The sequence below is a fragment of the Faecalibacterium sp. OM04-11BH genome, assembly GCF_003482185.1.
GTDB classification, from domain to species: Bacteria; Bacillota; Clostridia; order Oscillospirales; family Ruminococcaceae; genus Faecalibacterium; species Faecalibacterium tardum.
The window spans coordinates 56,930-112,741 of sequence record NZ_QULS01000008.1 but is presented as its reverse complement, the minus strand read 5'-3'; the positions used below and the strand labels follow the sequence as shown (position 1 = coordinate 112,741).

The 55,812-nt window shown below is 58.9% G+C and carries 54 protein-coding genes, 4 tRNA genes and 1 pseudogene (1 of these 59 running past the window's edge); 18 read left to right on the top strand and 41 right to left on the bottom strand.

Going from position 1 to position 55,812, the window contains the following annotated elements; genetic code table 11:
* The 3 genes from DXB44_RS08790 to DXB44_RS08780 form a co-directional block, all read left to right on the top strand.
* A protein-coding gene (locus tag DXB44_RS08790; RefSeq protein WP_005923063.1) for a M3 family oligoendopeptidase crosses the window boundary here: on the top strand, positions 1-1,135 show its 3' portion. 560 nt of this gene lie to the left of the window's left edge; 1,135 of the gene's 1,695 nt are visible here — the last part of the coding sequence; its start codon lies off the left edge, out of view; its stop codon occupies positions 1,133-1,135.
* A 126-nt stretch (positions 1,136-1,261) separates the two neighbouring features.
* A complete protein-coding gene (locus DXB44_RS08785; RefSeq protein WP_118658448.1) occupies positions 1,262-1,930 on the top strand; it encodes a hypothetical protein in 669 nt (222 codons plus the stop codon).
* Between the two features lie 126 nt (positions 1,931-2,056).
* Positions 2,057-2,132 (top strand) — tRNA-Thr (locus tag DXB44_RS08780).
* A 100-nt stretch (positions 2,133-2,232) separates the two neighbouring features.
* Here the strand turns inward: DXB44_RS08780 and DXB44_RS08775 are convergent.
* The 4 genes from DXB44_RS08775 to DXB44_RS08760 are packed head-to-tail and all read right to left on the bottom strand — an operon-like array spanning position 2,233 to position 4,840.
* Positions 2,233-3,066, bottom strand: a complete 834-nt coding sequence (locus DXB44_RS08775; protein ID WP_199680592.1) for a hypothetical protein — start codon at positions 3,064-3,066, stop codon at positions 2,233-2,235.
* Positions 3,050-3,775 (bottom strand): hypothetical protein, encoded by a 726-nt coding sequence (locus DXB44_RS08770; RefSeq protein ID WP_118658446.1) that lies wholly within the window; start codon positions 3,773-3,775, stop codon positions 3,050-3,052. Before DXB44_RS08770 ends, DXB44_RS08775 begins: the two co-directional genes overlap by 17 nt.
* A gap of 11 nt (positions 3,776-3,786) precedes the next feature.
* Positions 3,787-4,308, bottom strand: coding sequence for a hypothetical protein (locus DXB44_RS08765; RefSeq protein WP_118658445.1), 522 nt, complete (start codon positions 4,306-4,308; stop codon positions 3,787-3,789).
* A complete protein-coding gene (locus DXB44_RS08760) occupies positions 4,295-4,840 on the bottom strand; it encodes a sigma-70 family RNA polymerase sigma factor (protein ID WP_236130706.1) in 546 nt (181 codons plus the stop codon). The genes DXB44_RS08765 and DXB44_RS08760 overlap by 14 nt, the downstream gene beginning before the upstream one ends.
* Positions 4,841-5,013: 173 nt before the next feature.
* On the opposite strand from DXB44_RS08760, the gene DXB44_RS08755 reads away from it, so the two are divergent.
* Positions 5,014-5,976, top strand: a complete 963-nt coding sequence (locus DXB44_RS08755) for a biotin--[acetyl-CoA-carboxylase] ligase (RefSeq protein ID WP_118658444.1) — start codon at positions 5,014-5,016, stop codon at positions 5,974-5,976.
* A gap of 330 nt (positions 5,977-6,306) precedes the next feature.
* Here the strand turns inward: DXB44_RS08755 and DXB44_RS08750 are convergent, their stop codons facing one another.
* From DXB44_RS08750 to rsxC, 6 genes are read right to left on the bottom strand one after another with little or no spacing between them, the layout of a single operon-like run.
* Positions 6,307-7,206, bottom strand: a complete 900-nt coding sequence (locus DXB44_RS08750) for an RnfABCDGE type electron transport complex subunit B (RefSeq protein WP_118658443.1) — start codon at positions 7,204-7,206, stop codon at positions 6,307-6,309.
* Positions 7,207-7,221: 15 nt separating this feature from the next.
* Positions 7,222-7,854: an Rnf-Nqr domain containing protein gene (locus tag DXB44_RS08745; protein WP_118658442.1), complete on the bottom strand. Its 633-nt coding sequence runs from the start codon at positions 7,852-7,854 to the stop codon at positions 7,222-7,224.
* A 1-nt stretch (position 7,855) separates the two neighbouring features.
* Entirely contained in the window at positions 7,856-8,521 is a 666-nt protein-coding gene (locus tag DXB44_RS08740; protein WP_055186231.1) for an electron transport complex subunit E, read from the bottom strand.
* A 17-nt stretch (positions 8,522-8,538) separates the two neighbouring features.
* Entirely contained in the window at positions 8,539-9,093 is a 555-nt protein-coding gene (locus DXB44_RS08735; RefSeq protein ID WP_005923037.1) for an FMN-binding protein, read from the bottom strand.
* On the bottom strand, positions 9,090-10,049 hold the full coding sequence (locus DXB44_RS08730; protein WP_097779195.1) for an RnfABCDGE type electron transport complex subunit D: 960 nt from the start codon (positions 10,047-10,049) through the stop codon (positions 9,090-9,092). Before DXB44_RS08730 ends, DXB44_RS08735 begins: the two co-directional genes overlap by 4 nt.
* A complete protein-coding gene (gene rsxC, locus DXB44_RS08725; RefSeq protein WP_243111104.1) occupies positions 10,049-11,365 on the bottom strand; it encodes an electron transport complex subunit RsxC in 1,317 nt (438 codons plus the stop codon). The genes DXB44_RS08730 and rsxC overlap by 1 nt, the downstream gene beginning before the upstream one ends.
* A 477-nt stretch (positions 11,366-11,842) precedes the next feature.
* Here rsxC and DXB44_RS14990 point away from each other — a divergent pair, with 477 nt between their 5' ends.
* Positions 11,843-11,968 (top strand): hypothetical protein, encoded by a 126-nt coding sequence (locus DXB44_RS14990; RefSeq protein WP_256466526.1) that lies wholly within the window; start codon positions 11,843-11,845, stop codon positions 11,966-11,968.
* Between the two features lie 85 nt (positions 11,969-12,053).
* Here DXB44_RS14990 and DXB44_RS08720 read toward each other — a convergent pair whose 3' ends face one another.
* The 13 genes from DXB44_RS08720 to DXB44_RS08660 form a co-directional block, all read right to left on the bottom strand.
* Complete coding sequence (locus DXB44_RS08720) at positions 12,054-12,596, bottom strand: hypothetical protein (protein ID WP_118658440.1); 543 nt, start codon at positions 12,594-12,596, stop codon at positions 12,054-12,056.
* Between the two features lie 145 nt (positions 12,597-12,741).
* Entirely contained in the window at positions 12,742-13,335 is a 594-nt protein-coding gene (locus tag DXB44_RS08715; protein WP_118658439.1) for a hypothetical protein, read from the bottom strand.
* A gap of 300 nt (positions 13,336-13,635) precedes the next feature.
* A complete protein-coding gene (locus DXB44_RS08710; protein WP_118658438.1) occupies positions 13,636-14,172 on the bottom strand; it encodes a hypothetical protein in 537 nt (178 codons plus the stop codon).
* A 116-nt stretch (positions 14,173-14,288) separates the two neighbouring features.
* Complete coding sequence (locus DXB44_RS08705) at positions 14,289-14,801, bottom strand: hypothetical protein (RefSeq protein ID WP_118658437.1); 513 nt, start codon at positions 14,799-14,801, stop codon at positions 14,289-14,291.
* Positions 14,802-14,989: 188 nt separating this feature from the next.
* Positions 14,990-15,526 carry a DUF5662 family protein gene (locus DXB44_RS08700; protein ID WP_055186226.1) on the bottom strand — a complete coding sequence of 179 codons (537 nt, stop codon included), beginning with the start codon at positions 15,524-15,526 and terminating at the stop codon, positions 14,990-14,992.
* A gap of 4 nt (positions 15,527-15,530) precedes the next feature.
* Positions 15,531-17,408, bottom strand: a complete 1,878-nt coding sequence (locus tag DXB44_RS08695; RefSeq protein WP_118658436.1) for a glycosyltransferase family 2 protein — start codon at positions 17,406-17,408, stop codon at positions 15,531-15,533.
* 1 nt (position 17,409) lies between these two features.
* Entirely contained in the window at positions 17,410-18,153 is a 744-nt protein-coding gene (locus tag DXB44_RS08690) for an ABC transporter ATP-binding protein (RefSeq protein WP_005923018.1), read from the bottom strand.
* A gap of 12 nt (positions 18,154-18,165) precedes the next feature.
* Positions 18,166-18,975, bottom strand: a complete 810-nt coding sequence (locus tag DXB44_RS08685; protein WP_243111100.1) for an ABC transporter permease — start codon at positions 18,973-18,975, stop codon at positions 18,166-18,168.
* A gap of 6 nt (positions 18,976-18,981) precedes the next feature.
* Positions 18,982-19,548 carry a dTDP-4-dehydrorhamnose 3,5-epimerase gene (rfbC, locus tag DXB44_RS08680; protein WP_005923016.1) on the bottom strand — a complete coding sequence of 189 codons (567 nt, stop codon included), beginning with the start codon at positions 19,546-19,548 and terminating at the stop codon, positions 18,982-18,984.
* A gap of 69 nt (positions 19,549-19,617) precedes the next feature.
* Entirely contained in the window at positions 19,618-20,949 is a 1,332-nt protein-coding gene (locus tag DXB44_RS08675; protein WP_118658434.1) for a serine hydrolase, read from the bottom strand.
* Positions 20,950-21,030: 81 nt separating this feature from the next.
* Complete coding sequence (locus tag DXB44_RS08670) at positions 21,031-21,624, bottom strand: dipicolinate synthase subunit B (RefSeq protein ID WP_055186222.1); 594 nt, start codon at positions 21,622-21,624, stop codon at positions 21,031-21,033.
* Positions 21,621-22,415, bottom strand: coding sequence for an NAD(P)-dependent oxidoreductase (locus DXB44_RS08665; RefSeq protein ID WP_118658433.1), 795 nt, complete (start codon positions 22,413-22,415; stop codon positions 21,621-21,623). The genes DXB44_RS08670 and DXB44_RS08665 overlap by 4 nt, the downstream gene beginning before the upstream one ends.
* 149 nt (positions 22,416-22,564) lie before the next feature.
* On the bottom strand, positions 22,565-22,789 hold the full coding sequence (locus DXB44_RS08660) for a DUF896 domain-containing protein (protein WP_097785386.1): 225 nt from the start codon (positions 22,787-22,789) through the stop codon (positions 22,565-22,567).
* A 65-nt stretch (positions 22,790-22,854) separates the two neighbouring features.
* On the opposite strand from DXB44_RS08660, the gene DXB44_RS08655 reads away from it, so the two are divergent.
* Positions 22,855-23,484 carry an epoxyqueuosine reductase QueH gene (locus tag DXB44_RS08655; protein ID WP_118658432.1) on the top strand — a complete coding sequence of 210 codons (630 nt, stop codon included), beginning with the start codon at positions 22,855-22,857 and terminating at the stop codon, positions 23,482-23,484.
* Between the two features lie 556 nt (positions 23,485-24,040).
* Here DXB44_RS08655 and DXB44_RS08645 read toward each other — a convergent pair.
* The 5 genes from DXB44_RS08645 to DXB44_RS08625 all read right to left on the bottom strand — a co-directional run bounded on the left by DXB44_RS08645 (position 24,041) and on the right by DXB44_RS08625 (position 29,764).
* On the bottom strand, positions 24,041-25,180 hold the full coding sequence (locus DXB44_RS08645) for an MFS transporter (RefSeq protein ID WP_118658430.1): 1,140 nt from the start codon (positions 25,178-25,180) through the stop codon (positions 24,041-24,043).
* 141 nt (positions 25,181-25,321) lie between these two features.
* Positions 25,322-26,485 (bottom strand): hypothetical protein, encoded by a 1,164-nt coding sequence (locus tag DXB44_RS08640; protein WP_243111099.1) that lies wholly within the window; start codon positions 26,483-26,485, stop codon positions 25,322-25,324.
* Positions 26,486-26,537: 52 nt separating this feature from the next.
* Positions 26,538-26,780, bottom strand: a complete 243-nt coding sequence (locus DXB44_RS08635) for an acyl carrier protein (RefSeq protein WP_005922973.1) — start codon at positions 26,778-26,780, stop codon at positions 26,538-26,540.
* A 27-nt stretch (positions 26,781-26,807) separates the two neighbouring features.
* A complete protein-coding gene (locus DXB44_RS08630) occupies positions 26,808-28,274 on the bottom strand; it encodes a class I adenylate-forming enzyme family protein (protein ID WP_118658428.1) in 1,467 nt (488 codons plus the stop codon).
* Between the two features lie 38 nt (positions 28,275-28,312).
* Positions 28,313-29,764 (bottom strand): class I adenylate-forming enzyme family protein, encoded by a 1,452-nt coding sequence (locus tag DXB44_RS08625; protein WP_243111097.1) that lies wholly within the window; start codon positions 29,762-29,764, stop codon positions 28,313-28,315.
* 402 nt (positions 29,765-30,166) lie between these two features.
* On the opposite strand from DXB44_RS08625, the gene DXB44_RS08620 reads away from it, so the two are divergent.
* The 8 genes from DXB44_RS08620 to cysS all read left to right on the top strand — a co-directional run bounded on the left by DXB44_RS08620 (position 30,167) and on the right by cysS (position 41,143).
* Positions 30,167-31,282 (top strand): acyltransferase, encoded by a 1,116-nt coding sequence (locus DXB44_RS08620; protein WP_118658427.1) that lies wholly within the window; start codon positions 30,167-30,169, stop codon positions 31,280-31,282.
* A 65-nt stretch (positions 31,283-31,347) separates the two neighbouring features.
* Positions 31,348-32,142 (top strand): hypothetical protein, encoded by a 795-nt coding sequence (locus DXB44_RS08615; protein WP_118658426.1) that lies wholly within the window; start codon positions 31,348-31,350, stop codon positions 32,140-32,142.
* A 34-nt stretch (positions 32,143-32,176) separates the two neighbouring features.
* Positions 32,177-33,781, top strand: a complete 1,605-nt coding sequence (locus DXB44_RS08610) for a glycosyltransferase family 4 protein (protein WP_118658425.1) — start codon at positions 32,177-32,179, stop codon at positions 33,779-33,781.
* Between the two features lie 387 nt (positions 33,782-34,168).
* A complete protein-coding gene (locus tag DXB44_RS08605) occupies positions 34,169-35,206 on the top strand; it encodes a lysylphosphatidylglycerol synthase transmembrane domain-containing protein (RefSeq protein WP_118658424.1) in 1,038 nt (345 codons plus the stop codon).
* A gap of 4 nt (positions 35,207-35,210) precedes the next feature.
* The gene (locus DXB44_RS08600; protein ID WP_118658423.1) at positions 35,211-35,669 is read left to right on the top strand and encodes a hypothetical protein; all 459 of its coding nucleotides are present in this window, start codon (positions 35,211-35,213) and stop codon (positions 35,667-35,669) included.
* Positions 35,670-36,248: 579 nt separating this feature from the next.
* On the top strand, positions 36,249-38,501 hold the full coding sequence (gene pflB / locus DXB44_RS08595; RefSeq protein WP_118658422.1) for a formate C-acetyltransferase: 2,253 nt from the start codon (positions 36,249-36,251) through the stop codon (positions 38,499-38,501).
* Positions 38,488-39,240, top strand: coding sequence for a pyruvate formate-lyase-activating protein (gene pflA, locus DXB44_RS08590; protein ID WP_118658421.1), 753 nt, complete (start codon positions 38,488-38,490; stop codon positions 39,238-39,240). Before pflB ends, pflA begins: the two co-directional genes overlap by 14 nt.
* A 505-nt stretch (positions 39,241-39,745) precedes the next feature.
* The gene (gene cysS, locus DXB44_RS08585) at positions 39,746-41,143 is read left to right on the top strand and encodes a cysteine--tRNA ligase (protein WP_005922944.1); all 1,398 of its coding nucleotides are present in this window, start codon (positions 39,746-39,748) and stop codon (positions 41,141-41,143) included.
* 223 nt (positions 41,144-41,366) lie between these two features.
* Here the strand turns inward: cysS and DXB44_RS08580 are convergent, their stop codons facing one another.
* The 5 genes from DXB44_RS08580 to DXB44_RS08560 form a co-directional block, all read right to left on the bottom strand.
* The gene (locus DXB44_RS08580; protein WP_118658420.1) at positions 41,367-42,584 is read right to left on the bottom strand and encodes an iron-containing alcohol dehydrogenase; all 1,218 of its coding nucleotides are present in this window, start codon (positions 42,582-42,584) and stop codon (positions 41,367-41,369) included.
* Between the two features lie 224 nt (positions 42,585-42,808).
* A tRNA-Thr gene (locus DXB44_RS08575) sits at positions 42,809-42,884 on the bottom strand.
* A 3-nt stretch (positions 42,885-42,887) separates the two neighbouring features.
* Positions 42,888-42,964: transfer RNA gene (locus DXB44_RS08570), tRNA-Asp, on the bottom strand.
* A 491-nt stretch (positions 42,965-43,455) separates the two neighbouring features.
* A tRNA-Trp gene (locus tag DXB44_RS08565) sits at positions 43,456-43,531 on the bottom strand.
* Between the two features lie 67 nt (positions 43,532-43,598).
* Positions 43,599-44,069, bottom strand: a complete 471-nt coding sequence (locus DXB44_RS08560) for an Rrf2 family transcriptional regulator (RefSeq protein WP_055186842.1) — start codon at positions 44,067-44,069, stop codon at positions 43,599-43,601.
* A 132-nt stretch (positions 44,070-44,201) separates the two neighbouring features.
* Here DXB44_RS08560 and DXB44_RS08555 point away from each other — a divergent pair, with 132 nt between their 5' ends.
* The 4 genes from DXB44_RS08555 to nifU all read left to right on the top strand — a co-directional run bounded on the left by DXB44_RS08555 (position 44,202) and on the right by nifU (position 47,072).
* Complete coding sequence (locus tag DXB44_RS08555; protein WP_055186843.1) at positions 44,202-44,525, top strand: rhodanese-like domain-containing protein; 324 nt, start codon at positions 44,202-44,204, stop codon at positions 44,523-44,525.
* Between the two features lie 310 nt (positions 44,526-44,835).
* The gene (locus DXB44_RS08550; protein ID WP_005922940.1) at positions 44,836-45,276 is read left to right on the top strand and encodes a hypothetical protein; all 441 of its coding nucleotides are present in this window, start codon (positions 44,836-44,838) and stop codon (positions 45,274-45,276) included.
* 132 nt (positions 45,277-45,408) lie between these two features.
* Positions 45,409-46,626 (top strand): cysteine desulfurase family protein, encoded by a 1,218-nt coding sequence (locus DXB44_RS08545; RefSeq protein WP_118658419.1) that lies wholly within the window; start codon positions 45,409-45,411, stop codon positions 46,624-46,626.
* Between the two features lie 2 nt (positions 46,627-46,628).
* On the top strand, positions 46,629-47,072 hold the full coding sequence (nifU, locus tag DXB44_RS08540; protein ID WP_015537288.1) for a Fe-S cluster assembly scaffold protein NifU: 444 nt from the start codon (positions 46,629-46,631) through the stop codon (positions 47,070-47,072).
* Between the two features lie 137 nt (positions 47,073-47,209).
* Here the strand turns inward: nifU and DXB44_RS08535 are convergent, their stop codons facing one another.
* The 8 genes and pseudogenes from DXB44_RS08535 to pfkB all read right to left on the bottom strand — a co-directional run bounded on the left by DXB44_RS08535 (position 47,210) and on the right by pfkB (position 55,577).
* Positions 47,210-48,748 carry an AAA family ATPase gene (locus tag DXB44_RS08535; protein ID WP_118658418.1) on the bottom strand — a complete coding sequence of 513 codons (1,539 nt, stop codon included), beginning with the start codon at positions 48,746-48,748 and terminating at the stop codon, positions 47,210-47,212.
* A gap of 17 nt (positions 48,749-48,765) precedes the next feature.
* Complete coding sequence (locus tag DXB44_RS08530) at positions 48,766-50,196, bottom strand: VWA-like domain-containing protein (RefSeq protein ID WP_243111095.1); 1,431 nt, start codon at positions 50,194-50,196, stop codon at positions 48,766-48,768.
* Between the two features lie 14 nt (positions 50,197-50,210).
* Positions 50,211-51,311: a leucine-rich repeat protein gene (locus DXB44_RS08525; RefSeq protein WP_118658416.1), complete on the bottom strand. Its 1,101-nt coding sequence runs from the start codon at positions 51,309-51,311 to the stop codon at positions 50,211-50,213.
* A 259-nt stretch (positions 51,312-51,570) separates the two neighbouring features.
* Positions 51,571-51,672 (bottom strand): annotated as a pseudogene (locus DXB44_RS08520) (recombinase family protein); the annotation flags it as partial.
* A 100-nt stretch (positions 51,673-51,772) separates the two neighbouring features.
* Positions 51,773-52,501 carry a glucosamine-6-phosphate deaminase gene (gene nagB / locus DXB44_RS08515; protein ID WP_006735306.1) on the bottom strand — a complete coding sequence of 243 codons (729 nt, stop codon included), beginning with the start codon at positions 52,499-52,501 and terminating at the stop codon, positions 51,773-51,775.
* 13 nt (positions 52,502-52,514) lie between these two features.
* Entirely contained in the window at positions 52,515-53,273 is a 759-nt protein-coding gene (locus tag DXB44_RS08510) for a DeoR/GlpR family DNA-binding transcription regulator (protein ID WP_243111094.1), read from the bottom strand.
* A gap of 48 nt (positions 53,274-53,321) precedes the next feature.
* Positions 53,322-54,596, bottom strand: a complete 1,275-nt coding sequence (locus DXB44_RS08505; protein WP_118658414.1) for a zinc-binding dehydrogenase — start codon at positions 54,594-54,596, stop codon at positions 53,322-53,324.
* A gap of 51 nt (positions 54,597-54,647) precedes the next feature.
* On the bottom strand, positions 54,648-55,577 hold the full coding sequence (gene pfkB, locus DXB44_RS08500) for a 1-phosphofructokinase (RefSeq protein WP_118658413.1): 930 nt from the start codon (positions 55,575-55,577) through the stop codon (positions 54,648-54,650).
* Positions 55,578-55,812: the final 235 nt, after the last annotated feature.

Sequence of the window (55,812 nt, the reverse complement as noted above, 5' to 3'; positions counted from 1 at the left end):
CCACCGGGACGAGCTGGACACACTGTACACCAAGATCGTCAAGAACCTGAATCAGCAGGCCAAGGTGCTGGGCTACAAGGATTACAGCGAGCTTTCCTATGTGCGCATGAACCGCATCGGCTACGGACAGGCCGAGATTCAGGCCTTCCGGGATCAGGTTGCCCGGGACGTTGTACCCGAGCTGCAAAAAGTGATGGCCATGCGCGCCAAGCGCACCGGCATCACCCACCCCACCTTTACCGACCTGCCCATCATCTTCAAGGACGGCAACCCCAAGCCCATCCCGGGCTATCAGGCACGCATGGACGCCGCCCGCACCATGTACCACGAGCTCAGCCCCGAAACGGCAGAGTTCATCGACTTTATGCAGGACAACGAGCTGTTCGACGTGGAAAGCCGCCCCGGCAAGATGTCCGGCGGCTACATGACCAGCCTGCCCAGCTACAAAGCGCCCTTCATCTTTGCCAACTGGAACAATACCTCCGGCGATGTGGACGTGCTGACCCATGAGTGCGGCCACGCCTTTGAGGGCTATGTGGCCGAGCGCGACCCCAACGTGCCTGCCGATCTGGAATGCCCCGCCATGGAGAGCGCCGAGATCCACTCCATGGCCATGGAGTTCCTCACCGCGCCGTGGCACCACCTGCTGTTCGGCAAGGATACCGAGAAGTACGCCCTGCTCCACGCCGAGGACAGCTTTGTGTTCCTTGCCTACGGCTGCGCCGTGGACGAGTTCCAGCATATCATGTATCAGAACCCCGACCTGACCCCCGACCAGCGCAACGCCGAGTGGCTCAAGCTGGAAAAGAAGTATCGCCCGTGGATCGATTTTGACAACCTGCCCTTCTATGGCCGCGGTGCCGGGTGGCAGCGCCAGCTGCACATCTACGAGTGCCCCTTCTACTATATCGACTACTGCCTGTCCACCATGGCAGCACTGCAGTTCTTCCTGCTGAGCCTGGATGACCACAAGGACGCATGGGAGCGCTACCTCAAGCTGGTGCGCCGCGCCGGTCTTGCCAGCTACACCGAGCTGCTGCAGACCGCCGGGCTGAAGGTGCCTTTTGCCGAGGGCAGCGTCAAGGGCATTGCCCAGCAGATGACCCGCTGGCTGGAAGAGCATCAGGTGGGCTAAAGACAAGCGAAAGTCGTTTCGTGACAGCGTCAGGGCGTTTCGTGTCAGTTTTCTTGCTTTTCCGCCGGGCTGCGGTATACTGAAACCAGCATCATCCCCTTCGAGAATGGAAAGGAGTATTGACTTATGAGATCTTCCCGTTTGTTCCGGCGCGTCATCGCCGGTCTGTGCGCTGCCGCCATGCTGTGCAGCGGCATGGCCGCTTCGGCTGCTGCGCCCGCACTGCCCGCCGCCCCCGCTGCGGTGGAAGCCACCAACGCCGCCCCCAGCGATGCCGAACTCAAGACCGCTTTTTCCAAGTTCACCATCACCTACGACGAGGAGGCCGGCGGCTGGGATTTTTCCTCTCCGCAGGAGCAGGCCAGCATGGATAAAAAGTCCTGCGGGCTGTACCCCTATATGTTCTTGCAGGACGATAGCATTGCCTTTAATATGATCCTGACCTATGTGGGCAGCAAAAAGCTGGACATCAAAACGGTCAACGTATCTGCTGATGACGAGCTGTACACCTTTACCTGTGACGAGGAATACGGCGGCGGCTACGATCAGGATCTGGGCTGCTGGTTCGATCTGGAGCTGTTCCAGCTGAGTGACGAGGAGGTCAGCCTGCTGAGCGAGTGGCTGAACGCCAAGAGCGTCACCGCCGTATTCGTTGGCCGGGACGGCACCACCCAGAGCTATGCCCTGACCAAGGAGAACCGCGCCGCCATTCAGGAGATGGTCACCGCCTACAACCTGATGCTCTCCTCCACCGTAGAGCAGTGCGAGCCTATCCTGACCAGTCTGGCAAAGTAAACGCATTTCCAGAGTCCCCGGAGCGTCTGCGGATGCTCCGGGGACTTTTTACACTAATTTTTTATTTTTTGCAAAAAAAGCTTGCAAAGCCGGCCAAGCTGTGCTATACTAATCGAGCTGTGATGTGCTGCTATAGCTCAGTTGGTAGAGCGCATCCTTGGTAAGGATGAGGTCTCCAGTTCGAATCTGGATAGCAGCTCCAGCTTAACCGCCCCGAAGTCTTAGGACTTCGGGGCGGTTTTCGTTTTCCTTTCAGCCGCATTGCAAAGAAATACCGCCGCACAGCTGTGCGGCGGTATTTTTTAATCCTCATCGGGGATATTTTCTGCATCCAGCAGATACTCGGTCTCGGTCTGCTGCTCCATCTGCTGCTCTGTCCAGTCCAGCTGCACAGCGCCGCTCAGGTCCAGCGAATAGTCCTCGGTGTACAGCAGACTGCCGGTGTTCAGGCTGCTTTCTGCCGGGCTGCGGGCATCCCATGTAAAGTGCAGACTTTCCGGCGGCACGGTGCACTGCTTTGCCAGTGCGGTCAGGGTGTAGCAGTCCCGGGCAAAGGCGGCGGCGCTGTCGTAAGGGCCGAACAGTTCCACCGTCAAGGTCAGGTAGGCATCCCCGGCGGGCAGGGCGGCGGCCTGCTGCAAGGTCTCGGCCTGCGGGCCGCTCAGGTACAGCCTGCCGCTGATATCCCGGATGGCGATGTCCTGCGCGTCCCGCTTATAGGCTGTGTACAGTTCGTCAATGGCCTGTGTGCTCAGGCGGTTCATGGTCTGCTGATTTTCGCCGCTCACTTCGTCCCACAGCATGGGCAGCATTGCCATGCAGAAGCAGCCCGCCATCAGCACCAGACAGACCAGCACGGACACAAAATCGTACTTCCAGCGGCCGGGGCGTGCGGCAAAGAACAGCACCTCGCACCCCAGCAGCACCAGCGCCACCGCCGGGGCGATCTTCAAGGTCAGCTGCACATCAAAGCCCGGCACAAAGAAATACAGCAGGAAGAACACGCCCGCCGCAATAAGGCACGCGCCCAAGGTCAGGCTACCCACCCGGCGCAGGGGCTTTTCTGCGGGCTTGTGCTCCGGCGGGGGCACACTGCCCGGCTGTGCCGTCAAGGGGGTCTTATTCTGCTCGGTCATCGTCATCCTCCGCAGGGGTCTCGTCCTGCTCTGCACCGGTCACCGGTTTCCCCAGCAGTGCCGAAAGCTCCGGCATGGCAAAATGGGTATCCGTGTCTGCGGTGTCCTCGGCCTCCTCTGCCTGCGGCGCAGCCGTGTAGGCGTGGAAGTCCTCGGGTTCCTCGGTCTCCTCTTCGGGGGGCTGCTTGCCCTTTTTGTTTTTCGGGCCGCGCACCAGCCACATACCGCACACGATCAGTGCCACGCAGACCACGATCTGCGGCAGGGCATCCAGCATCAGGTAGATGGCGCGAAAAACGGGGTTATCCTGTCCCCAGCGCCACATCACATCGCCCAGCACCCGCATGATGATATTGTTGTAGAACACGATGGCGCCCAGCGCGATCAGCCCCCAGCCCACCAGCTTGTGGCTTTCGCCCATGAACTGGGTCATGCGGGCATCGTGCCAGTCAAAGTGCACCAGATAATCGTCCTCCGGGGCTTTTTCTGCCGCCAGCTGCGCGCGGAGGTTCAAGGTATCGAAAAAGCTGTACATATACACAACGATGCAGCCGACTACCAGTGCGTCCAGCCCCGTGGTGCTGCCTAGGATAATGAACAGGCAGAACATGGTGATGAGCGAAAGCCCCCGCTTCATATAGCCCTGATACATCTGCCCCGCACCGGGGATGCAGGCAAACAGCAGGGTCAGGATCCCGTTTTTCTTCATAATCAGTTCCCTCATTTCTCAGTGGTGTCTGCACTGTGGTGCAAAAGCGCGTCCAGTGCATCGGATAGTTTTTCGGTCAGCTGCTTTTTGTCCTCTATGGGCTTGCCCAGCGGAGCGGTGGATTGCTGCGGCGCTTTGTCGTTCACCGGCTTTCCCAGCAGCTCCGGTTCGGTCTGCTGGGTAGTCTGCGGCAGCCATGTGTTCAGCTGCTGCCCGGTGTGCAGGATCTGTTCCAGCGTACCGGCACGCCACAGCGTCAGCGCCAGCACGGCGGCCACGGTGGCCACAGCGGCGCGTCCCCATGTGTTCTGCATCAGCCGTATCCATATCGTGCCCATCACCGCGCCCCGGGCGGAACGCGGCGGCTGCTCCAGCACATCGTCGGTCAGCAGAGCGGTGTAGCGGTCCATGCAGCGGTCGCAGTAGGCAAGGTGCTCGGCGGCTTCCAGCCGCTGCGTTTCGTCCAATTGCCCGCCGACCAGTGCCTGTAAGCCTTCCTCACTCAGACAGCCTTTTGCGTCAAACAGTTCCATGTACGCTCCTCCTTTCACAGGGTATGCGGTCGTTTTGCAAAATCTGCTGCGCCAGCATCTTTTTGGCGCGATAGACCTGCGCTTCCACCGTTTTGGGCGGTCGTCCGCACAGCCTTGCAGCTTCGGCCATGGTATGCTGCTCCAGCAGCACCAGACGGCAGGGCGTGCAGTAGGGCTCCCGCAGATTTAAGATCATCCCGGTAAGTTCTTCCTCGCCCAGCGCCTCCAGCACCTGCTGCTCCGGCTGCATGCCGGGCGGCGCGCCCTCCAGCGCCAGCACCTCGTCGCCGGGGGTGTTCATCTTGCGCACCCACGCGCTGCGCAGATAGTCCTTGGCTTTGTTGGCGGCGATGCGCGCCAGCCATTGCTTTTCAAAGCCGGGCGGGCAGCGGTCGATGGCCCGCCACGCTGCCAGAAAGGTCTCCTGCGTCAGATCCTGCGCTTCCTGTACATCCGGCACCAGCTGGTGGCAGACCGTGTACACGAGCGCCTGATATTTCTGCACCATCGTGCTGAATTCCTGTGTTGTCAACGCGCTGCACGGCCTCCTTTCCGGTTCTGGATGCGGTGCTCTGCGCCGCCCTTCTGTCTTTAATACGAAGGAGCGGCGGCAGTTCCTGCAAAAAAACTAAAATATTTTCAAACTTTTTCTTCTGCCGCAGATATGGTACAATAGCAGTATAGCACACAGGGAGGATTTTCGCCATGGCTTCTACCACCCGTCAGGCACTTTTACAGGCGCTGAGCGCCGCCGAGGGCGCATATATTTCCGGCCAGCAGCTGGCGCAGCAGCTGGGGGTCAGCCGCGCCGCCGTGCACAAGGCGGCAGCGGCGCTTACCGCGCAGGGCTATGCGCTGGAAGCCGCCTCCCGCCGGGGGTACCGCCTGCTGGGCGGCGACCCCTTCTGCACTGAGGCGGTAGGCCCCTACCCCGCCCCGGTGCAGCTGTACGACACGCTGGAAAGCACCAACCGCACCGCAAAGCTGCTGGCGCTGGAAGGTGCCGCCCACGGCACGCTGGTGCTGGCTGGCGGGCAGACCGCCGGGCGCGGGCGGCTGGGGCGCAGCTTTGCCAGCCCGGCAGGCAAGGGGGTGTACTGCTCGGTGGTGCTGCGTCCGCCGCTGCCTGCCGCCAACGCCCAGACCGCCACCATCGGCGCGGCAGTGGCAGTGTGCCGGGCGGTGCAGATGCTGTGTGGGCTGGAACTTGCCATCAAGTGGGTGAACGACCTGTATTACAAGGGCAAAAAGGTGTGCGGCATCCTGACCGAGGCCGGCACAGACCTTGAAAGCGGCCAGCTGGAATGGCTGGTGGTAGGCATCGGGCTGAACCTGACCGCCACGGCAGAGGACTTTCCCCCGGAGCTGACCGCCAAAGCAGGCAGCCTGTACCCCGGCAGCCCCGCCCCGGTAAGCCGGGCGGCGCTGGCGGGCGCCATCGGACGGGAGCTGTTAGCGCTCTGCCCGGGCTTTGCCTGTCTGGACGAGTACCGCGCCCGCTGCTTTGTGCCCGGCCATTGGGTGACCGTGTGCACCGGCACCGAGACCTACGCCGCGCAGGCGCTTTCCATCGACGACACCGGGCGGCTGGTGGTGCAGCGGGAGGGTGGCCGCACCGAGGCGCTGCGCTGCGGCGAGGTGACCATCCGCCCCACCAAGACGGAATAAACGGGAAAGAGGACCATTTATAATGCCCTCCGCGTTGCTCTGGGCATCTTCAGAGGAATAATTATTTTTAATTTTGCGTTTGTCGCGCTCTGCGGAGCGCTCCAAACGCTTTTTTCACAGGAGGGGCTGTAATGGAAAAATGCATCTCATCTTTGCGACCCTTCTCGTGAAAATGGCAGAACGGAACGCCCGCAGGCGTTCCGTTCTGCCAAAATCTAAAATAAACTTTCCTTAAATCATGCCCAGAGCAACGCGGAGGGCATTCCCAATCATTTTCAGAGCACAAAAAAGCCCGCCGGGCATTGCGCACGGCGGGCTTTGGTTTACAGTTTACTCTGCCTTGGTCTCGGGCTTTGCCTCAGCCTTGGTCTCCGGCTTTGCTGCGGGAGCAGCAGCGGGAGCGGCGGGCTTCACCACGGGCTTCGGGGGATTGGGGTCGTCCTTCAGCGGGAACAGGATGATGTGCTTGGGGCACTTCTGGGCGCACATACCGCAACCCTTGCACTTGTCGTAATCAACGCGTGCCACGCCGTCCACAACATGGATGGCGTCGAACTTACAGGTGCGCTCGCACATGCCGCAGGCAATGCAGGAGGTGGTGCACAGCTTGTTTGCCACAGCGCCCTTGTCCTTGTTGGAGCACATGACCACCGGCTTGCGGGGGCCAGCAGCGTCGATCATGATCACCTGCTTGGGGCAGATGTTGGCACAGGCACCACAGCCGGTGCACTTGTCCTTGTCCACCTTAGCCACACCGTCCACGATGTGGATGGCGTCGAACTTACACACCTTGGTGCAGTCGCCCAGACCGATGCAGGCGAAGGAGCAGGTCTTGGGGCCGCCGTACAGGGCTGCCGCAGCAGCACAGGTCTGGATGCCCTTGTAGTCGTAGGCGGGCTTGCAGTGCTCGGAGCTGCCCTGACACTGCACAACAGCCTTCTTCTCTACGGCGCTTGCCTCGCCGCCCATGATCTTGGCAATGGCAGCGGCAGCCTTGGGGCCGCCGGGTGCGCACTTGTCGCAGGGCACGCCGTCCAGAACGACAGCCTTTGCGTAGTCGGAACAGCCTGCGTAGCCGCAGCCGCCGCAGTTTGCGCCGGCCAGACAGGCAGAAACTTCCTCAATGCGGGGGTCTTCCTCCACCGCCATGAACTTTGCGGCGGCCACCAGAACGATGGCACCCACAGCGCCCACGATGGTGCACAGGATAACAGCAGATACAATATTCATAGTCCTGTTCCTCCCTTACAGCGTAACATTGAACAGGTTTTCGACGATGCCGCCGAAGCCCATGAAGGACAGGCTGGTGATTGCAGCTGCGATCAGGGTGATGGGCAGGCCCTTGAAGGGTGCCGGGGGATCGCAGGCTTCCACGCGCTTACGCACGCCGCTGAACATGACCATAGCCAGCATAAAGCCGCAGCCTGCGCCGATGGCGCAGATCAGAGCCTCGATGTAGGCGTAGCCGAAGCCGTTTGCAGCCACATCTGCGCCGTAGTCGCCCACGACCAGAATGGTAACGGCCAGCACGCAGCAGTTGGTGGTGATCAGGGGCAGATAAACGCCCAGCGAGTTATACAGTGCAACGATGTACTTCTTGAGGAAGATCTCGATGAACTGCACCAGCACGGCGATGACCAGAATGAACACGATGGTCTGCAGGTAGCTCAGACCGGCCGGGTCCAGAATGAAGATCTGGATGGGGAAGGTAACGGCCGTTGCCATGAACATGACGAAGATGACAGCACCGGACATACCAACAGCGGAATCCAGCTTTTTGGAAACGCCCAGGAACGGGCAGATACCGTAGAACTTCACCAGCACATAGTTGTTGACAAGGATCATGCTGAAGAAGATCGCAGCGAGTTTGACGAGCATCTTATTCCGCCTCCTTCTTCAGATTGTCAAGATCACAGCAGCTCTTGCGCTCGATGCGGGCGTCCAGCTTGCCTTCCAGCCACACACAGCCGGCCATCAACAGGCCAAAGCAGAAGAATGCACCGGGAGCCTGCGTCATGATGGAGACCTTGGCAACGCCTTCCGGAATGATCTGGAAGCCCAGCCAGGTGCCGCTGCCCAGGATCTCACGGATGGAGGCCATCAGGGTAGCGGTGAGGGTGTAGCCGAGGCCCATGCCCACGCCGTCCAGTGCGGAATCCACCACATTGTTCTTGCAGGCGAACATCTCGGCACGGCCCAGAATGATACAGTTGACAACGATCAGGGGCAGGAACACGCCCAGAGCGTTGTACAGGCTTTCCATGTAGGCCTGCATGAACATCTGCACGATGGTCACAAAGCCTGCAATGATAACGATGTAGCAGGGCAGATGCACCTTGCCGGGGATGACTTTCCGCAGCAGGGAGATCATGATATTGGAGCACACCAGCACGAAGGTGAAGGCGGCGCCCATGCCCAGTGCGCTGGAAACTGCCGTGGTAACGGCCAGAATGGAGCAGGTGCCCAGAACCAGACGCAGAACAGGGTTTTCTTTGATGATGCCGTTGGTAAGGATGCTTACCTTGGACTTATTTTCTTGTGCCATTTCTTACCAACCTCCTTTTATGCCAGCTCGTTGAAGCAGTTGATACAATCATTGATGGCAGCAAACAGAGCGGTGGACGAAATGGTTGCGCCACTGTACGCATCGAAATCCTGATTCATCACAATGTTCTTGGTGCCGTCCATGCCGTTGAACTGTGCCAGAAAGTCATCGGTGGACACATTGGAGCCGATGCCCTTGGTCTGGGTAGAAGCGTCCACCCAGATGCCGGTCTCGGCGCCGTTGGCGTCAAAGCCCATGATGACGGTCAGAATGCCGCCGTCAAAGCCCTTTTCTTCAGCCTTGATGGCAATGCCGCCATCGGGAGCCTTTACCACGCCGGTAACATTGGCGGTGGTGTAATCGGTAACTTCCTCCAGCGTAGCTGCGTCCGAAACAGAGGGCATCACGCTGACATAAGCAGCCAGCGTGGTGCGGCGGGTGTTCTCCTTGATAACGGGAGCGGTCATGCCGTTCACCAGAGCCAGCAGCAGGCTGACGATCAGAGAGATGACGGTCAGCACAACAATGGGCTTACCGGTGGTTTCCCAGCTGGAATTTGCAGTCTTACTCATTTGCCAGCACCCTCCTTCGCTTTCTTTGCAGGCTTCACATAGCCATACGGGGTCTGACGAGTCAGATCATTGATGTACGGGACCCACAGGTTCATGAACAGCAGTGCGAAGGACACGCCCTCGGTGTAGCTGCCCCAGTAGCGGATGGCAAAGGTAACAATGCCAAGGCAAACGCCGTATACCAGCTTACCCTTCAGGGTAAAGGGGCTGGTAACGTAGTCGGTAGCCATGAACACAGCGCCGAACAGCAGGCCGCCGCTCAGCACGGCAACCAGTGCGCTGTGCAGATCTCTGGTAGCGATCAGGTAGAACACGAACACGCTGCCAACGTAGGAAGCCGGGATGGCGATGCTGATGGTCTTGGTAGCCACCAGATAGATCAGACCCAGCACGATAGCCAGTGCACAGGTCTCGCCCAGCACACCGCCGTGGATGCCCATGAACAGGTCCAGCAGGCTCAGCTTGGAGGGATCTGCCACAGCCAGCGGGGTAGCCTTGGACAGCTGATCCACCGCTGCATCCGGGAACACCCACTTATTCATGGAGCCGGCAAAGCTGACAAACAGCACGATACGGCCCACCAGAGCGGGGTTTGCAAAGTTCATGCCAATGCCGCCGAACAGCTGCTTGACAACAATGATAGCCACCAGATCGCCGATGATCAGCTGACCGATGGGCATACCCACGGGCACGTTCATGGCCAGAATGATGCCGGTGACCACAGCGGACAGGTCGCTGATGGGGTTTGCACGCTTCAGCAGCTTGCAGTACAGCCACTCAAAGGCCACACAGGCCACCACGGAAACGGCGGTGACCAGCAGGGCGCGCACGCCGAAAATGATCGCAGAGGCAACCACGCAGGGGCACAGTGCAACGATCACGTTAGCCATCAGGCTTTGGGTGGTCTCGTCACTGCGGACGTGCGGGGAAGCCGAAACAATAAGCTTCGTATCCATTACTTATTGCCTCCTTTTTTGATTTCGCCAAGATAGAAGGCCTTGGCCAGACTCATCATCTGGGTAACCGGGCGCTTTGCCGGGCAGACGAAGGAGCAGCTGCCGCAGTTGAAGCAGTAGTCAGCGTGCAGCTTGCCCAGCTCCTGCACATCGCGGGCGGCGTAGGCCTGATTGACCTCCACAGGCTCCAGACCCATGGGGCAGTACTCCACGCAGCGGCCGCAGCGGATGCAGGGGTTGACCTGTGCGGGCTGTGCAGCTGCCTTGCTCAGCAGGATCAGACCGGAAGTGGTCTTGGTGGTGGGGTAGGAAAGGTTCTCCACAGCGGGGCCCATCATGGCACCGCCGGCAACCACCTTGCCCAGCTCGCCCTTAACGCCCACATAGTCCAGAATGTCCTGATAAGCGGTACCCACGGGCACAACGACGTTCTGGGGCTTTGCGCAGGCATCGCCGTCCACGGTGATGGTACGCTGCACCACCGGCATACCGGTAGCCAGATACTTGCCCAGCGTGGAAACGCTGGTCACGTTCATCACGATAGCGCCTGCATCGGCGGGCAGACCGCCGTGGGGCACCTCGCGGCCGAGACACTTCTCGATCAGGATCAGCTCTGCGCCGGTGCCGTAGACACTGGGCAGGGGCTTGACCTCGATAGCGCTGTCGTCCTTGGTCTTTTTGCACAGCAGGTCGATGCACTCGGGCTTGTTGTTCTCAATACCAATGATGCACTTGGGAATGCCGGTGTACTTCAGCACAGCCTTGATGCCGCGGATGATATCATCGCTGCACTCCAGCATCTCCTGCGTATCGCTGGTCAGCCACACCTCGCACTCGGAGGCGTTGATCAGTAAAGTATCCACCGACTGCTTGGGCTGCAGCTTCACATCGGTGGGGAAGCCTGCGCCGCCCAGACCGACCAGACCGCACTCACGCACGGCGGCAAGGAAGCTGGCCTTATCGGTGACTTCCGGTGCCTTGACGGCCGGATCTACGGTCTGCTTGCCATCGGTATTGATGACAACAGAATCGCACATACGGCCATTGGACAGACGGAAGGGCTCCACTGCAGCTACCGTACCGGAAACGCTGGAGTGGATGTTTGCGGAGACAAAGCCGCCCGCCTCACCGATTTTGGTGCCGACGAACACTTCATCGCCTTTTTTCACCAGTGCCTTGGCGGGTGCGCCAATGTGCTGGCTCATAAGGATGCGTACCTGCGCGGGCAGAGGCATCGGGATAGGTTTGCTTGCAGCAGTTGCCTTGTCATGCGGCGTATGCGCGCCAAGCGCCGCACGTTTCAGCTTGTTCAACATGGATTTCAAATCCCCCATTCTGCTTGAATTGCCATCCCCTCGCCCATGCAGGCGCACTGGTACAGGGACAGCAGCTGCTTAACACACTTATTGTATCATTTTGGCGCGGGAAGTCAACGACATCACGCCCCAAATGATGAATTTTCCTGAACTTTCTTATTCGTTTTCGCTGATTAGTTTTAGCTAACCACCGTATTTTTCTTTTTGTTCTCCCCTACGGAAATCAATTTTCCTCTAAAGGCTTCCCCCGGAAGGGACAGATTCTCCCCGCGCCGGGGAGAAATGTCACCGCAGGTGACAAAGAGGGGAACAGCTGTCACCGCAGGTGACTGATGAGGGCGCAGGGCAGCAGCATTTTGCCTTAAATCTCCCCTTCTGCCGTTTGCCTTTGCTGCGGGAATATGCTATACTATACCTAACATGACAGGCGGAACGTCCCCCGCTCCGCTCCCGAACTTCACAAGGAGGCACCAAACCATGAAAGTTCTCAAAGCTCTGCTCGCCGTCCTCACCACACTGGCTGTCGCCCTGACCGCCATTCTGCTGTTCTGGCAGGATAAAAGCGCTCCGCGCTATATCAAGATCTACGAAAACGAGCAGTAATTATTTCTTGCAAAACAGCACCCCGGCCAAGCGGTAAAACCGCCCGGCCGGGGTGTTTTTGCGTTATCGTTTTATTATTATAGTCTTACTTTGTACCAACAAAAACGATTGCAAAGGTCAGATCTTCCTTCGTAATTACGGTCACAGCGCACATATTACCCTCTTGGGTTGCCAGCGGATAATAATTTCCGTTCTTATCTGTTCCTGCAAAGTAATTTCTGCCATTTGCTTTTACATTATCAAAGGCCGCAACATTCACTTTCAGCATTTTGCCTTTGCTGACGCCACTCGGCAGTTCCTTAGATACTTCATCGTATTTCCGTTTTGCTGCATCCAGAGTTGCTTTGTTTTCAGCCGTCTGATCCTGGTCGTATGCTCTCCATGCAAACTGCCAGTTGGTGTAAGCATTTGCATACTCCGTCAGCTTCACAGAGTATTCTTCGTCAAAAGGAACTTTTTCTTTGCCAGCTGCAACACGCGCTTCATTCAGCGCTGCTGCGATTTCTTTTCCTTTATTGATATCCGGCTGGGTCAGCGGCTCTGCCGGCGTACCGCCGCAAGCGGTGAGCATAGCCAGCGTCAGCACCGCAGCCAGCGTAAGCGCAACCAGTTTTTTGATGCATTTCATAGGTTTTGCCCTCCTGTAAATAATAAATACCCCGGCAGACCACGCGGTCTGCCATAAAAGCAGTGTAACCCCGCAGGCGGCGGCTGTCAATGCACGAACCACACAAAAACGCCGCCGACTTTTCGTCAGCGGCGTTTGCGCGCACTCAGTAGGTCATCACGACCACCATAATGGGGTATTTATCCTTTGTTTTTTCGTCGGTGTTCTGCACAACGCCCACGCCCACAAGGGTGGCTTCCTTACTCTTGACCAGTGCATTGTTGCGTTCTGCGCTCACGCCCTCTGTCTTGTCTGCCCACGTTTTGAACCATTTCGCATCCGGGTAAACGCCCTGCAGTGCGCCAAAACCGATCGATGCTTTTTCGCCCACCTTCTTCTTGCGGACCTTTGCACAGGCATCAATATAATCCGTGTTGGTACTCGGATCCTCGCCATATTTGCCATTGACGCCATCCAGCTGCACCTGTGCCATCTCCTTGGCGAACGTACAGGCCTGCTTGTTCAGCTCCAGCGGGGTGTTATTGCCGTAGTTCTTGCGCACTGTGTTCAGTGCTTCCACCACTGCGGCCTTCTTTTGTTCCTCGGTCTTTTCATCCTCGGGATTTTTGCCGGGTTCACTGCTGCCCGGCTTGTCCGGCGTATCCGGTGCGGAGGGGCCGGAGGGCCCGCAGGCTGCCAGAAGCAGCAGCGCCATTGCAGCTGCAAGGACCGCTGCCGTCCATCGTTTCCAAAGCTTCATCTGTGGTCCCTCGCTTTCTTCTTATGGGAGCGCGTTGCTCCCCAGTTTCATCTTATCCCCTGCTGCGGTGTGCTGTCAATGGGCAGATGCGCCAAACTTTGCCGGAAAGTTTCGGCAAAGCGTGCAAAAGCAGGAACATTTTAAAATAGCTTCCGCGTGCGCTCCAGCCATATTCAGTGGAAAATTTATTTTTTATTCGCAATTCTGGAAAATCTGCCGATTTTCCGGAATTGCTTTTTCACAGGGTTCTGCACGCAAAAAAGGCTGCCGCACAGCCTGTGTGCGGCAGCCCGGGGTGCATCAAATTTTGCTCGGAGTAGTCTTAGTGTAGGTGATCAGGATCAGGATATAGCTCTTATCGCCGATCTTGTGCGTAGCTGCGCCGATCTCGACCTTATTGTTACCGGGGCGGGACGTGCCGATGGGAACAAACTGGCTGGGACTCGTGACGCTCGTCATCCATTCCATCTTCAGATGCTCGCCTATTATGCCGCTGCTCTTGAACTGAATGTTGTCGATCAGGTTGACCTCGCAGGGCGTTTTTTCGGGGTCAATCCCGGCTGCCTTTATAACAGCAGGATCCTTCAGCAGCTCCTTGGCCTTTGTGCCCTCGTTTTCCTTCTGCGCGGCGGCTGTATCGGCGGCTGCCAGCAGCGCTACTGCCAGATCATCTGCCTTTTTGGTGTGGGTCACAGTCTTGCCTCTGTCTGTCATATAATCGATCGATATTTTCAGCAGCTCGTTCTGCATGGCGTAGCTATTGCCGCCGCAGCCTACCATCGTTAATGCCAGTGCAGCAACCAGCACGACGGCTGCCAATTTTTTGAATAGTTTCATCGTTTCCTCCTTGCCGCAGCCTGCAATAAGTCTTCCGGGGCAGCTGCAGGCCGCATCTTGTAAATATACCGTTCCGGTCTTGGGCATCCGTAAGGGCTGTCACAGCCCGGACGCTCTTATTTCGCGATCATAAGCACGCAGTTCTTGCCGTCAAGCGTGCCAATGGCAAGACCAAACTCAAATTTGCTTCCGAGCTTGGGTTTGCCGATCTTCAAATCACCCTGCATCAGACGATACACAAGATCCCCTGCAATCTCAAAAGGCTTAGCCTGATTCATGGTATTGCTGAGGTAACTCGGGTTGCGCGTCAAGGAGAGCGCATAAGCCTCCGTTGCCGGGTCAATGCCGACCTTTTTCAGGAACTCCTCATCATTCAGCAGTTCATTCGGATCCGGCCACTCGCCTTCTTCCGACTCCGCGAGGGCTTTATCGATCTCTGTCAGCAGCTTTGCTGCCAAGGCATCCAGTTCCTTGCTGTCCGTGGCCTGCTTGCCCTGCATAATAACAGCAGCATCCGAGACAGCATCCTTGATCTGCCGGGCAAGGCCTGTCTTGGAGCCGCAGCCCACCATCATCAGTGCCAGAGCCGCCACCAGTACGGCAGCTGCCAGTTTCTTGAACAATTTCATGCTTCATGCCTCCTTCTTCGTCAGACATTATCCTATGCAGCCCGGACATTTTCCAAGCCTGCTTTCTTTCATTTTACCGTCACATTTACAATACTGTCAATGCACAGAAGCCCTAAAGTTTTTCCAGCAAATTTCAGCAATTCGCGCAAAAAAGGCTGCCGCACAGTCTGTGCAGCAGCCTTTTGGGCTTAGTAATCGTTTTCGCAGCCAAGCAGGAATTTCATGTAGGCAAAGGTGCGCTCCCGTCCAAGGTCCCGCACCATGCACAGCAGCTTTTCCAGCAGCGCCCGGGTCTCCGGGTGCATCAGGTAGTGATCCTTGCTGCGCTGGTAGTACTCCCACGCGGAGGCATCGGTGTACTTGTCGCCCAGATAGATCTGGCTTGCCGCCACCCGGTCGCACACCATCTCGCAGACGTAGCGCAGGGGAATCTTCATGCCGGTCAGGCCGGTCTTGGTGGTGCTGTAATCGATCCAGTATTCCAGATGATGCTTGTTGCGCCCCTTGTGGTGCAGCCACGCCGAGGTGTAGCCCTTGGCCGCGCGCTCGGCCTCGTTGGGGCTGTGGTCGCCCTGATAGTAGATGCACCCGGGGATGAACTCGGTGGGGCTGTACTTGCTCAGGTCGTGGGCAAGGCCCTGCTCATACAACCCGCATTCAAAGCAGTATTTCATCACCAGCAGCTTGTGCCGGGTGATGGTCTCGAAATGACCTTTGATGTTCATGCTGTTATTCCCTCCACTGCACCGTGATGCGTCCCTCTTTCAGCCCGCGCAGATCATCGCTTTCGGAAAAATCCTCCCGGTCCATGGTCAGGTTGGGGTTGTAGTAGGGGTCGTGCAGGATGTTCGCCTTGCCGTGCACCTCGTACAGACGCTGCTGCTCGGCGGCAAAGCGCCGTGCCTTTACCGGGTCTTTCTCGTCCCCGCCGCGGCTCTTGCTCTCGTAATGGGTCAGCTGGGCGTAGGGCGTCCACGCAATGCGATAGCCCGCATCCCGCACCCGCAGGCAGAAGTCCACATCATTGAAGGCCACCGCAAAGGCTTCGTCTAGCCCCTTTACCTCGTCCCACACGCTGGTCTTTACCAGCAGGCAAGCACCGGTCACAGCAGAAAAGTCCTGCACCGTGGCGGTGCGGAACATATAGCCGCTGCCGCCGGCCTTTTTGTACTTGTGGCTGTGCCCCGCGTAGCCCCCCAGCCCGGTGATGACGCCTGCGTGCTGGATGGTCTCGTCCGGGTAAAAGAGCATTGCACCGCACACTGCCGCCCCGCCGGGGTGGGCGCATTGGCGCAGAAGTTCGGTGAGCCAGTCGCTGCTGCGCACCTCCACGTCGTTATTCAGCAGCAGCAGATACTCGCCCGTGGCGTACTTGCGGCCAAAGTTGTTGATGCCGGAAAAGTTGAAGCCCTTTTTCGGGTAGGTGACCACCCGCAGACCGTCGTAGCGCTGCTGCGCCTTTTTATAGTAGGCAAAGGTGGCCGGGTCGGTGGAGTTGTTCTCCACCACGATGACCTCAAAGTGCTCCCATTCGGTCTTTGTCCAGATGCTGTGCAGGCACTTTTCCAGATCCTCGGTGTGGTCCTTGTTGGGGATGAGGATGCTTACCTTGGGTTCGCCCACGATGTCCCATTTCACCCGGTAGGTGCTGGGGAACAGGCCGTCCTCCACCGTGCCGGTGCGCCCGGTGCGGGTCAGGTGGTCTGCCAGCGCCTTTTTGGCTGCTGCCGCAACGTATGGCTTGGCGTCTGCGCCGCCGGAGGTAGACCCCGCGTGCACCCGCCAGTAGTAGAGCACCTGCGGCACATGGGCAGCACCGCCGGTCTTTTCCAACAGCCGCAGGAACAGATCATGATCCTGACTGCCGTCGCATTCCGGGCGTTCGCCGCCCAGCTGCTCCCACAGCGCTTTTTGGAACACCGCCAGATGGCAGATGTAGTTGCAGCACAGCAGGTAGTCCGGGGCGTAGTCCGGCTTGAAGTGCGCCACCATGGGGCGGCGGATGCTCTTGGTGAACAGTGCTTCATCGCTGTACAGAAAACCGTCCGGTTCGCCGCGCTGCCGCAGCTGTAAGATGGCCTTGCCCATGGTGTACAGGGCATGGGGTGCCAGAATGTCGTCGTGGTCAGCCAGCGCCAGATACTCCCCCGTTGCCAGCTGCGCGGCGGCGTTGGTGTTGGCGGCAATGCCCTGATTTTCGATCTTTTTGTATACGATCTGTTGATTCTTTTGCTGATATTCCTTTACGATCCGCTCCACGTCCCCGTGGGCGGCGTCCGAAGCATCGGCAAGGCAGAGCTGCCCGTTGGGCGCGGTCTGTCCCACAAAGGAATCCAGAAATTCCCGCAGGTATTTTTCCGGGGTGTTATACAGCGGGGTCAGCACCGAGATGGTGGGCAGGCCGCAGTCTGCCGCCGTTTTGCCTGCCATCTCTGCGCGCTGCGCCTCCAGCACCTTTTTGGCGGGCAGGTAGCGCGCACGCTTGCCAAAGCAGCGGCGCTTTACAAAGCCCGCGCCGCGCCTGACCATGGTGGGCAGACCCTCGTCCTTTGTCAGCTGCACGGCATAGCCGGCCAGCTCCTTGGCGCGTTTCAACCGTACATTCATATCAGACCTCGCCGCGCTGGGTCGCCTTGTAGGCGGCGCAGACTGTCTGGGTGTCCCCGTTCATTTTCAGGTGGCCGTGGCTCAGCCATGCCACCTTGGTGCACATCCGCTCGATCTGCTCGATGGAGTGGGACACCAGAATGACCGTGGTGCCGCCCGCCATCAGCTCCTGCATCCGCTTTTCGCACTTCTGCTGGAACAGGAAATCGCCCACCGACAGCACCTCGTCCGCAATGAGGATATCGGGCTTGGTAATAGTGGCAATGGCAAAGCCGATGCGCGCCACCATGCCGGAGGAGTAGTTTTTCAGCGGCACATCCAGAAAGTTTTCCAGTTCGCTGAATTCTACGATCTCGTCAAATTTTTCGTCCAGATACTTGGGCGAGAAGCCCAGCACCGTGCCGTTGAGGTAGATGTTCTCGCGGGCGGTCAGATCCATATCAAAGCCCGCGCCCAGCTCAATGAGCGGGGCGATGGTGCCGTTTACGGTCACCTTGCCCTTACTGGGCTTGTACACCCCGGCAATGGTCTTGAGCAGGGTGGATTTGCCCGAGCCGTTCAAGCCCACAAGGCCGTAAAAATCGCCGGGCATAATATCCAGACTGACGTCCTTTAAAGCGTAGAACTCGTCGTATTGCAGCCGCCCCTGCACCATGGCCAGAAAGTACTCCTTCAGGCTCTCATGCTTTTCCTTGGAAAGGTTGAAGCACATGGAAACATTGTCCACTTTGATGATCGGTTCCATTGTTCACCCTCCTTAAATGTGCAGCACAAAGCGGTCCTGCGTTTTGCGGAACACCTGCAGCCCCACTACCATGGACACTACCGCGCAGATGCCGCAGACAAGGAACATATTCCAATCCAGCGGGATGCCCCACATCACCGTGCGGCGGAAGCCCGTGATATACCAGTACATAGGGTTCAGCTTGATGATCTGCTGCATATTGAAGCCGCCGATGGAAAAGGTCATCTGGGTGGGGTCGTAGAAGATGGCGGAGAAATACAGCAGCGCGGTGACGAACACGCTCCAGATATGCATGATATCCCGGAAGAACACCGTAGCCGCCGCTAAGAACATACTGACGCCCAGACTGAAGAAGAACAAGGTCACCAGCGGGTACAACGCCTCGAAAATGGTCAGGTGGAAATGCGCGCCGGTAAAGATCATGACCAGCAGCAGCGCCACAAAGCTGAACACACAGTTCACCATGGCAAAGCAGCACTTTTCCAGCGGGAAGATATACTTGGGGATATACACCTTTTTCAGCAGCGGGGCGGCGCTGAGCACGCTGCTCATGCTGGTGGAGGTAGCCTCGTTGAAGAAGTTGAACAGCAGCTGACCGCACATCAGAAAGACGGCAAAGTTGTCGATGCCGCTGCCCCGCATATCCATCAGACTGCTGAACACCGCCCAGTACACAAGGCACATGAGCAGCGGGTTCAGCACGCTCCACACCACGCCCAGCACGCTGCGGCGGTACTTCAGCTTGAAATCACGGCTTACAAGGTTCCACAGCAGATAGCGGTAGCGCCAGAAGCCGTTCCACATTGCTTTGAGTTTTGCCACGGGCGATCACCACTTTTCAAAATACTCGAACTTCTGGGCGGCAAAGGGCTCGTGCAGCTTGTCCTTTGCGCTGGTCTTGTGCTCGCAGCCGCAGTCCGGCCACTGCACGTTGACGGTGGGGTCATCGTAGGGGATGCCGCCCTCACTGGTGGGGTCGTACACATCGGTGCACTTATAGCAGAACTCTGCCACATCGCTCAGCACCAGAAAACCGTGGGCAAAGCCCTCCGGGATATAGAACATCTTCTTGTTGTCCTCGGAAAGGGTCACGCCCACCCACTTGCCAAAGGTAGCGCTGTGCGGGCGGCAGTCCACGGCTACGTCATACACCTCGCCCTTGGTCACGCGCACCAGCTTGCCCTGTGTGTGGTTCTTCTGGAAGTGCAGCCCGCGCAGCACGCCCCGGGTGGAGCGGCTCTGGTTGTCCTGCACAAATTCCTTGTCGATGCCAGCCTCTGCAAACTGATCCTTCTGGTAGGTCTCCATAAAATAACCGCGGTCGTCGCCGAACACCTGCGGCTCAATGACCACCACGCCGGGGATCTCGGTCTGCGTAAAAATAAACTTACCCATGATATTGTACCTCTCTTTTTTTCTGAAAGTTTTTTCTTTATCTGGAAAAGTCTGGTTTAAAACAGGCTTTTACGCTTTGTTGCGTCGCTTTGCCGTTTTGCGGCGTTTTTTCAGGCGTGCATGCAGCCGCAGCACCAGCACCGTGACCACCGCCGCGCCCACGGTGCAGCCCACTGAGATGCCCGCCAGCAGCCATGCGCTGCTGCCCGGCTCCACGTCTCTGGCGGCTTCCAGCGTTGTGCCGGTGCTCTGCTCCAGCAGCTCGGCAAGACCCGTGATCTCGGCTTTTACCCGCACGCTGGTGCTCTCCTGCTTTGTGCCGCCGTTCAGGGTGTACACCGCATACACGGCAGGCTCTGCGCCCAGCAGATACTGCTCCGGCAGCTCTAAGTCCACGGTCACGTCCTGCGCGGATAAGCCCTCGGCCAGCAGCAGCTTCACCCCGGGGTCGGCCACAGTAACGGTGCCAAGGCTCTGCCCGCCGCCCGCCACTGCCAGCTGTTCAGTGACCGTGCCGCCGGGCAGCTGGGTGTAGTTTTTATAGGTAGCAAAGGCGTAGTCCAGCAGGGTGCGCATATCGTTATATTTATCGGTGCTCAGCTGGCTTTGCATGGTCACGCAGATCAGGCGCACCCCGTCCTGCTCCGCCAGACAGGCATAGCTGTACCGGGCGGTGTTGGTGTAGCCCAGCTTGGAGCCCAGCACGCTGTCGATGTGGTAGCGGCTGGAACCGATGCGGATCTTATCCTGCTGGGAGAAGTAGCGGGTCACCGGCTGAATGTTGGTGGACTGCATGGTGTACATCTGGTTGCGGGTGAACACCTCCTCAAACCCGGGCTGCTGCAGCGCCCAGCGCAGGATCTGCGCCATATCATAGCAGCTGGTGTAGTGGTCCTCATCGCTGATGCCGTGGGGGTTGGAAAAGTGGGTGTGGGCAAGGCCAAGCTCCTCCACCTGTGCATTCATGGCCGCCACGCCGTCCGCGATGGTGCCGCCGCCGAAATACTCTGCCAGCAGGTTGGCGCCATCGTTGGCGCTTGCCATCTGAGTGGCGTACAGCGCATCCACCAAGGGGACTTCTTCCCCTTCCAGCAGAGCGATGTGACTGGAATCCGTGCCCGCCAGCGAGTAGACATCCTCGTGGGTCACGGTCAGCTTTACATCGTCCCAGTCTCCCTGCGCCTTTTCGCAGGCAAGGCCAAGGGTCATCACCTTGGTAATGGAGGCCGGGTGCAGCTCCTCGTCCATATTCTGCTGCGCCAGCACAAGGCCGGTATCCGCATCCACGATGCAGTATGCCCGGGTATTGGCCAGCGCCGGGCCGGCTGCTGCCGCGCCGGGCACCAGTACAGCACCTATCAAAAGCAGCACAGTGCACAGTGCTGCGGTAAATTTTTTCATCTGGTATACTCCGCTTGTCAGTTTTATGCCAGTAAGACATCATTTGGAGTATACCACATTTTTTCCCCGCTGAAAAGAGATTTACGCATTCCTTTGCCCCAGCAGCACCGGCTGCAGCTGCTCGCCCCGCAAAGCGGCGTCCACGGCGGCGGGCAGCAGGGCAAGGTCGGCCTTCAGGCTCTGGGGCTTGGCAAAGGGGTCGTCCTGCCCGTAGGGCACAAAGTAATAGTGCTTGCGCTGGCATAGCCGTGCTATGTTTTCCCCGGAAGCGCCAAGGCCGTCGTTGGTGGAAACTGCCAGCACCACCGGGCTGCCCACCCGCAGCAGGCTTTTGGCAGCAAGGGTCACCGGCGTATCCGAAAGCCCCGCCGCCAGCCGCGCCAGCGTTGCGCCGGTGCAGGGGGCGACCACCAGTGCCTGTGCCAGCCGCCGGGGTCCCAGCGGCTCCACCGCCTGCAAGGTGTCCAGCACCGGTTGCCCGGTAACGGCCTGCAACCGCTGCCGCCAGCTTTCCCCCGTGCCAAACCGGGTATCCAGCTGCGCGGCAAAGCTCATAACGGGCAGCAGCGTCCAGCCCTGTGCCGTCAGCGCCTGCGCCGCGCCCAAGGCATCCTCCAGCGTACAAAAGCTGCCGCACACCGCAAAGGCAAGACAGCCCTTTTTCTCTGTGGTCATACCCTTTCCTCCCGCTCCTGCAAAATAGTCTGCACCGTGCGTGCCAGCGCCTCCCCTGCCGTTTCCGGGGCCCAGACTGTCGGCAGGCTCAGCGCGTGCAGCGCCGTGTGCCCCAGCCGCCGGGCGGCAGCAAAGTCTGTGCCGCCGGGCTTTGAGGCCAGATCCACGATCAAACACCCCTTCGGCAGCGCTGCCAGCCCCTGCGCCGTCAGCACCGGCGCAGGGATGGTGTTCACCACCGTATCAAAGGCGGCAGCTGCGGCGGCAAGCTCTGTCAGCGGCACCGCCCGCAGCCCCTGCTCCTCGGCCATCGCCCGCTGCACCGGGCGGCGTGCCGCCACGGTCACCCGCGCGCCCAGTGCTGCCAGACGCACCGCCAGCGCCCGCCCCACCGGGCCAAAGCCCAGCACCAGCACCGCCGCGCCCCACAGGGTACGGCTGCGCCGTTCCAGCAAAATGCCGATGCAGCCCTCGGCGGTGGGGATGGCATTATACACAGTCAACTCCGGGCGGGCAAAGTAGTCCACCAGTTCCACCCCTGCCGCCCGGGCGATGGTCCTTGCACTGTCCGTTACCTTGCCGCCCAGCGCCAGCGCACCGGGCTTTGCCGCGCCCAGCAGCTGCGCCAGCGGCAAACCGGACTGTTCCAGCGGGAGCGGCAGCAGGATGTAGTCTGCCTGTGGCAGCTGCTGCACGCCGCCCACCGTATATCCTGCCCGCGCCAGTGCACGCCCTGCCGCCGCCTGCCGGGCATCACTGCCCACCACCGCAAACCGCTTTGTCTGCTTCATGCTGTCATCTCCCCTTTTCCGCTGTGCGCCATCCTATGCGGGCGGGCAGAAATGCGTGCGGGGAAGCCTTGCGGCACCGCCTGCAAAAACGGGGTACAGAAACGCCCGTAGGCGTTTCTGTACCCCGAAATCAAACGATTCTTCCGCTCTCAGCTGCGCTCCCCGGTCAGGTCGGTGCGGCGGGTCACCTTGTGGATGGTGCCGTCCGGCTCCTGAATGGACGTGCGCTCCAGCTGGCTGCGCAGGCTGGCCTTGATGTCGGCCAGATACTCCTGCCGCAGCGCCTGCTGCTCGGCTTTTTCGGCCTCGGTCAGGCCGGTGGTCTTGCTCTTTTTGGCCAGCGCATTGATGCGGGCGATTTTTTCTTCCGTCATGGGGGAACCTCCTGTATTTCATCGTAAAATATGCTATAATGTAGACAAGACCATTATAGCAAAGGATGATACCAATGGCAACACAACGCAACTATGCCCAGCAGATGGACGCCGTGCTGGCGGGGCTTGGCGATACCCGCCCGCGCCTTTTGCTCCACGCCTGCTGCGGTCCCTGTTCCAGTGCTGTGCTGGAACAGCTGTGCCGGTATTTTGAGATCACGGTGCTGTACTATAACCCCAACACATGGCCAGCGGCAGAGTATTACCGCCGGGGCGAGGAGCTGCAAAAGTTCGTGGCGGCAGCCCACCCGCTGGGGGTGACCGTGGTGGAGGACAGTTACGACCCGCAGCAGTTCTACACCGCCGTAGCCGGGCTGGAAAACGAGCCGGAGCGCGGCAGCCGCTGCACCGTCTGCTACCGGCTGCGGATGCGCCGCGCCGCGCAGTACGCCCGGGACAACGGCTTTGACTGGTTCACCACCACCCTGTCCATCAGCCCCCACAAGGACGCCGCCCGCATCAACGCCATCGGGCAGGAACTGGAAGCCGAATTCGGGGTCAAGCACCTGCCCTCGGACTTCAAAAAGCACAACGGCTACCTGCGCAGCCTGCAGCTTTCGGAGCAGTACGGCCTGTACCGGCAGGACTACTGCGGCTGCGAGTTCAGCGCCAAAGCAAGAGGCATCGAGGGATAACGCAAAACGATTTGAAATATCCTCCGCTGCGCTTTGGATATTATCAGCGGAATCATTATTTATAATTTGTCCCCCGGGAAAATCTGCGGATTTTCCCGGGGGACTTTTTCACGAGTGGGGATTGGAACGAACTCCCTCAGTCAAAACCTGACGGTTTTGACAGCTCCCTCTGGGAGGGAGCCTTTGGCATGGCGGGAAAGTTCCCGGTTTAATTGCAAAGTGTACGGACGCGACAGCTCCCCCTCGGGGGAGCTGTCGCGCAGCGACTGAGGGGCTATAAATGGAGAAGCGAAAAAAGCGTTAAAGCGATAGCGCCGACTGGCGCAGCGCTAGCTTTTTTGTGCTTCGACTTCTTCTTTAGGTTTGTCAAGGGCGTGCAGCCCTTGGCCCGTGGCGGGGTGGGTGGAGTCCAGAGGTAGGGAGGGGGGAGTCGGAACACCCCTCCCTGCCTCTGGCCCAGCGGAGCGTCCCTGCGCGCTAAAAGCAAGCTGGAACTTTCCCTGCGGAGCATCTTCTAAATCGTCCCCGCTCCCGGCATTGCCGCGCCAGCGGCACATCATTCCTCCGGCAGCTTTGCCACCAGCAGGGTAAAGAGCACCAGCCCCACGCAGGGCACGATGTTGGAGGCCATACCGGCGGCAAGCCCCGCGCGCTCAGCCACCATGCCGATGACCCACGGCATCAGGATGGCACCGCTGGAGGCCACCGGCAGCATGATGCCCATGCTGGTCACGCTGGTCATGCGTCCCGCGCTGGCCACGGCGGTGGGGTTCAGCCCGGACATGGAGATGGCAAAGGCGAACAGCAACGCAATGGCTGCGCCCTGCGTGTGCGCCATGACCAGCAGCACATAGAACACGGTGCACAGCACGCTCATGCCTACCATAGCCTTGCGGGGGGTTTTAAGGGGGAACACAAAGGCAATGAGCAGACGTCCCACCAGCGTAGCGCCCCACATCACGGTGACGGTGTAGGCCGCCAGCGTGCCCGCAATGATGCCGCTGCCTTTGAAGTAGGTCACCATCCAGCCGTTGACGCTCTGCTCGGCGGCGTTCTGGAAAAAGAGCAATCCGGTCAGCAGCCAGAAGCGGGCAGAGCGTAGAAAGCTCCAGTCGATGGCTTCCTTCTCTGCGCCGCCCTTGCTCCTGCCGCCGCGCAGCGGGGTAAAGACGTACACCAGCCAGAGCACAAAGCCCACGGCTGCCAGCAGAAAGACCGCCAGCTCGGTGCTTACCCGGGCTGCTGCCGCAATGAGGAAGGGGCACAGTAGTGCGCCGCAGGCGTAGCAGCTGTGCATCAGGTTCATGCCCCGGGTGCGGTCGGCGGAATGATCGCTGACCAGAATGGTACAGGTATTGATCACGCTGCCCTTAGCGATGCCTACCACAAAAAAGGCCGCTGCCAGCAGCGCCACTGCGCCGGTCAGCCCCATGACGGCGTAGCCCACCGCATAGCCGATGGTCAACAGCAGCACACTGCGTTTCATGCCCAGCGCACTGGGCAGCATGCCCATCAGCAGCCCCGCCAGCAGGTTGCCCACGCTCATCAGGGAGAGCAGTGTACCGGTCATGCCGTAGGCAAAGCCGTAGCGCTCCTGCAGCAGGCTGACCACCACACCTGCGCTGATGGCGCAGATGCCGCTGAAGAAAAAGGTCGCAAAGCCCGCATTGCGCAGGCGCGTGTTCTGTTGTTCCATGGTGTACCTCTCTTTGCGGAAATATCCTTTCTCTATTTAACCATTTTTTTGCGGCTTTGCAACCGGATTTTCTTACAAAAAGCAGCAAAAAACTGCCGCACAAAACGTGCGGCAGCCTTTTGCTTTTATAATATGTATTTCTCAGTCCAGATCTTCCGCTTCCAGCACCGCAACACCTTCGTTTTCAAAGGTCTTGCGGAGGATATCGGCCAGACCCGGGTTGGGTGCCTTGTTGTGGATACACAGGATGATCTTTCCGTTCAGGCTGGCGGCTTCCACGCCCACGGATGCACCGTCCGGCGGTACCCAGACGCCAAAATCCGTGGTGTACTGTGCCAGCTCCGGGGTGGCGGGCATCAGCGGGTTGCCCAGATAGCTGAGCCAGAAATCCGAAATGATGCCGCCGATGTACTCGCCCATCTGGAACACCCGCTGCTTGATGCGCAGGGGGGCTTTTTGCTGGTCCACCTTGTACACCCAGCCCATCTGCTCGGTCATGCGGCGGCGCTTGGACTGCGGCTGCAGATCCCGCTTGATATCTGCATCGATGTCAGATACAAGATCCGCAAGACGGGTCTTTGCGTGCAGCTGCACCGTATGCTCAAAGCTGCATACGCAGTTGTACAGCGCATGCGGCACACCGGCCACATCGCGGGTATCGGAGGAGTAGGAATACTGGATCTTCTCCTTGCCCAGATACTCCCGCATGGCCATGCACAGCAGACTCATCAGGGCGCTTACCGGCTTTGCGTTGTTTTCCAGTGCTTTTTCCACAAGGCTCTGCTTGCTCAGGCACACCCGGGTACGGCGCAGCGCACCCTCGTAGGTCTGCACTACGTCCCGCTGGATGGCATCGCTCCCGGCCTCCACGGGTGGATACTCTGCCAGCATGGCCTGCATATCGTAGGGCGGGTCGCACACGATCTGCTGCACCGCAAAGGCTGTGCCGTAACGCAGGTTGCAGTACTGCTCCAGAATGCTGGTGAACAGGGGCGATACCCCGTGGCCGTCCAGTAGGAAGTGGTGCCAGTCAAAGTAGATGGTATCCCCTTCGCAGCTGACGCAGAACAGATAGCCGTTCGTCTGTTCCGGGATATTGCGCATGGTGCTGCCGTGGTACACAAGGCAGGGCTCGGTGTTGGGCTCCAGCCACATCTCCCGCTTTTCCTGCACCAGACGCTGGGTATAATAAGGCGCACTTGCCAAGGCCGTTGTCAGTGCCCGCTGCAAAAGGGTGATATCCACCGCATCCCGCAGCGAGAACTGGTACCGGCACTGGACTTTTTCCCGACGAAAAAAATACATGACACCCTGAAAATTATATTCCGTCGAGCGCTGTTGTGTTTCCATTGGTTTTTTACCCCACGTTTGCTGCCAGATAATCCACCAGATCACCCATGGTGACAAAGTTGCGCAGCTCCTTTTCCGGGATGCGCAGACCAAAGGTCTCCTCAAGATCTGCCACAATGGTCAGGATCTCCATAGAGGACAGATCCAGATCGTCCATCAGGACGCTGCTTTCGGTCACATCCTCCGGCGATACCTCTGCGACGTCCTCCAGAATAGCCGTGATCTGAGAAATGATTTCTGCACGTTCCATCGTATTATGCTTCCTTTCTGTTGCGTTTTACTTGCGCACCAGCTTGCCCGTAGCGTTGCGGGGCAGCGGTGTTTCGCTGAACTCCACCACACCGATGCGCTTGTACAGCGGGACAGTGCGGTTCATCTGGGCAACAAAGTCACGCACGGTCTGCTGGTGCTCCTTTTCACAGTATACCACAACACCTATCTTTTTGCCCAGTTCTTTTACGATACATTCCTGTACGGCGGGACATTTTTCTACCATGCCCTCCAGCTCCTCGGGGCTGATGTTCTCGCCGCTGTCCAGAATGATCAGGTTCTTCTTGCGTCCGATGATGTAATAGTAACCGTCCTCGTCCACCCGGGCAAGGTCGCCGGTATGTACCCAGCCGTCCTTGTCGATGACCTCTGCGGTGCCCTCCGGGTCCTTATAGTAGCCCATCATCACGCAGTCGCCGCGCATGCACAGCTCGCCGTCCGGCTCGATCTTGTAGTCCATGTACGCGCTGCCCTGACCCACGGCGCCAATGTGCTTTTCGTCCTGTGCAAAGTTGATGATACCGGCGGCGCAGGTCTCGGTAGCGCCGTAGCACTGGATGACGAACATCCCGTTGTGCGCCATATCCAGCAGTACCTGCGGGTCAAACATGGCAGAAGAGCCGATAGGCACCCACAGATTGCCCAGACGGTCGCGGTGGCCGCGCATCACGTCCTTGTGCAGGGCGTTCATGATCATCGGCACCACAGACATGATCTGGCTGGGCATCTTCTGGATATCGCGGTAGAAGTTGCGGATATCGCTGCCCAAGTTCAGCGGCCAGCCCATGACGGTGGTGGAGAACAGGTCGATGAAAGCGCCCAGATGGAACATAGGCAGCACCATGTAGTGACCGGGCAGGGGCTTTGTCAGATCGATCTTGTCTGCCAACTGTGCGGAGATGGCCCACAGCACATGACCTGCGCTGAACAGGTTGCGCTCGCTCATCATAACGCCCTTGCTCAGGCCGGTGGTGCCGGAGGTAAACATCAGCACCATCAGGTCATCGTGACCGATGGGGTGCAGCTCGGCTGCCGGCTCATAGCTGCGGAAGCCGTCCATGGGACGCAGCAGGCCGCCATAGGCGGCTTCCAGCTGTGCCTTATTGCCGTAGTCCTCGCCGTCGGTCAGGATGGCGGCGGGCTCTACCAGCTCCAGCTCGTGGGACATCTCTTCCCAGCTCTTGCGCTGGTTCATCGGCACCAGCACGCAGCCTGCCATGATCGCGCCAAAGGTGTTTACCACATATTCGTAGCTGTTCTTGCTCAGCAGACAGATTTTTTTGCCTTTCACATCCGGGATGGTGCTCTGCAGGCAGGTGACCGTCCGGCGGACATCCTGTGCCAGCTCCTTAAAAAGGACGGTGGTCACCGTGTCGGTCTCCTCGGTGTAGTAACGGAAGGCTACGCGCTCGGGAAATTCCTTTTCCATGCCCTGTGTAATGGCATCGTACATGGTGTTCACGAATTTTTCCATTGTAGGCTCCATCCTGTTTTGTTCTGTTTGTTTTATACTCAGCGCAGCAATTTGCCCGTGGCGTTGCGGGGCAGCGGCTCTGCACTGAACTCCACCACACCGATGCGCTTATACAGCGGCAGGGTACGGTTCATCTCGGTAATATGATCCTGCACAGTCTGCTGCTTGTCCTGCGGGCAGTACACCACAGCGCCGATCTTTTTGCCCATTTCCTTCACGATGCATTCCTGCACGGCGGGGCATTTTTTCACAAGACCCTCCAACTCCTCGGGGCTGATGTTTTCGCCGCTGCCCAGAATGATCAGGTTCTTCTTGCGGCCAGTCAGGTACATATAGCCGTCCTCTTCCAGCCGGGCGATGTCGCCGGTGTGGAACCAGCCGTCCTTGTCGATGACCTCAGCCGTGGCCTCGGGGTCCTTATAGTAGCCCAGCATGATGGGGGTGCCGCGCATGCACAGCTCGCCATCGTCCAGCTTATACTCGCAGCTGTTGTCCACATGGCCCACGCTGGTCAGGTGCTTTTCCTCTTGGGAGGAGTTCCAGGCACCATCGCCGCAGGTCTCGGTCATGCCGTACATCTGGGCAATAAAGAAGCCCTTGTCCATCAGGTCCTTGAGCATCTGGGGGTCGAACATGGCTGCGCCGCAGGTCAGGACGCACAGGCCATTCAGGCGGTCGCGGCGGCCCTTCATCACATCCTTATACAGGCTCTTCAGCAGCACCGGCACCACAGCCATCACCTCGCTGTGCATCGCGCCGATATCGCGGTAGAAATACTTAAGGTCGTTGCACAGGTTGATGCAGTGGCCGGTAATGCTCCAGGATACCAGGCTGGTCATGGCCGAGATGTGGAACATGGGCAGCGCGGACAGCGAGCAGAACTTATCGGTGTCCCAGCCGGTCGCCTTGCGCACATCATCAAACGGATTCAGGAAGGCGGGCATGGCCGTAAACAGGTTCTTCTGGCTCAGCATAACGCCCTTGCTGCGGCCGGTGGTGCCGGAGGTAAACATGATAAAGGCCATCGCGGCAAGATCTTCCACTTCCTTTACATCCTGTGCGGGGGCAAAGGCGGTAAAGGCATCCATCGGCTCCAGCTTTGCACTGTAGGCATCCGCCAGGGCAGGCTCCCACTGCAGATACTCACCGTCCTGCAGCACACAGACCGGCTCCACCAGATCCAGCTCGTACTGGATCTCGTCCCAGTTCTTGCCCATATTCAGCGGCACTGCCACACCGCCCGCCAGCACGGTGCCGTACATGCAGATGACATAGTGGTAGCTGTTGCGGGCCAGGATCGCGACCCGCTGCCCCTTGACATCCCCTGCCTTACTGCGCAGGAAGCTGACGAACCTGCGCAGATCCTGGGCATACTGGCGGTAGTACACCTCCGTTACGCCCCGTTTTGCCTCGTCATAATACCGGATTGCCACGCGGTCCGCATAGATCGTTTCCATATTACAAAGTGACTGATACAGCGATGTGACCATAATTTTACCCTCCCGAAGCATTTTGTCCTGCCCAGTGTCCGGCTCCGTCCTTCGGGGCGCAGCCCGGGCGCTCAACTGTGCCCAGTATACAATATCTTCCAGTGCAATGCAATACTTCTGCAACATTTAATTTCCAGCATTGACAATTTTTACTTGCATATCTTTCGGTGCGGTTCGGCCAAATTCTACCTTTCGTTGCAATCTGTCCGTTCCTGTGCTACAATTTTTAGCGCAAAATACCAGTTCCGGTATGATGCGGACTGCAAAACAAAATTGACAGTCTCTATAAAAAGCATTATACTAGCCATATATCATGACAATGCTGTATAAAAATCGATCGTTTGCGCCGTATCCGGCTTTTTTCTTGAGGGGTATTGGTCCGGCGCAGGGAAGGAATCTTTCATGGAAACAACCAAGCCCCGCACTGTCAGCTCCATCGGGATGTTTGATATGCTCAAGGGCGCAGGGATGCTGGCCATCGTACTGGGGCACACTGCGGAGCTTTATCCGCTTCAGTTGTCGAACGGCCTGTCGCTGACCGCCTTTTTGGTCTTTGTCTACCGCGAAACGCTGATGGCGGCCTTTTTCATCGCCAGCGGCTACGGCTTCCGCAAGCGCTCCATCGGCAAGTGCATCCACCAGCAGCTCAAAAGCCTGCTCAAGCCCTTTTGCTACACTGCGATGTTCACCACGGTGCTGCATTTTATCATTCACTATAAGACTTTTCACTACCTGCCCGGCTCCCTGAGCGAGAGCATCAAGGTGGCGGGCGGTTTTCTGCTGGGTCTGCCCCATACGGCTACCTACTTCGGGCAGGAGTTCTTTTCCTGCGGGCCCATGTGGTATCTGCTGGCGCTGCTGATGGGCTGGATCGCGCTGGACGTTATCCTGAACATCTTTCCGGAGCGGTACATCCCGTGGGCGGTGGGCGGCTGCGCCCTGCTGGGCTGGGGTGCCAGCCTTGTATGGGAACTGCCCTTCTGCCTGATCCAAGGCGCGGTGATCACGCCGTACCTGTACCTTGGTTACCTTGCCAAGCGTCAGCACTGGCTGGATCAGCCCTTGTCCCGCCGGATGTCCTGCATCCTGTGGGCAGCCGTGCTGCTGATCCCGGCGGCTGCCTTTGCCACCGGCATCACCGACTGTGTGTCCATGGCAGAGTGGACCTTAGGCCCCATCAGCATCCTGTTGGACGGCCTTGCCGGCCTGCTGTTCGTCCGGCTGTTTCTGCGGCTGAACCGGCACCGAAACGCGCTGGTAAGCTTTTTTGAGGCCATTGGCCGCCGCTCCCTGTACATCTTCTGCATACATACCGTAGAGCTTACCGCTATTCCGTGGTATCTGTTCGCGGCGAAATACGCCGACCGCCCTGTTTTGGGCATCTGCCTGCAATATGTCCTTTCGCTGGGCTCCATCTGGCTTGTCTGTGCCCTGCTGCAACGGCGGCGGGATCTGGTCATCAAGCTGTTCCCCGCCCGGCGGCACACCCCGCAGGTACACTACACCCCACGGCACTGATATTCTGAATGTTCCGGCTGCGGCGGCGCAGCCGATCTTAGGATAAGGAAGAGGAGGATCCCGTTATGAACCACGATGCCCCCGTGACCCCTGCTGCCCTGCAGGCGCACATTGCCGAGCTGGAGCAGCAGCTCAAGCTTTCGGACGAGGGTGTTTCCCAGCTGGCGCAGCGTTGTCTGGAGCTGGAACAGCAACTGCTGACCTGCCAGACCGAGCTTTCCATGCACAGCGCCGAGGCCGAAAACATTACCCTTACCCTGCCGCAGCTGTTCTATGACACCGGCAGCGGCTTTTCGCCCCGGGAATGCCTGATTGCCACCGAGGATGTCTATAATGAGCTGACCCATGAGGTATCGGTCACCTTTATTCTGCCGGAGGACGCCCGCGCCGTCCGGCTGGACCCGGGCGAACTGGCCTGCTGCATCACTGACCTTGCCATTTCGGACGAACGCATCAGCTTTCAGCCGGTCAACGGCCTTGTATTGCAGGAGGACAGCCTGCTGTTTTTGGACGTAGACCCCAACCTTTCGCTGCACTGCACCACCGGCTTTGGTGCCGGCATGAAGTTTGCGGTGAACTATCACTACTACCCGCTGGGACGTTTTCTGCACGAGCAGCCCGGCAAATCTCTGCTGCGGGCGCTGAACGACCTGAAGCTGAAAAACGCCACCGCTGCGCAGGAAGCAGCCGAGGTATTGCAGGCCAGCCGCGCCGAGTGTATGCGGCTGAACCAGCAGCTGCTGACCCTGCAGGGCATCCAGCACGAATATCAGGTCTCGCTGGAAAATATGCGCGCCAGCAGCAGCTGGCGGCTGACCGCCCCGCTGCGCAAGCTGCTGACCCTGCTGCGCGGCCACTGAGCCCGCCCGATATTCTGCCCGGAGGAGTTGGATCATGTACACCAGTTACAGTACCCTGCAACGCAAGCAATTGTCCAAGCAGGTCTATACCGATACCCAGAGCACCTATCTTCTGGTCTACGCGCCGGGGCGTCACAAGGCGCTGGAAACGGCGCTGCAAAACCAGCTGCACCGCAAGTTCCGTCTGGTGACCCGGCTGGAGGGCGAGCTGACCCCCGCTGTGGCCGGGGTGCTGCTGGTAAGCGAGGATGTGGAGTGCACCCCCACCGCCCTGACCTATTTTGCCGCCGCCCTGCGGGAGGGCGCAGACCTTGCGGTCTGCGATGCTTCCTTTGGCTTTGACGGCGCTACCGCCTTGTACCTGAGCACTCAGCACCTGCCCGGCAGCCGCTGCGCACTGGTGTCCCGCGCATTGCTGGACGAGGTACGCGCCGCCGCCCGGGGCAAGGACAGCGTTACCGAGCTGCTGCGTCTGGCCCATGCCATGGCGCAGCACAGCTGCCGCATCCCGCAGGCACTGCTGCACTTCCGCCGGGAGCTGTGCGCCGACGACGTGTTCTCCGCCAAGGGACGCCGTGCGCTGATTTTAAGCCACGAGCTGACCATGACCGGCGCGCCCATCGTGCTGGTAAGCGCCGTGCCGGTGCTGCGCAACCTTGGCTTTGAGGTGGTGGTGCTGGGGCCGGCGGACGAAGGCTCGTTGCCGCTGTTTCTGGATGCCGGGGCCGCTGTGGTCACCCGCCCGGACTGCGTTACTTCCAGCGCCCTGTGGGGGCTGGCCACCAGCGCAGACCTTGTGCTGGCCAACACGGTGGTGGAAGCCCCGGTGGTGAACACCCTGAACGGCTCCTTTGTGCCGGTGCTGTGGTGGCTGCACGATGCCTTTGCGGGCTACCCCTTCATCTCTCACAGCATCCCCAAGGCGCTGGGCAAAAATATCCATGTCTGCGCCGTAGGCTCCCACGCCACCGCCGCCATGCACTCCATCCGGCCGGATTTTGAAATCGAGCAGCTGATCTACGGTCTGCCGGACTACGCCGCCGAGCAGTTTCCCCGCTATGACATCAGCTTTGCCGGGGGGCGTCCCCTCTTTGTAACGGTAGGCTCGCTGGAGCACCGCAAGGGTCCGGATATCTTCTGCAATGCCATCCGGCTGCTGCCCTCTGCGGTGCGGGAAAAAGCCGTCTTTCTCTTTGTGGGCAAAGCCGCCGACAAGGGAATGTACAGCGCCGTGGACAGTCTGGTGCGGGACTACCCCCAGACCGTTTTCTACCGCAAGCGGCTGGAGCGCCCGGAGGTCAAATCCCTGATGGAGCAGTGCAACTGCGTGGTGTGTGCCTCCCGGGATGACCCCATGCCCACCTTCGTCACCGAGGGTCTGATCTTCGGCAAGCCCTCCATCGTATCCGAGCACACCGGCACCGCCGGGCTTGTGACCGAGGGCGTGGACGGTTTCCTCTACAAGGACGACGACCCGCAGCAGCTGGCCGATAAGCTGACTTGGGCCATCGAGCACCCGGAAGCGCTGATCGCCATGCACGACAGCTGCCGCCGCCTGTACGAGCAGCAGTTCTCCAACGAATCCTATGTAGCCACCCTGACAAGGCTGGTAAAAGAGCTGACAGACGGGAACGAATAATGAAAAAGCAATACCGGGTAGCCACGCGCTGCCCGGTATTGCTTTTTAGCAGGTTCGCCCTCTCAGTCACCTGCGGTGACAGCTCTCCCAAAGGGAGAGCCAAGAGCACTGCCGAAAACTTTCTCATTACACTTAAAACTTCAGCAACGAACTTAACGGCTTGGCTCCCCCTTTGGGGGAGCTGGCGCGGGAGCGCCTGAGAGGGCGCAGGCTGTTGACCGTATTGTATATGATAGCAGCAGCAATGAGAAAGTTCTCCGCAACGGATTCTCATTTTATCAAATCCCCCAAATTGCAAAACAAAGTTCCGCTTCCGTTCACAAAGGGCGGCGGGAGATGTGCTATACTGGTTCCAGAATTTCTGGTTGTGAAAGGAGTTTTGTTTCCATGAGCCAAGCCGCCGCACAGCAGCCCTCCCGCAAAAAGACTGTGCTCTCTCTGCTGGTGCTGCTGGCACTTACCTGCATCATCGTGTTCATTTTTAAGGATCACTGGGCCGAGATCACCACGGCGCTGGCGCAGCTGTCGGTGTGGCAGGTGCTGGCGGTGCTGGCGGTCGGCCTCAGCTACCCCCTGCTGGAAGGATGCGTGGCATGGGTCATCGTGCGCAGCCGTCTGCCGCAGTTCAAGCTGTGGCAGGGGCTGGATGTGGGCTGGTGCGGCACCTTTGGCAACGTGGTCACGCTGGGTGCCGGTGCGGTACCGGTGCAGCTGTACTACCTGCACAAGGCCGGGCTGTCACTGGGTCCCGGCGCAGGACTGATGACGCTGGAATACGTTTTCCATAAGACCACCGTGCTGCTGTACGCCACCGTGATGCTGCTGTTGCAGCACCGCTGGCTTGCCGCCAACACCACCGGCGTCATGCGCTATCTGCCCATGGCATACGCTGTGGTAGCGGTGATTATTGTGGCGCTGGTGCTGCTATGTGTTTCGCCACTGGTGCAAAACCTCGCCCGCTGGCTGCTGGGCTTTCTGCCCAAGACCGAAAAGTGGCAGCAGCGCCGCTCCGACTGGCTGGAACAGCTGGAAGTGCTGGGCACCGAGAGCCGCCGCCTGCTGGCAGATAAGCCCCGCTGCCTGAAAATTTTTGCCTTGCAGGCACTCAAGCTGTTCGGACTGTTCTGCCTGCCCTACCTGTGCATCCGGTTCATGGGGCTTTCGCCGCTGGGCTTCTGGCAGGTGCAGCTGCTCACCAGCCTGATGCTCTTCGTTTCCAACGCTCTGCCTAATGTGGCCGGAATGGGCTCGATCGAAACAGCCTTTCTGCTGGTGTTCGGCAGCTTTCTGGAGCAGGGCGAGGTGATGAGCGTGCTGATGCTCTACCGCATCGCCAGCTATTATGTAGTATTTGCCGCCAGTGCCGTGGGCTTCTTCATCGCCCAGCGGCATTTGACGCAAATGGAGCCGCCAAAGGAGGCGTAAGCGGATGAAAAGCTTCCACATTCCCCGCACCGCTTTATTTTTTATCCTGTTTGCACTGGCAGCTTTTGCGGTGCTGTACCGTCCCATCGACCTGAAAGCACTGGTACGCGCCAGCTCGCAGGGCACGCTCCGCACCGAGGAAGTGGCGCATTTTGGCAGCACAAACGACATGGACTATCACCTCCTCTCCATGGACAGCGAAGCGTTCCAACAAACGGCAGAATTGCTTTCCACCGTCTCCTGCCGCAAAAAGTTGAATCAGAACTATTCTTCCTACACCCACGATACCTTCCCGGTGCAGTCGGTCACCGTCAGCTTTTATGACGATGCCGAAAACCAGAAGTTTCTGCTGACGGTGTACTCTGACGGCGTGTGCATCCTGAACAGCGTCTATGTCAGCGTAAAATACCCCGGCGGCGGCGCAGCGCAGCTGTATGAACAACTGGTGGGGCTGGGGAAGTAAAAACAAAAATCGGGGCGTGCAGGTGGTCAAGCTGCACGTCCCGTTTTTGTTTTCTTTGCGTCGGCTGTGGTACCAAACACAGCCAGTGCCGCGCTGGAAGCAGCAGAGCAAACCGTGCTGCCGCTTCCCGTAGAAAAGAGAAAGGAATGGAGGAATGGAGCGGAGCGCTTGCAGACGCTCCTTTTTTCTGGTGCAACGCGGTTAGAATTAGCTAACCGCCGCTGCGAGAACAGGATACCACAGTCAGTTAGTCTTGTCAACCCTTAATTTGCAAATTTTTTCGCAAAGTTGCCGCGCCGCCGGGGTTTCTGCCGTTTTTCTACATTCTGCCCAAAGAACGCCCTTTCCGCTGGAAGAAAACCCACTTGTTTTCTATTGCTTTTTAAAACGGTTCTTGCTATTATAGTAACGCAAGATTTTGTGGGCAGGTTTTTATTTTTGTCTACACCTTGTAGTAAGGGCTGCCGCAGACGGCAGCGCAAGACCGTTTCGCCCCCAGAAAACCGCCCAGACAGAGCGGTTTTTCAAAGGCTCATTAGTTAGAAAACGCTAACTGCGTAATGGAGCAAGGAGGTTCCAATGATCCAGTTTGAACAGTGGGAAGGCTTTGAAGGCCGCATCTGGAAGGAAGAGGTCAACGTGCGTGACTTCATCCAGAAAAACTACACCCCCTATGACGGCGACGAAAGTTTTCTGGCCGGCCCTACCGAGGCTACCGATAAGCTTTGGGGTGCTTTGCAGCAGCTGCAGAAGGCCGAGCGCGCCAAGGGCGGCGTGCTGGATATGGAGACCGAGGTGGTCAGCAGCCTGACCTCCTACGGCCCCGGCTATATTGACGAAAGCCTGAAGGATCTGGAGCAGATCGTGGGTCTGCAGACCGACAAGCCCCTCAAGCGCGCCTTTATGCCCTACGGCGGCATCAAGATGGCAGAGCAGGCCTGCACCACCTACGGCTACCAGCCCTCTGCCGAGCTGCACAAGATCTTTACCGACTACACCCGCACCCACAATCAGGCCGTGTTCGATGCCTACACCCCGGAGATGAAGAAGGCACGCCACACCCACATCATCACCGGTCTGCCGGACACCTATGGCCGCGGCCGCATCGTGGGCGACTACCGCCGCGTTGCCCTGTACGGCATCGATGCACTGATCCAGTTCAAGCAGGAGGATCTTGCCAACTGCGGCGACGGCACCATGACCGATGACGTCATCCGTCTGCGCGAGGAGATCGCCCGCCAGATCAGCGCCCTGAAGGGCATGAAGAAGATGGCCGAAGCCTACGGCTACGACATCTCCCAGCCCGCCAAGGACGCCAAGGAAGCCTGCCAGTGGCTGTACTTCGGCTATCTGGCCGCCATCAAGACCCAGAACGGTGCCGCCATGAGCGTGGGCCGCATCTCCACCTTCCTTGACATTTATATCCAGCGCGATCTGGACAAGGGCATCCTGACCGAAAGTCAGGCACAGGAGCTCATCGACCACATGGTCATGAAGTTCCGCATGGTCAAGTTTGCCCGCATCCCCAGCTACAACCAGCTGTTCTCCGGCGACCCCGTGTGGGCGACGCTGGAGGTGGGCGGTATCGGCATGGATGGCCGCAGCATGGTCACCAAGAACTGCTACCGCTTCCTGCACACGCTGGAAAACATGGGCCCCGCACCGGAGCCCAACCTGACCGTACTGTACTCCTCTGCCCTGCCCGAGGCCTTTAAGAAGTACGCCGCCAAGGTGTCCGTCAACACCAGCAGCGTCCAGTACGAGAACGACGATGTGATGAAGCCCGTCTGGGGCGATGATTACTCCATCTGCTGCTGCGTGTCTGCCACCCAGACCGGCAAGGAGATGCAGTTCTTCGGCGCACGCGCCAACCTTGCCAAGTGCCTGCTGTACGCCATCAACGGCGGCGTGGACGAGAAGAGCCACGAGCAGTGCGGCCCCAACTACGCCCCCATCACCAGCGAGTACCTGACCTATGACGAGGTGCTGCCCAAGTATGTGCAGATGCTGGACTGGCTGGCCGGGCTGTACGTCAACGTGCTGAACCTCATCCAGTATATGCACGACAAGTACTACTACGAGGAGGCCGAGATGGCACTCATCGACACCGATGTGCGCCGCACCTTTGCCACCGGCATTGCAGGCTTCTCCCACGTCATCGACTCCCTGAGCGCCATCAAGTACGCCAAGGTGAAGGTGGTGCGCGATGAAAACGGCCTTGCCACCGGCTTTGAGACCGAGGGCGACTTCCCCAAGTACGGCAACGATGACGACCGCGCCGACGAGATCGGCGTGTGGCTGCTCAAGACCTTCCTTGAGATGATCAAGAAGCGCCACACTTACCGCAACTCCGAGGCTACCACCTCCATCCTGACCATCACCTCCAACGTGGTGTACGGCAAGTACACCGGCGCTCTGCCGGACGGCCGCGCCGCCTTCACCCCGTTTGCCCCCGGCGCTACCCCCAGCTACGGCGCCGAGCAGAACGGCCTGCTGGCCTCGCTGAACTCTGTGGCAAAGCTGCCCTACCACTGGGCGCTGGACGGCATCTCCAACACCCAGACCATCAACCCCGAGGCACTGGGTCACAGCGAGGACGAGCGCGTGGAGAATCTGGTGCAGGTGCTGGACGGCTACTTCGATCAGGGCGCACACCACCTGAACGTGAACGTCTTTGGCAAGGAGAAGCTGCTGGACGCCATGGAGCACCCCGAGAAGGAAGAGTACGCCAACTTTACCATCCGCGTTTCCGGCTACGCTGTCAAGTTCATCGACCTGACCCGTGAGCAGCAGCTGGACGTGCTGGCCCGTACCTGCCATGGCGTCCTGTAAGACCCTTGGGTACGTCCACTCACTGGAATCCTTCGGCTCGGTGGACGGCCCCGGCGTGCGCTTTGTGGTGTTTTTGCAGGGGTGTGCCCTGCGGTGCAAGTACTGCCACAACCCCGAAACATGGGCAGAGGGCGGCGAGGAGTGGACGGCGGAAGCACTGTTCCAGCGGGTATACCGCTACCGCAACTACTGGGGCAAAAAGGGCGGCATCACGGTCAGCGGCGGCGAGCCGCTGCGGCAGATGGATTTCCTGACTGAGTTCTTCACGCTGGCACGCGCCAAGGGCGTGCACACGGCGCTGGACACCGCCGGGCAGCCCTTCCGCCCAGACGACCCGGCGTATCTTGCCGCGTTCGACCGCCTGATGGCGTGCACCAGTCTGGTGATCCTTGACCTCAAGGAGATCGACCCGGAGCGCCACCGGCAGCTCACCGGCAAGGACAACGCCAACATCCTTGCCATGGCGCGGCACATCTCCGACCTCGGCATCCCGCTGTGGATCCGGCACGTCCTCGTGCCCGGTCTGACCGACGATGAGGAGGGTCTGCGCAAAACGGCTGACTTTATCCGCAGCCTGAAAACGGTGCAGCGGGTGGAGGTGCTGCCCTACCACACCTTAGGGCTGTTCAAGTGGCAGAAGCTGGGCATCCCCTATCCCCTGCCGGACGCTGTACCGCCCACGGCAGAGCAGGTAAAGCGGGCAGAAGAACTGCTGGAAGTGAGCCGGTATCCCGGGTAAAGCACCACCGTTTTGATTGCGCTCCGCTTCGCTCTGCGCCCTTCCCGTGAAAATGGGATATCGGAACGCCCGCAGGCGTTCCGATATCCCGAAATTTAAAATAATTCTTCCGCTGAGGATGCCCAGAGCAACGCGGCGGGCATTCTGAATCGTTCTTTGTTCCTCCTTGACTTCCCTGCACCGCACCGCTATAATAAAGGGGTAAAAGGATAAATGCGTTTATCCGGGCAGAGTAGCGCCGCACACCGTCTGCGCAGAGAGAACAGGCCGCTGGCTGGAAGCCTGTTTGCAGACCGCCGCGCAAAGTGCGCCCGGACAGCACGCGGCGGGAACCCCTGCGGGGAAGTATCGCCGTGCGGTGCGCCGCCGTTACCGGCTTTGAGCGACAAACAGAAGTGGAACCGCGATTTTGATTTTAAAACCGCCTTCGGAGTTGTGCCTTGTGCACCGCTCCGGGGGCGTTTTGTTTTGCGGCTTCTGTTTGGAACAAAAAGGAGAATTGACCATGCAGATCTTCAACACCCTGACCCGACAGAAGGAAGAATTTGTGCCGCAGGTGCCCGGCGAATACCGCATCTACGTCTGCGGCCCCACCGTGTACAACTATATCCACATTGGCAACGCACGCCCGCTGATCGTGTTCGACACCCTGCGCCGCTATCTGGAATACCGGGGCAACAAGGTGATCTACGTTTCCAACATCACCGATATCGACGATAAGCTCATCAAGAAGGGGCAGGAAGAGGGCACCTCCATGAAGGAGGTGGCCCAGCGCTTTGAGGCCGAGTACCTGAAGGATGCCGCCGGGCTGAACTGCGAAAAGCCCACTGTGCAGCCCCGCGCTACCGAGCATATCCCCCAGATCCTCGATATCGTCAAAGATCTGATCGACTCCGGCCACGCCTACGTTGCCAAGAACGGCGATGTGTACTTCCGAGTGAAGAGCGACCCCGGCTACGGCAAGCTGAGCCACCTGAATCTGGACGATCTGGAGAGCGGCAACCGCGAACTGCGCAGCCGCATGGAGGACGATCTGAAGGAAGATCCCGCCGACTTTGCCGTCTGGAAGGCTGCAAAGCCCGGTGAGCCGGCATGGGAAAGCCCCTACGGCATGGGCCGCCCGGGCTGGCACATTGAGTGCAGCGCCATGAGCCGCACCCATCTGGGCAAGACCATCGACCTGCACTGCGGCGGTCAGGATCTGATCTTCCCCCACCACGAAAACGAGATCGCCCAGAGCGAGTGCGCCAATGGCTGTGAGTTTGCCCGCTACTGGATGCACAACGGCTTTATCAACGTGGACAACCAGAAAATGTCCAAGAGCCTGCACAACTTCTTTACCGTGCGGGATGTGGCAAACCTCTACGGCTACGAGCCCATCCGCTACTTCATGCTGACCGCCGGCTACCGCATGCCCCTGAACTACACCGTGGACCTCATCGAGAGCTGCAAGAACAGTCTGGAGCGCCTGTACACCTGCCGCGAGAATCTGGACTTTGCCCTGAGCAAGACCGACTTCGGCACCGACGAGACCCTGAAGGAAAAGGCCGCCGAGGCACGCACCAAGTTCTGCACCGCCATGGACGACGACCTGAACACCCCGGATGCGCTGGCTGCCGTATTTGATCTGGTCAAGGAGATCAACACCCTGTCCGCTGCTTCCAGCAAGGCTGCACTGGAGACCGCTGCCGCCGCCTTTGACGAGATCACCGGCGTGCTGGGTCTGCTGTACAACCGCAAGAAGGACGAAGTGCCCGCCGAGGTGACCGAGCTGGTAGAGAAGCGCGCTGCCGCCAAGAAGGCCAAGGACTGGGCCACCGCCGATGCCATCCGCGCACAGCTGACCGAACTGGGCTGGGCTGTGAAGGACACCGCACAGGGTCCCCAGCTGAGCAAGCTGTAAGCTTTGCTCAGCTGGCGGGAGGACCATTTTAAATGGCCTCCGCGCTGCTCTGGCCATTTTCAGCGGAAGAATGATTTAAATTTTCGGGACACCGGAGCGTCTGCGGACGCTCCGGTGTCCCTTTTTCACGGGAGAATGCAGGCGAAACCAGCAAAAGCCCCGCAGGGCGGTATGCTCTGCGGGGCTTTTGGCGCTAGGGGAGGTGCACTAAAGAAAGGACGGATCAGAAATCCACCTCGGTGTCGTAGTAGCAGCACTTGAGCAGCTTCTCCATTTCCTCCTGACTGGGCTGGCGGGGGTTGGAGCCGGTGCAGGCGTCGGCAATGGCATTCTTGGCGATCTCGGGCAGACGCTTCAGGAACACTTTCTCCGGCACAAAGCCCTGCTCGGTGGGGTAGGAGTCCGGGCCGTAGTGCTGGATGCAGTGGGGGATGTTCAGCGCGTCGTTCATGCCGCGCAGGTACTCGATAAGCAGCTTGACCTTCTCGTCATCGTTTGCGCCGCCCAGCTTCATCTCGTCCGCGATGACGCCGTAGCGCTTCTTGGCCTCGGGGTCCTTGGCGTTGAAGGCGATGACCTTGGGCAGGTACATGGCGTTGGCAGCGCCGTGGATGATGTGTGCGCCGTAGTCTGCAAAGGCAGCGCCGGTCTTGTGTGCCATGGAGTGCACGATGCCCAGCAGAGCGTTGGAGAAGGCCATACCGGCAAGGCACTGGGCGTTGTGCATGGAGTCGCGCTTGGACATATCACCATTGTAGCTGTCCACCAGATCGCCCTGGATCATGCGGATGGCAAAGATGGCCAGAGGATCGGTGTAGTCGCAGTGTGCGGTGGAAACATAAGCCTCCACAGCGTGGGTCATGGCGTCCATACCGGTGTGGGCAACCAGCTTCTTGGGCATGGTCTCAGCCAGATCGGGGTCCACGATGGCCACGTCCGGGGTGATCTCAAAGTCTGCGATGGGGTACTTGATGCCCTTCTGGTAGTCGGTAATGATGGAGAAAGCGGTCACCTCGGTGGCAGTGCCGGAGGTGGAGGAAATGGCGCAGAAGTGTGCCTTGCGGCGCAGCGGCGGGATGCCGAACACCTTGCACATCTCCTCAAAGGTGATCTCGGGGTACTCGTACTTGATCCACATGGCCTTGGCAGCATCAATGGGAGAGCCGCCGCCCATGGCGATGATCCAGTCGGGCTCAAACTTCAGCATGGCCTCGGCACCGCGCATGACGGTCTCCACGGAAGGATCGGGTTCGATGCCCTCGAACAGCTCCACTTCCATGCCGGCTTCCTTCAGGTACTCCACCGCACGATCCAAGAAGCCGAAGCGTTTCATGGAGCCACCGCCGACGCAGATCATTGCCTTTTTGCCGGTAAAGGACTTCAGCGCTTCTAAAGCGCCCTTGCCATGGTACAGATCACGGGGCAAAGTAAAACGAGCCATAATGTAAACCTCCAAAAATAGTACGGCACACGCAGCGCTGTGCCGTATTTTTATTTATTATGTTAATTATATAACAATTCAGAGGTAGCTTCAATTGACGTACCGGAAGAAAAAGTCGTTCTATTTTGGGCGGTTTCCACAAGCAGTAGGATGCAACAGCTTCCCTGCCCTGAAAAAGCGCAAAAAAACACCCCGAAGTCCTAAGACTTCGAGGTGCTTGCCTTTGGAGCTGCTATCCAGATTCGAACTGGAGACCTCATCCTTACCAAGGATGCGCTCTACCAACTGAGCTATAGCAGCAAATGGCGACCCGGATCGGGCTCGAACCGACGACCCCCAGCGTGACAGGCTGGTGCTCTAACCAACTGAGCTACCGGGCCATGATCGCTCAAGTTCGTGCGGCGTCTTACCGCGGGAACGTGCTCTATTATATCGGAAAGTCGGCCTGTTGTCAAGCACAAATTTGCGGAAAATGCAATTTTTTGCAAAAGCGGCGTAGGAACGGACTCCCTCAGTCAAAACCTGACGGTTTTGCCAGCTCCCTCAGAGAGGGAGCCTTAACCCTCTCAGTCACGCCTGACGGCGCGCCAGCTCCCCCGAAAGGGGGAGCTTTTTGAGGTGGAGATAAAGTTTCTTATTGCGTTTGATACTTTAGCAACTGGGCTAACAGCGTGCGCCCTCTCCGTCATCGCTGCGCGATGCCACCTCTCCCAAAGGGAGAGGCAAGAGCACTGCCGAAAACTTTCTCATTGCGCCTAATGCTTTAGTGCTAAACTTTACGGCTTGGCTCCCCCTTCGGGGGAGCTGGCGCGGGAGCGCCTGAGAGGGTTCAAAAAACAAAACGCACAAGTTCCGAAGAACCTGTGCGTCATGGCAGGGGTAGTAAGTTTCGAACTCACGGCACGCGGTTTTGGAGACCGCTGCTCTACCAGCTGAGCTATACCCCTATATACATTCGCTGAATGCTTGATTATTATAGCCGATGCAAAGGGGAATGTCAAGCCTTATTTTTACTTATTTCTCATTTTTCGTGCCGCCGCAGCTGCAGCAGCTCTCCTGCGCGGCGGAATCCAGCGCAGGCAGCTGGCTTGCCAGCTGCTCCAGCGTAACGCTGTCGATATACTGGTTGATCACCTCGTCCAGCCCCGCCCAGAACGGCAGAGTGAAGCACTGCTCGGACATGGGGCACTCGTTGGTCACGCTGCCAAGGCACGGAATGGGCGCCACGCTGCCCTCGATGGCGCGCAGGATCTCGCCGGCGGTGTAGTCGGCAGCATCCTTAGTCAGGCGGTAGCCGCCCTGACTGCCCCGCTCGCTCTTGACCAGCCCTACCCGCGCCAGCGGGGTGACGATCTGCTCCAGATATTTCAGGCTCAGATTCTGCCGCTCGCTGATCTCCTTCAGGCTGACGGTGGTGCCCGGCGCATAGCGCGCCAGCTCCGCCATCAGGCGCAGGGCGTAGCGGCTCTTGGTGGAAAATTTCATGGTAGTCCTCTCCTTGCTGTATTTCATAGTATAGCACGTTACTCGGATTTTGCAAAGGACAAACCTCTTGTGCAAACAAAAAAGGTCTGCTATCATAGGATGGAACAGAACCTATCTTTGAGGAGTGAGAGTATGACAGAGAAGATCACCGCAGCAGACGCTATCCGTCTGCTGGATTCCGGCAAGGCTGTCGCCGTGGATGTGCGCGAGCCGGACGAATACGCCGTGGGGCACATCCCCGGGGCAAAGCTGCTGCCGCTGGGGCAGGTCATCGACCGTGCCGCCGAGGTGTTGCCGGACAAAAACGCCCTGTGGCTGGTGTACTGCCGCACCGGGCGCCGCAGCGCCGATGCCGTGCAGAAGCTGGAAAGCCTTGGCTACACCAACCTGCGGGACCTTGGCGGCATTTTAAGCTGGCCCTACGAGATCGAGGGCGACTTTGAGGGGCATTTTTAAGGAAAACCATTGAAATGCCCTCCGCTTACGCTCTGGGCATAAATAGCGGAAAATTTATTTTTATTTCGCGTTTGTCGCGGCCTGCGGGCCGCTCCAAACGCATTTTCACAAAAGGGGCTTAGAAAACCGGCGCCCTCCACTCGTGAAAAAGAGCATCTGAAAAGCCCGCAGGCTTTTCAGATGCTCAAATAAAAAATCCAATTCCGCTAAAAATATCCAGAACGCAGCGAAGGATATTCCAAATCGTCCCGCCAAAAAGCCGCTTATTAAATAAGAAGCGCAAAAACCACAACAGAAAGGAAACCATGCCATGTCGTTCCATGCAAAAGAGTTCGCGGGCAGCCACTGCGGCTGCCGTTACCAGCAGGATTACCGTCCTACCTTAGGGCGGGACGGCAAAAAGGAATCCGGCACGCTGGAGGTCATCAAGTTCTACTACGATGGCGCTATCCGCTTTGAGCAGCACTGCTACGGCGAGGCTGCCACCTTTGTGTTCGGCGTGTGGGCGTCCGGCATGGATGAGGACGGCACGCTGCACTGGGTACTGCCGGACCGCCGCAAGAGCTATTACGACGAGAGCTATCTGCCCAAAAAGCTGGACCGGGTGGACGAAGCCGGAAACCTGTACTTTGACGGCGGCATCTTTCCGTGGAAGCTGGCAGACGACTTTGCCGAGGATAAGCGCTGGGGCTACCCCAAGTGGAAGGTAGCGCTGGGCAAGCTGACCGGAAAGGGCAAAAAAGGTGACTGAATCACGAAAATCCAGTATTCATATTGACATACTAGGGAATGATATGGTATAACTTATCCGTTGAAAGGATTCCGCATCTGCACAGGGCATTCAAGGCTCCTGCAGACGCGTTCATAAGAAAGGATCATTCCTATGGAAAACATGGAAAAAGTGGTTTATCTGGATAATGCTGCCACCACTCCCTGTGCTCCCGAGGCACTGGAAATGATGGTCAAAGCCCTGAGCGGTGCCTGCGGCAACCCCAGCAGCCATTACAGCATCGGCTACGAGGCAAAGGAATTTGTGGACACCGGCCGTGCGCAGGTGGCAAAGGCCATCAATGCAAGTCCGGCTGAGCTCTTCTTTACCAGCTGCGGCTCCGAGGCCGACAACTGGGCGGTGAAGGGCACTGCCTTTACCAAGGCACGCCAGAACAAAAAGCACCTCATCACCAGCGCTTTTGAGCACCATGCCATCATGCACAGCATGGCTGCGCTGGAGCGCATGGGCTTTGAAGTGACCTATATCAAGCCCACCGCCGAGGGCTACATCCGTCCCGAGGACGTGGAAGCTGCCATCCGTCCCGATACCGCGCTGGTCAGCATTATGATGGCCAACAACGAGATCGGCACCATCCAGCCCATCAAGGAGATTGCCGAGGTCGCTCACAAGCACGGTGTCTGGATGCACACCGACGCGGTGCAGGCTGTGGGTGCCATCCCCGTGGATGTGAAGGAGCTGGGCGTGGATATGCTGTCCATGAGCGCCCACAAGTTCAATGGCCCCAAGGGCATGGGTGCACTGTACTGCCGTAAGGGCGTATGGCCCCAGAACTTGATCGATGGCGGCAGTCAGGAGGCCCGCCACCGTGCAGGCACCGAGAACGTGGCCGGCATTGCTGCCATGGGCAAGGCACTGGAGATCGCCACGGCGCATCTGGATGAGCGCATGGCCCACGAGAGCGAGTTGCGCGATTACGTCATCGACCGCATCCTCAAGAACATCCCGGAAGCCCGCCTGAACGGCGGCCGCGCACCCCGTCTGCCCAACAATGTGAACATCAGCTTCCCGGGTCTGGAGGGCGAGACCATCCTGCTGGATCTGGATATGCACGGCATCTGCGCCTCTACCGGCTCTGCCTGCAACTCCGACAGTCTGGACCCCAGCCACGTCCTGCTGAGCATCGGCGTGCCTGAGGAGATCGGCCACGGCTCCATGCGGTTCACCTTTGGCCCGCAGAACACCATGGAAGAAGCAAAATATCTGTGTGACGTGCTGGAGGAGGTCATCCCCCGCCGCCGCGCTATGAGTTGTATGTGGCTGCAGGGTCAGAACAAGGCCCGCCAGTTCAGCCTGAAGGGAGAACAGTAATTATGGCAAGTATGTATAGTGCCAAGGTCATGGAGCATTTCGCAAATCCGCACAACGTAGGTGAGCTGCCTGACGCAAACGGCGTGGGTGAAGTGGGCAATCCCAAGTGCGGCGACATCATGCGCATGTACCTGAAAATTGAGAACAATGTGATCGTGGACGTTAAGTTCCTCACCTTTGGCTGCGGCGCAGCCATTGCCACCAGCAGCATGGCCACCGACCTGATCAAGGGCAAGACCGTGGACGAGGCGCTGAAGCTGACCAACAAGGCCGTTGTGGAGGCTCTGGAAGGTCTGCCCCCGGTCAAGGTGCACTGCTCTGTTCTGGCCGAGCAGGCCGTCAAGGCTGCTCTGTCCGACTACTACCGCCGTCAGGGCATCGATCCGGAACCCATCGTGGGCAAGCTGGAAGAGGATTGCGAGCACTGCGAGAGCTGCGGCAACTGATTCTGACAGTATCATAAGCAAAAAGAGGACACCGCTTCGTGCGGTGTCCTTTTTTGCGTCCCCACTTGTGAGAAAAGGGGTTCAGAAACGCCCGCAGGCGTTTCTGAACCCCAAAAAATCAAATCGTTTTCCGCGCCTTACACCCCGCCGTGGCGGCGCTGCTCGGCGGCAAGCTCCTGCTGCAAAGCGGCCTTGCGGTGATCCAGCAGCAGATCCTTGTTGTACTTGAAATACCGTTCGCAGCCGTTCTCGGTGAGGAACTGGTGGGAGACGGGGTTCACCGTAAGCTCGGTGACGAACACCACCATCTCCTGACTTTCCGCAAAGGCCTGCTCCATAAAGTCGAAAGCGGCTTCCAGCGCAGCAGCGGCGGTCTTTTGGGTGGTCTCGCGCTGGTCTGCCAGCGCACGGAACTGACCGCGCAGCAGGTCGAAGGCCTCCTGCGTGCCGGCGGCGTTGGCGCGGCGCAGCTCCCCTTCCCACTGGTGCAGCGCGGCCTGCACCTGCAGGCGGTTGGTCAGCTCTGCCTTGCCCAGCAGCCCGGCATCGCGCTTTTGCTGAGTCTCAGTCTCGTAGTCCTTGATTTGCTGGCTGAACAGCTCTGCGGAGCCGTCCGGGATATCCTCCGGCAGGGTAGCCAGCGCCTTTTTGGTCTCCCGCAAAAAGGCGTAGCAGGCATCGGCCACGGCGTCTGCCTGCAAGGAAGCGGTAAAACGGGTGTCCAGCCCGGCCAGCAGCAGACTGACAAGGCTGAGCCGCTCGTCAAAGGGAGCCTGCAGCAGCCGGGCGAACACGGCGGGCTTTGCCTGTCCGGCAAGAATTTCCTCCACGCCGTAGTCGTCCCGGTACTTGTAGTACAGATCCAGATAGGCCGAGAAATCCTCGGCGATCTTCGGGTGCTGGATATACTCCCGGATCAGTTCCTCGTCTGCCTGCAAGCCCAGTGCTTCGTAGGTGTCCAGCAGGTTGGAAAGATCCTCCCAGCCGCGGGCGGTGACGAACTGGGTGCCGTCCACGTCCGCATTGATCTGGTAAAAGTTCTGGGGATGCAGCTCCAGATAGCTCAGGATGGCGCTGTGGATGTGCGCGGCGCGGGCGTAGTCCTTCCACACCGGCAGATCCGGCTCGATATCCATGCGGCGCACACGGTCAAGGGTTACGATGTCAAAATCCCGGACGGACTTGTTGTACTCCGGCGGGTTGCCTGCCGCCACGATGACCCAGCCCGCAGGCACGGCCTGATTGCCAAAGGTCTTGCACTGCAAAAATTGCAGCATGGTAGGGGCCAGCGTTTCGGACACGCAGTTGATCTCGTCGATGAACAAAATACCCTCAGAAAGGCCGGTGGTCTCCATTTTGGCATAGATGCTGGCAATGATCTCGCTCATGGTGTACTCGGTCACCGACACGTCCTTATCGCCGTAGTGGCGCTGCCGGATAAAGGGCAGACCCACGGCGCTCTGGCGGGTGTGGTGAGTGATGGTGTAGGCCACCAGTGCCACCCCGCACTCCCGGGCCACCTGCTCCATCACCTGCGTTTTGCCAATGCCCGGAGGGCCCATCAGCAGGATGGGGCGCTGCCGGATGGCGGGAATGGCGTATTCGCCCAGCGCATCCTTGGCAAGGTAGGCTTTTACGGTATGCTCGATCTCTTCTTTGGCACGTTTGATATTCATAATGGTTCCCCCTCTTGTCAGGAGTTGTTCAACTCGCGGTACAGGTCGTCCTCCTCGGCCAGAGCGTCCGCAAGGGCGCTGGCCGGGCGGGCTGCCGCACCGGTAAATTCTTCTTCGTCCAGTACCACCTTCATCGCCCACGGCGGCACATTGGCATCATCGAACCGCTCCCCTAAAAACAGGAAGGCGGTATCGTAACCGGGACGCCGCGCCGGGTAGGTGCCCATGCCGTCGGTGAAGTACAAAAGGCCGCGCAGGTTGGAAAACTTCTTTTCGGCGCAAAGCTGGTTTACATATTCAAAGGCCGGACGGAAGTCCGTTCCGCCACCGCCCCGCAGCTCAAAGTGGTTCATAGCGTGGATGAGTTCGTCCTCGTTGCGAATCAAAATATCCTGCCGCACGGCGTTGTCGGCCTGAATCAGGTGCAGGTTCATGCGGTGGAAAAAGTTTTCCCGCCCCTTCAGCAGGGTACAGGTTTCTGCCAGAAAGGCGCGCACCAGTTCGCCGGAGGTGGAGTAACTGGTATCAATGACCAATGCCAGCTCCTCGATTTTTTTGCTTTCCCGGCTTTCCAGCGGCTCGATGAGGGGCAGGTTGCCGTACACCGAAAGGCCGTAGGTATAAAAGTTCAGATCAAACTCGTCCGGGTCCAGCTTTACCTCCTCGCGCAGGACGCAGAACCGGCGCAGAAAGTCCTTGTAGCTGCGGCGGCTGCGGTTGGCGGCTTTCACCTGCTGCTTCAGTGCATCGGTGCCCTCGCCCGCCTCTTTATCCCGCAGATCCAGCTCGGTCTGCATCCGCTCCCCGATCTTCTGCCACGTTTTCTGCGGCAGAGGGGTGGGCATCTGCTGAGGCTGCTCCGGGGCATCCTTCGGCCACAGGCGGTGGTCATCGGTGACAAATTCCCGTTCCAGCTGCCGCAGCACGCCGGGCGTCTGCCGGGTGAGCCAGCGATACACCGGCGCTGCCGCCACCACCTTTTCCTCGGCGGTGATCTGCCGGTAGGCGTTCTGCCGCACATAGGTCAGCGGGCGCGTCACGCTTTTGCGCTGTAAGCTGTCGATGACGTTTTCCACCGCGATATCGCACGCAAGGCTCCACAGCTGCGGCTCCCGGCGGCCTTTCAGCCACAAATGCCGGAATACGCAGTGGAATATGGTGTGCAGATACAACCGGTTGAGATATTTCGGGTTCTCCTGATAGAGCTGCAGCAGGCGCTGCGGCTGGTAATATAGGGTCTGTCCGTCCGTAGCCAGCACCCGGCAGCGCTCGTCCGGGGCGGGGTTCAAGGCGCTGAGTGCCATATCCAGAAACCGGAAGTCCAGATACAGCCCGCTGCGCACCACCGCCAGCACCTCGCCGCCCATGCGTGCCTGCCACTCCTCGTGGGTCTCCGACCGCTGGGACTGGAAGGGCTTGCGGGGGTCGAAAAATTTTTCCTTTGGCAACGTGTGGTCACCTCTCAAAAATCAAAATCGTACCGCTGCTTTTTGGGCTGGGGGGCATATTTTTTGTGCTCCGCGTCTGCCAGCAGGGCGGCAGCGGCGGCGTTCTCTGCCTTGGCAGCAAGGGCGGCGGCGGACGCAAAAGCGTCTTTATCCAGCACATCCAGCGCCAGCAGGGCGCGGATGCTGTCGGTGTCCTGCGCCTTTAAAAGTCGGGCCAACACCCGGTCGGTGTTGGCTGCCAGAAACGCCCGGTAGTGCCCGGCAGCAGCTTCGGTCAGCTGCCACGGGTACCGCAGACGGGCAAAGCAGAGCATGGCCATAATGGCGGCATCATCGGCATCGTGCCCCTGCGGAAAGATGGCGTCATATTCTGCGGGGAGGAATTTATTGTCGAGAAAACACTGTCTGTAATGGTATCCCTGCCCGGAAAAGGTGTGCAGCAGGATGTGGGCGGGGGTCTCCTCGATATCCTCCCAGTAGGCGGGATACCACAGCGCCGCCAGCGGCGCGGGGGCATCGGCGGGCCAAAACTGCGCCTGCACCGCCTCGGTGATGTTGTTCACCAGTGCAAACAGCCCGGTGGGCTGCTCCGGTGCGGCCTGCACCCGCAGCGTCTCCAGCGCAAAGCAGTTCAGAAACACATCGCTGCCCACGGTAAGTCCCCCGCTGCCCACTGTGAGCAAGCGCAGGCTGCGGCAGTTGTAAAAGGCGCAGCTGCCGATGACCTGTACACTGTCCGGCAGAGTGACTTCCTCCAGAAAGCTGCCGCACACCGGGTGCAGTTCTTCTTCGTCCGCAGCCGGGGTGTCAAGGTCAAAATCGTACCGGCGGGCGGGCTTTTGCCCCACCGCCTGCCCAAACGCCCGGGTCAGCCGCACCGTGCCGTCTGCGCTTACTGCGTAGCGGCACAGGGCATCCGGCGCAGGCAGGCTGCGGGGCTTTTCGGAAAAGCAGTAGTCGCCCAGCTCGGTCAGGGCAAGGCTGCCGCCCTCCGGGGCGGGCACGCTGCCCGGCAGCACCACGCAGGGTGCTGTGCCGTACACCCGCACCAGCCGTGCTGTATCTGCCGAAAGGGGCAAGATATCCAATATCAATTCGTTTGCCTGTTCCACCATGCTGCGACCTCGTTTTTCTGCATTCATTCAGCTTTCAGTATACCGCGAACAGGGGGTGATTGTCCAGTGCAGAGAACGATTTGGAACGGTTCTGTGCTGACGGGCTGCGGGACCCGGCAGCGCTGCCGGTGCTCCCCTTTTGCTGCCGCCCTGTTCAAGTCCGCTGTTCTGCCGGTGCCGCTGAAGAGAAATTGCCGCATAAAACAAAAAAGACAGCCATCAAAAGCTGTCTTTTTTGTGGTGCAGGAATGCAATCCAAATCCGAATAACCTTCCAGCACCGATTCCAGAATGATGCCCTCCGGGCCCTCGGAGATGATTTCCGTTGCCGACATGAACTTGACACCGTTCTTCTTCTTTCTGACAGAAAGAGCCGAACCCGTGCAACGAGTCCGGCCCTTTCTGTGCTTTGGTTGGATCTTAAGCAAAGTTATGGTAAATGAAGAAGTTGGCTTTGGGAGTTTACAGCAGGCTCAGTGCTTCCTCGTCTGCCACAAGGATGCAGTCCGGATGCAGCTGCAGGATGCTGCCGGGGCAGGCAGGGGTCACAGGGCCGGTCACGGCGTCCTTGACGGCCTGTGCCTTGGCTTTACCGTTGGCTACCACCAGCACCTTGCGTGCCTGCATGATGGTCTTGATGCCCATGGTGTATGCCTGTTTGGGGACAAGGGCCTCGTTGCCGTCAAAGAAGCGCTTGTTGGCTTCGATGGTAGTGGGCGCAAGGTCGATGCAGTGGGTCTCCAGCTCAAAGGCTTCGCCCGGCTCATTGAAGCCGATATGACCATTGGGGCCGATGCCCAGCAGCTGCAGGTCGATGCCGCCCAGCTTGTGGATGATACCGTTGTAACGGGCACACTCGGCGGCAGTGTCCAGATTGGTGCCGTCCGGCAGGTTGGTCTTGGCCGGGTCGATATTCACCTTGCTGAACAGGTTCTCATTCATGAAATACCAGTAGCTCTGGGGATGCTCCTTAGGCAGGCCGCGGTACTCGTCCAGATTGACAGTAGTGACCTCGGAGAAATCCAAATCGCCTTTGTTGTACCAGTCCACCAGTTGGGCATAAGTGCCCACCGGGGTGCCGCCGGTGGCAAGACCCAGTACACAGTCCGGCTTCATGATGACCTGTGCGGAGATGATGTTGGCCGCTTTGCGGGACATATCCTGATAATCTTTTGCGCGGATGATCTTCATAATAACGCTCCTTTTATAGTACTGTTACGCCTGCGTTCCGGCAGGCCTGTAAAAATTCTACGGGCAGCTTTCCGTCCGAGATCACAATATCAATATCGGACAGCTCGCAGATGTGGAATGTGCTTTTCAGTCCGATCTTGGAGGAATCCAGCAGCACGGCTTTCTGCTCACAGTCACAGCGGCGGAGCACGGTCTGCTTGAGCCGTGCTTCATCCTCCACGCCGCAGGTAAAACCGGTTTCCGGGCTGTAACTGGTCACGCCCAGCAGCAGCAGATCAAAGTTGATGCCCTCCATCGTCTGGATGCTCTGTGCACCGCAGACGCTCAGGCTGAACCGGTTCAGTCTGCCGCCCGGCAGGGACACATGGGGCTTTTCCAGCTTTGCCAGCTCCATGGCGCAGCTCAGGCCGCTGGTGTAGATGAGCATGGGCTGGTCCGGGATGCACCGGGCCACTGCTGTGGCAGTGCTGCCGGAATCCAGAAACAGGGTGGTGTTGGGGCGCAGCAGAGCAGCGGCTTTTTCGGCAATGATCTGCTTTGCTTCGGCATTGCGGGCGGAACGGCGGCTCAGCAGGTCGTCTGTACCTACCACCTGCTCCACCGACTTGACACCGCCATGCACCCGCACCACACGGCGGGCTTCATCCAGTGCTTTCAGGTCGGTGCGCAGGGTCATTTCCGAAACGGAAGGGAAAGCTTCCTTGAGCTGGGCAAAGCTAATGCTGCCTTTGCGGTTCACCAGCTCCACGATTTGATTGCGGCGTTGTTCCATGGGGGATTCCTCCTGTCTGCGTTTGTCCTGTCCCATGGCACGTTCTGCTTAGTCCTCCGGGTTGAAGTTTGCCAGCAGATATTCCTCTGCTTCCGGGCACCACAGGCCGTTGTGGGCATCCACGATGTCAGCCAGTGCGGTATAGCGGGGGTCGTTGTCCTGTTCGCCCTTGGCACGCAGATCGGTCAGGGCGATGAGGGGCATGGTCAGGTGGGTGTAGATCAGCTTTTTGCCGCCGGGGATCTTGGGCAGGTTGAGGGTGGTCTCGGCAGCGGCGTTCAGACCGCCGATGTGGGTGACCATCACAGCCGGATCGATGCGCTTAGCGGCGGTCAGTTCCAGCGACTCGATCATGTCGGCGGTATTACCGCCGGTGGTGCCCATGACATGGGTAGAATTGTAGTGCACATCGTAGAAGTTCATCTTGGCGCTGAACTGCTTGTCGGTGGGGCCTGCAAAGAAGTTCAGGCAGCCGTCACGACCCAGCACAGCACTGGACAGCTCCACCACCGGCGCGATGGGGGCGTAGCAGAACACATCATCAAAGCCGGTACCGCCGGTCAGCTCCCGCAGCTCGGCAGCGGGGTCTGCCATGTTGGCGGTGTTGACGAAGTACAGGTCGATGCCGTCCTTCTCCTTGACCTCCTTCGGGGGGAAGAGGGACTCCGCACGGGCCAGACGATCCTCGTTGATATCGGTGACCACCACCATGCCGGGGCGCACATCACGGTGCAGTGCGTAGGTCAGAGCACCCAGACCCATGGGGCCTGCACCGGCCAGAATCGCCAGCTTGCCACCCTTCTTGATGCCCATATCGTGATGGTACACACCCATCTTGGTGTGGTAGGCGGCGTTGAAAGCACCGATGGAGCAGCTCATAGGCTCGGCCAGAGAAGCCTCGTAGTAAGCACGGCCCTTGTACTCCAGCAGGCAGCCCAGTTCCATGACCTCGGCAGGGATGATGCAGTAGGTGGCGTCGCCGCCGAAGAACTCGTAGGAGTAGCCGGGGCTCCACATGGTGCCCTTGTAGTTCAGGGCGGGCTGCAGGGTGAACTTCATGCCGGGCTTGAACTTGTCCTGATGCGCCTTGCCCACCTTGACGATATCACCGGCGAACTCGTGACCCATGATGGCGGGGTGCTCGGCTACATCCGGATGCACACGCTTGTGAGCAGTGCCGAGGATGGCGCACTTGTAAGTAGACATGCAGATGCTATCGGAAACGACCTTGACCAAGATCTCATCGTCCTTGATCTCCGGCAGTTCAAAAGTATCCAGACGCAGGTCGTTGGCGGCGTGCAGACGAACAGCTTTGACTTTCATAATGAAACTCTCCTTTTATTATAACAGTTACCGTTGTGTTTTCAAGAAGTTTTACAGATGCTGGAAGGTGACCAGCGGCAGCAGTTCTTCGATCTGGCTGCGCTCTGCGGCCTGTGTGCCGCTGCACATCACATTGGCGGCTCCTGTGGCGATGGACAAGCGAACGGTGTTTTCTTCGCCAAGTCCTTCCGCTTCGGCGTAGGCGAGAGCGGCGACCACGCTGTCGCCGGCACCCACCGTGCTGCCCACTTTGACCTTCAGTGCCGGAGCGTAGATCACGCTGTCCTTGCGGAGATACAGCGCACCCCGACCGCCCATGGACACCACCACATGTTCGATGCCCCTGCGGATGAGCGCCTGACCGGCATCGGCCAGTTCATCCAGCGTTTTCAGCTCCCGGCCCATCATGCGGGAAAGCTCGTCGTTGTTGGGTTTGACCAGATAGGGAGCAGCCTTCAGCCCCTCTGCCAGCAGCTCGCCGTCTGCATCCAGAAAGACCTTTGCCCCTGCCTTTTTGCAGGATTCCACCCATGTGTAGTAGGTGTCCTTGGGGGCACCCTTCGGCAGGCTGCCTGCCAGCACCACGATATCCCCCTGTTTCAGTTCCTTCAGCAGGTCGTACAGCAGGGCGGTCAGCTCCGGGGCATCCACCTCGATGCCCGGCTCGTTGATGTCGGTGTTGGTGTGGTTTTCCGGGTCGATGACCTTCAGGTTCGTGCGGGTCTCGCCGGGCACGAAACGGAAGTTGTGGGCAAGCCCTTCACTGTCCAGTGCGTCCTGAATGGCTCTGCCGCTGTTACCGGCCAGAATGCCGATGGCCTTGCTGGTCCCACCCAGCTTTGCGATCACCTTGCTGACGTTGATGCCCTTGCCACCGGGATCGGTACGCATCTTGGTGATCCGGTTTACGGTGTCCAGCGCAAGGTTCGGGATCTCAACGGTCTTGTCCAGCGCCGGATTCAATGTTACGGTGTAGATCATGGGAACAACAGCCTCCTTCATGATTGTTGTTATGAAACTCGAAACTGTTGAAACGAAAGCTCTAGCATTATAATACCAACAGTTTTCGCCCGTGTCAAGCTGTTGTTTCAACAAATCGCACTGCGTGTTTTTGGTGCTTTTCGCCAACTTTCTGGGATACATGATTTTTCGTTCAAAAGTGCTCTAATAGGTATCTTGTTATAATAGCAAAAAAACTCCCGGCTCTGCCCAAAAA

Coding starts and splice junctions, on each gene's coding strand:
- DXB44_RS08785 (WP_118658448.1), top strand. CDS start 1,262: ATGAGATCTTCCCGTTTGTTCCGGCGCGTCATCGCCGGTCTGTGCGCT.
- DXB44_RS08775 (WP_199680592.1), bottom strand. CDS start 3,066: ATGACCGAGCAGAATAAGACCCCCTTGACGGCACAGCCGGGCAGTGTG.
- DXB44_RS08770 (WP_118658446.1), bottom strand. CDS start 3,775: ATGAAGAAAAACGGGATCCTGACCCTGCTGTTTGCCTGCATCCCCGGT.
- DXB44_RS08765 (WP_118658445.1), bottom strand. CDS start 4,308: ATGGAACTGTTTGACGCAAAAGGCTGTCTGAGTGAGGAAGGCTTACAG.
- DXB44_RS08755 (WP_118658444.1), top strand. CDS start 5,014: ATGGCTTCTACCACCCGTCAGGCACTTTTACAGGCGCTGAGCGCCGCC.
- DXB44_RS08750 (WP_118658443.1), bottom strand. CDS start 7,206: ATGAATATTGTATCTGCTGTTATCCTGTGCACCATCGTGGGCGCTGTG.
- DXB44_RS08745 (WP_118658442.1), bottom strand. CDS start 7,854: ATGCTCGTCAAACTCGCTGCGATCTTCTTCAGCATGATCCTTGTCAAC.
- DXB44_RS08740 (WP_055186231.1), bottom strand. CDS start 8,521: ATGGCACAAGAAAATAAGTCCAAGGTAAGCATCCTTACCAACGGCATC.
- DXB44_RS08735 (WP_005923037.1), bottom strand. CDS start 9,093: ATGAGTAAGACTGCAAATTCCAGCTGGGAAACCACCGGTAAGCCCATT.
- DXB44_RS08730 (WP_097779195.1), bottom strand. CDS start 10,049: ATGGATACGAAGCTTATTGTTTCGGCTTCCCCGCACGTCCGCAGTGAC.
- rsxC (WP_243111104.1), bottom strand. CDS start 11,365: ATGTTGAACAAGCTGAAACGTGCGGCGCTTGGCGCGCATACGCCGCAT.
- DXB44_RS14990 (WP_256466526.1), top strand. CDS start 11,843: ATGAAAGTTCTCAAAGCTCTGCTCGCCGTCCTCACCACACTGGCTGTC.
- DXB44_RS08720 (WP_118658440.1), bottom strand. CDS start 12,596: ATGAAATGCATCAAAAAACTGGTTGCGCTTACGCTGGCTGCGGTGCTG.
- DXB44_RS08715 (WP_118658439.1), bottom strand. CDS start 13,335: ATGAAGCTTTGGAAACGATGGACGGCAGCGGTCCTTGCAGCTGCAATG.
- DXB44_RS08710 (WP_118658438.1), bottom strand. CDS start 14,172: ATGAAACTATTCAAAAAATTGGCAGCCGTCGTGCTGGTTGCTGCACTG.
- DXB44_RS08705 (WP_118658437.1), bottom strand. CDS start 14,801: ATGAAATTGTTCAAGAAACTGGCAGCTGCCGTACTGGTGGCGGCTCTG.
- DXB44_RS08700 (WP_055186226.1), bottom strand. CDS start 15,526: ATGAACATCAAAGGTCATTTCGAGACCATCACCCGGCACAAGCTGCTG.
- DXB44_RS08695 (WP_118658436.1), bottom strand. CDS start 17,408: ATGAATGTACGGTTGAAACGCGCCAAGGAGCTGGCCGGCTATGCCGTG.
- DXB44_RS08690 (WP_005923018.1), bottom strand. CDS start 18,153: ATGGAACCGATCATCAAAGTGGACAATGTTTCCATGTGCTTCAACCTT.
- rfbC (WP_005923016.1), bottom strand. CDS start 19,548: ATGGGTAAGTTTATTTTTACGCAGACCGAGATCCCCGGCGTGGTGGTC.
- DXB44_RS08675 (WP_118658434.1), bottom strand. CDS start 20,949: ATGAAAAAATTTACCGCAGCACTGTGCACTGTGCTGCTTTTGATAGGT.
- DXB44_RS08670 (WP_055186222.1), bottom strand. CDS start 21,624: ATGACCACAGAGAAAAAGGGCTGTCTTGCCTTTGCGGTGTGCGGCAGC.
- DXB44_RS08665 (WP_118658433.1), bottom strand. CDS start 22,415: ATGAAGCAGACAAAGCGGTTTGCGGTGGTGGGCAGTGATGCCCGGCAG.
- DXB44_RS08660 (WP_097785386.1), bottom strand. CDS start 22,789: ATGACGGAAGAAAAAATCGCCCGCATCAATGCGCTGGCCAAAAAGAGC.
- DXB44_RS08655 (WP_118658432.1), top strand. CDS start 22,855: ATGATACCAATGGCAACACAACGCAACTATGCCCAGCAGATGGACGCC.
- DXB44_RS08645 (WP_118658430.1), bottom strand. CDS start 25,180: ATGGAACAACAGAACACGCGCCTGCGCAATGCGGGCTTTGCGACCTTT.
- DXB44_RS08640 (WP_243111099.1), bottom strand. CDS start 26,485: ATGTATTTTTTTCGTCGGGAAAAAGTCCAGTGCCGGTACCAGTTCTCG.
- DXB44_RS08635 (WP_005922973.1), bottom strand. CDS start 26,780: ATGGAACGTGCAGAAATCATTTCTCAGATCACGGCTATTCTGGAGGAC.
- DXB44_RS08630 (WP_118658428.1), bottom strand. CDS start 28,274: ATGGAAAAATTCGTGAACACCATGTACGATGCCATTACACAGGGCATG.
- DXB44_RS08625 (WP_243111097.1), bottom strand. CDS start 29,764: ATGGTCACATCGCTGTATCAGTCACTTTGTAATATGGAAACGATCTAT.
- DXB44_RS08620 (WP_118658427.1), top strand. CDS start 30,167: ATGGAAACAACCAAGCCCCGCACTGTCAGCTCCATCGGGATGTTTGAT.
- DXB44_RS08615 (WP_118658426.1), top strand. CDS start 31,348: ATGAACCACGATGCCCCCGTGACCCCTGCTGCCCTGCAGGCGCACATT.
- DXB44_RS08610 (WP_118658425.1), top strand. CDS start 32,177: ATGTACACCAGTTACAGTACCCTGCAACGCAAGCAATTGTCCAAGCAG.
- DXB44_RS08605 (WP_118658424.1), top strand. CDS start 34,169: ATGAGCCAAGCCGCCGCACAGCAGCCCTCCCGCAAAAAGACTGTGCTC.
- DXB44_RS08600 (WP_118658423.1), top strand. CDS start 35,211: ATGAAAAGCTTCCACATTCCCCGCACCGCTTTATTTTTTATCCTGTTT.
- pflB (WP_118658422.1), top strand. CDS start 36,249: ATGATCCAGTTTGAACAGTGGGAAGGCTTTGAAGGCCGCATCTGGAAG.
- pflA (WP_118658421.1), top strand. CDS start 38,488: ATGGCGTCCTGTAAGACCCTTGGGTACGTCCACTCACTGGAATCCTTC.
- cysS (WP_005922944.1), top strand. CDS start 39,746: ATGCAGATCTTCAACACCCTGACCCGACAGAAGGAAGAATTTGTGCCG.
- DXB44_RS08580 (WP_118658420.1), bottom strand. CDS start 42,584: ATGGCTCGTTTTACTTTGCCCCGTGATCTGTACCATGGCAAGGGCGCT.
- DXB44_RS08560 (WP_055186842.1), bottom strand. CDS start 44,069: ATGAAATTTTCCACCAAGAGCCGCTACGCCCTGCGCCTGATGGCGGAG.
- DXB44_RS08555 (WP_055186843.1), top strand. CDS start 44,202: ATGACAGAGAAGATCACCGCAGCAGACGCTATCCGTCTGCTGGATTCC.
- DXB44_RS08550 (WP_005922940.1), top strand. CDS start 44,836: ATGTCGTTCCATGCAAAAGAGTTCGCGGGCAGCCACTGCGGCTGCCGT.
- DXB44_RS08545 (WP_118658419.1), top strand. CDS start 45,409: ATGGAAAACATGGAAAAAGTGGTTTATCTGGATAATGCTGCCACCACT.
- nifU (WP_015537288.1), top strand. CDS start 46,629: ATGGCAAGTATGTATAGTGCCAAGGTCATGGAGCATTTCGCAAATCCG.
- DXB44_RS08535 (WP_118658418.1), bottom strand. CDS start 48,748: ATGAATATCAAACGTGCCAAAGAAGAGATCGAGCATACCGTAAAAGCC.
- DXB44_RS08525 (WP_118658416.1), bottom strand. CDS start 51,311: ATGGTGGAACAGGCAAACGAATTGATATTGGATATCTTGCCCCTTTCG.
- nagB (WP_006735306.1), bottom strand. CDS start 52,501: ATGAAGATCATCCGCGCAAAAGATTATCAGGATATGTCCCGCAAAGCG.
- DXB44_RS08510 (WP_243111094.1), bottom strand. CDS start 53,273: ATGGAACAACGCCGCAATCAAATCGTGGAGCTGGTGAACCGCAAAGGC.
- DXB44_RS08505 (WP_118658414.1), bottom strand. CDS start 54,596: ATGAAAGTCAAAGCTGTTCGTCTGCACGCCGCCAACGACCTGCGTCTG.
- pfkB (WP_118658413.1), bottom strand. CDS start 55,577: ATGATCTACACCGTAACATTGAATCCGGCGCTGGACAAGACCGTTGAG.